This is a genomic window from Oceanospirillum maris DSM 6286 (genome assembly GCF_000422865.1).
GTDB classification, from domain to species: Bacteria; Pseudomonadota; Gammaproteobacteria; order Pseudomonadales; family Halomonadaceae; genus Oceanospirillum; species Oceanospirillum maris.
The window spans coordinates 1-46,816 of the sequence record NZ_AUGW01000027.1 but is presented as its reverse complement, the minus strand read 5'-3'; the positions used below and the strand labels follow the sequence as shown (position 1 = coordinate 46,816).

Genomic DNA, 46,816 nt, shown 5'->3' with positions numbered 1-46,816 from the left:
TATGGAGAAAAGTGATAGAAAACAAAGTGTTAACCGTTGCCGAGAGACTTGCTCTGTGACAACGAGGGCAAATTATACCCACAAACTAAGAGAGTGCAAGGCTTTATTTCGAATTAAGCCCATTTACTTTTATCCATATCGATCAAGGTGCCCTGATTAACAATTCTTCATCTTAAGAAACTTGCTTTCCACCACCGACCTTTTAATCTAGGCTTTCAGTTGACAGTGAGGTTGTCGTGATCCGTATTCTCTTCAAATTAAAAGAGTCAGCCCTGATACCGCTGCTTTTGCTTATTATCACTATCCCGATCGCCCACTTCGGCTATCAAGCACTTTCCCCTACGGTAAGGGACCTTTTTTCGTTAGCGCCTTATATCGTTTTTACTGCCGCAATTACATTGAGCCTAATTTATGGGCGTCTGCGGATTCTTATGACACTACTGATCTTAGCGACTGCGTATTGGAGTTACACGACATTATTAAGCAGTGTAGGCCAGTCATGGAGTAAGTTCACCATTGAGATGGTTTTTAATGCCGTCACTATTCTGGGGCCTCTGAATATTGTGCTCTTTGCTTTTTGGCAGGAAAAAGGATCTCTGGTTACAGACCTACCCACAAAGTTAATGACCCTGGGTGCACAAATTTTTGCTATCTGGTTAATTTGTGAATACCAACACCAACCAACACTCTATTTTTTAACTCAAATGGTATGGCCTGCACTTCATCCTGATTGGGTTAACATGTCACCTATTGGTTTTTACTCGTTTTTCTTTTCAATGCTGGCGATGCTTGGCCTATTATTCTGGCAACCATCTACTATTAATGTGACTCTTTTTTCCGCCCTGATTATTCTCTTTATTGTCAGCCAACAGATTTTAATTCCCGGTTATCTTTCTGTTTTTATGTTTTTAGCAGGAGCTTTACTCGTTGGAGCCATTGTCCATGAAACCTTCAACATGGCTTTCAAAGATGATCTTACAGGCTTACCTGGCCGCCGCGCCCTAAACGAACAACTGGCCAAACTTGGTAGAAATTACACTATCGCTATGATGGACGTGGATCACTTCAAGAAATTCAATGACACCTATGGTCACGATATAGGAGACCAAGTTCTTAAAATGGTTGCTGCTAAAATTCGCAGGGTGACAGGTGGTGGCAAAGCCTACCGCTACGGCGGCGAAGAGTTTACGGTTCTATTTTCCAATCGTGATGTGCAATATACACTGCCTCATTTAGAAATAGTCCGAGAAGAAATTGCTAATTACGCCATGAAAATACGTGACGACAATCGACCAGAAGATGATAAAAGTGGAAAGGGTCGACGTGGAACGAAAAAAACAGACCCGTCCACTGTCTCTGTAACGATTAGTATTGGAGTCGCACAAAAAGAAGGGGCTAACAAAACCCCAGAGCAAGTCGTTAAAGCTGCTGATGATGCCCTATATAGAGCCAAACACGGCGGACGTAACAAGGTAAGTACTTAATGACAGGTCGATTGATAGTCACACCCTTTAATACGGATACACTTCTGAATGAACCATTACAGATTCGAGAGCCTTTAATTACTTGCTTCAACTTACCCCCTCGCGGGTTTGTTAGCATTATCAAACAAGGTATTGTCGATATTGAGCTGTGTAACGGTTATTGGGGTTATAGCCCTCAATGGCTCAAGATTCTTGAAAACAGCCCTTATTCCGCAAGAGTCGAATCTCTGGACGAAAAGCCCATGTTTCGAGACGCCTTACAGCAACGCTGCCTTATTCCTGTATCAGGCTATTATGAATGGCAGCAATATACCCGTCATAAGCGACCATTTGCGGTGCGCCGCCCTGAGAATAGAACCTTTCTTTTAGCGGGTATCTTAACGCGTTATGCAACATCTGACGTAACCGGCTACGACACCTTCGCCATTCTGACACTGCCAAGCAATCAAATGATTGGGAATATATCCGAGCGTATGCCTGTCATCATTCCAAGGGAGGAAGCAACTAACTGGCTAAGTCCTAATGCAGATTTACAATCCTATCTAACGGCTGTTGAAAATGACTATCTTGATTACTACCCTATTGCTCCCTTGGTAAATAATCCCGCTAATCGCTCCCGTGCTGTAGCCGAACCTAGCGGCCATCGATTTAGATTCTCAACCAGTACGCCTGACTCAAATTAGAGCTAACTAAATCACGCATAAACATAGAGTCGTCGATAAAAAGCTTTCAGAACGAGCAACTTAACGAACCCTCAAGCTATGCCAAGGTCTTAAGCTATACCAAGATCAGTAGCATAAGAATATTGATCGTCTACGGCGGATCTTCCGTTTGAACAAAAGCGAGCACTCCATGCCACCAATAATGACCAAACGATTAAAAATGCCAAAGAATATCTGGCTATCCTGTACGCTTATCTCATCACTCATGCTTACGGCTTGTAATGCTATGCCTACAAAAAATGCTACAACATCCTCCGCTCAGTCAGAGCAGCCGCCAATTATCGCGAGCCTGAATGATGAGCGTCGTTACCGCACATTAATGCTAGATAACAAACTATCGGTTGTTCTCGTATCAGACCCTAAGGCAGATAAAGCAGCCGCGGCAATGAATGTCGCAATCGGTAGCGGACAAGACCCTAAAGAGTTTGCAGGCCTTGCGCACTTTCTCGAACACATGCTTTTTTTAGGTACCGAGAAATATCCTGAAGCAGGTGAATACCAAAGCTTTATTAGCAAACATGGCGGCAGTCATAACGCCTTTACGTCTTATCGAGATACGAACTACTTTTTTGAAGTTGACAGCAATCACTTAGAACCCAGCCTTGATCGCTTCGCCCAGTTCTTTATTGCACCACTTTTTACTGAAGCCTACGTGAAGCGGGAAAAGAATGCCGTTCACTCAGAGTATCAATCCAAGCTCCGAGACGATGGCCGCAAACAGTTTGATATTTTAAAACAAGCGCTGAATCCAGAGCATCCGTACAGTAGCTTTAGTACTGGTAGCCTTGAAACGCTCAAGGATAAAGAACAATCTGCACGGGATGCCATGCTAGCGTTCTACCAAAAACATTACTCTGCCAACCGTATGTCCCTAGTGATTCTGGGTAATAATTCATTAGATGAGCTGGAGCAGATGGCTCGCAGTAAATTTAAAAACATCGAAAATCGCCAAGCAGATAGTTTTACAGTCTCGCAGCCGCTATTCATAAAAGACAGCCTGCCGCTACAACTGGATATTAAGCCACTACAAGCTCGCCATGCCCTGAAGCTACAGTTTCCGATGCCAGATACTTTAGCCGTCTATGAGAAGAAACCTGCCAGCTATCTTGCCAGCCTAATCGGCCATGAAGGCAAAGGCAGTCTGCTGTCTTATTTAAAATCACAGGGGTGGGCAACAGGCCTTTCCGCTGGAGGCGGCTTAAGCACAGGAGAAGAATCTCTTTTCTCAATCACGGTCAATCTAACCCAAGCGGGTTTTGACAATAACAAAACGGTTCTTAACGCAGTCTTTGGTTATATCAACCTGCTTCAGCAACAGGGCGTTGAGGCTTGGCGCTACGAAGAACAAAAAACACTTTCAGAGCAAGCATTCGCCTATATGGAACAAAGCGCACCCATTCACTTTGTCAGCTCTGTTGCCTACAACATGCCCCGTTATCCTATTGAGCAAGTGATCCATGCACCTTATGCCATGGAAGCGTTCGACGCACCCTTGATCAAAAAGTATCTGAGCTATTTAACGCCACAGAACCTTTTATTAACACGCATCAGCCAAGATCTAGACACCGACCAAGTGTCACCTTGGTTCAAAGGTGATTACCATCTTGCGAAGTTTGACCCTAAGCAGATAGAACCACTAACAAGCAATCTCTTTCAACTACCAGTCAAAAACCCTTTTATTGCCGCCAATCAGCAAATAAAAACCGAGCTGCCTGAAATGGCCATACCCATTAATCTAAGCCGCACACCATCGGCAACACTTTGGTATAAAGCCGACACGGAATTCAACACCCCAAAAGCACAGCAGTATTTTAGCCTACAGTCACCGGTTAGCACAGAATCAGCAAGGTCTGCCGTACTCACACAGATGCTGGCAAGCTGGCTCAATGAGTCCAGCAACGAGTTTGCTTATCCCGCCAGCCTTGCAGGGCTTGATTACACGGTTTACAAACATGTTCGCGGCATTACCTTTCAAGTGGGCGGCTATGATGCCAAACAGAATGTCTTGATTAAACGCTTACTCAATTCTCTGACCCAGACCGCCATTGATCATGAGCAATTTGCCCTCGTCAAACAGAGTCTAATCAAACGCTGGAAGAATGCTGATAAAGCGCCGCTTTATCGACAAGTAATAGGGGAAGTATCCTCTGTGTTGATGCAACCTAACTGGTCTGAAAAATCACTACTTGCTGAGATTGAGTCGTTGGAACCTGCGGATCTGGAAGCCTTCCGCTCACGCTTCTTAGCTAAGCTCCATATCCAGAGCATGATTGTTGGCAATATTACTCAGCAAGAAGCAGAAGCCACCTTGGCAGAGGTTTTTTCTGCCCTAGATCCTTCATTAACAGAAAGCCAGGTTCCACGAGTAAAAGCCTTAAGCCTTAAAGGACAAAAGCTGACCCACAAGCCTGCTTTGGAACATAACGATAATGCATGGTTGTCGTATTATCAGGCAGAGTTACGTCACGGGGACAGCCCTGAGCAGGATGCTCTTAACCAGAACCAGCAAAACGACCAACCACAAAGCTATCAACAGCAAGCAAGCTGGATGCTACTGGCCCATATTCTACAAAGCCCTTACTACCATGAGATGCGAACACAGCAACAGTTAGGCTACGTGGTATTTGCCAGCTACTATCCTACGTTAAAAACACCAGGCTTAAGCCTTCTCATACAGTCTCCTAGCCATAAACCTGAGGATATTGCTGAACGCAGCGATATTTTTCTCAAAGCATTTGCTGAAGAATTCGCCCAGATGAACGAACAGGAATTCACGGAGCAGCAAGCAGGGTTACTGGCAAAAATTCTTGATAGTGATGATCGCCTTCAAGCCCGAGCCCAACGTTTGTGGCGTGAAATGGCACAGGATGAAACCCACTTTGAACGTCGCACACGTCTTGCCAACGCGGTGAAAGGTCTAAAACAGTCGGATATTGCCGTACTCTTATCCAAGATAGCCAACGGCAAGACTGGGCGACTAACCATTGAGTATCAACCCGGCACGTCAGTATTCACTCAGGCGAACCGACTGAAAGCTAAGCTGCCTGTTATAGAAAACTAGCGTCGCCGTTAAAGGCAGAAATTAACCGATAGAAGATAAAAAAAGCGATAACACCCTGTGTTATCGCTTTTTTATTAACGGAGAGAAAGAAGTAACCGCAAGAAATTAGAGCTAGAAAAGGTGTGATGGCACCAATGATTCAACATAAAGTACCACATCCTCCAGAATATTCTGATCCCGTGACGACAACTCCGTTTGACTCAGCTCGATCAATCGTTGATTAAACTGCTCAGGTGTCAAATTACTAACGGCAGGATCATTAATCCGCTGCCAGCGATAGCTATCCCATTGTTCTTGCTCTTCGCCGGTTAACCCGCTTTTAAAGTTACGAGCCTTGTAGCGGAAAAACATTTCATCCAAACGCGGGTCTTGGAAGTTGGGTATAAGCTCTGGTAAATGATCCTCTGAGGTTTCTCGTATAATGTCCATCTGGTCTTTATCATGGCGGCCAAAGAAGCCACCCCCATACAACATCAAATCAGGGTCATCAGAGCCGAAACCGCCCTCAGGCTCCATGCCAAACACCGCCTGCAACTTAACCGAAAGGTCACCTAGGCCAGCTAAAGTTTGCCAATGGGCCTCACAGGTTTGACGGCTTAGGCCAGTCTTAGCCTCAACTGAATCATCAACCATGCTAACCGGAAGTACCACAGGGCAACGGTTGATATGAATAACTTTTAGAGGGATACGCGGGACATCTAAATCCGCCTGCGCGGTAAATACGCGCCGCTGAATCTCTTCAGCCGATAAGCGCCCTAACTCACTAGGATCGGCCATCAAATCGTAGCAGATAACCCCATTTTTATTAGTCGGATGTAGCGCTAGCGGAACAACAATAGCGGCATTACCTCGAGCAGCACCAAACATACCAGAGATATGTAACACCGGCTTACGGCGTGTTAGGTCAAGCTGATCGGAGACTTTATGCTTGCTACGCAGTTCAAAAAGGTGCTGATACAGCTTGGGCTGTTTATCTCGGATCAGACGCGCCAGCGCAATGGTTGCTCGCACATCAGACACCGCATCATGCGCGCCCTCGTGGACAATGCCATTGGCTGCAGTAAGATGCTCCAGTTTAAAGCTGGGTAAGCCTTGGTCATTTAACGGCCACTCAATACCCTCTGGACGAAGCGCATAAGCTGTACGCGCGACATCAATAATATCCCAGCGAGAATTACCATTTTGCCACTCACGTCCATAAGCATCATAAAAATTGCGATATAGCGTATGACGGGTCATCTCATCATCAAAGCGAAGGGAGTTATAACCCAAGGCACAGGTATTGGGTTGGCTTAGCTCATGATGAATATGAGCAATAAACGCCGCTTCCGGCAAACCATCCCGCTGAGCTTGCTGAGGTGTAATCCCTGTAATCAAACAGGCATCAGGATGAGGTAGAAAATCATCCGCAGGCTGGCAGAACCATTCAACAGGCTCTGCTACCTCATTAAGCTCTAAATCGGTACGAATCCCCGCAAACTGCGCAGGGCGATCCCGTCGAGGATCGGCACCAAAGCTCTCATAATCATGCCAAAATAATGTAGGCTGTGAACTCAAAACTCAGGTCCTTCTTTTTACCAGGGCCTGAAGCCCGCATTTGTATCCTAAATAAATACTGTACCCCGATGGGCATGTACCTAACTAGGCACTAAGAACGCGTTGCAGGCCAGGAAACATTTAACTCAATTTGGGTTCGCTGGGGTAAATTGTGATAGCTAATCTGAATATCCCCCTGATCGGACTGTGTATAACGCCGGATAACCTCTATTAGCTCACTTTGTAAGCGTGGTAGAAACTCAGGTTGATTCCGCTGCATACGATCTTGATTGATCATTATTTTTAATCGCTCGCAGGCCACATCTGCCGACGGGCATGCTTCTTTCTGAAAAAAACTACGTAAACGCTTCACCGTCGACCTCCAAACATCCGGCTGAACAACCCTTTTCGCTCAAAATCTATAAAACGCATAGGTCTGTCTTCGCCTAAAAATCGAGCGGCCATATCCATATATGCTTGCCCTGCATCACTCTCAGAGTCATGCACGACCGGTATTCCTTGGTTTGACGCTCTCAAAACAGCCTGAGATTCTGGAATAACACCTGAAAGAGGTATAGCCAGTATCTCCTCGATATCCTGTACCGACATCATATCGGCATGCTCAACACGCTCAGGATCGTAGCGAGTCACCAGTAAACAGGTGCGCACCGACTCACCTTGCTCTGCACGGCGCGTTTTTGAATCTAATAAACCAATAATACGATCTGAGTCTCTCACAGAAGAAACTTCAGGATTTGTCACAACAATAGCTTCATCAGCAAAATACATCGCCATCACCGCGCCACGCTCAATACCCGCAGGTGAGTCACAAAGAATAAAATCAAATTCTTGTTTAAGCTCATTGATAACGAGCTCAATTCCTTCAAACGTTAAGGCATCTTTATCCCGCGTCTGAGAAGCCGGCAGCATATACAGATTATCAACGCGCTTATCTCTAATTAATGCCTGACTTAACTTCGCTTCGCCGGTTGTTATATTAATCAAATCGTAAACAACACGCCGCTCGCAACCCATAACAAGATCAAGGTTACGCAACCCCACATCAAAGTCGATCAATACTGTACGATGCCCTTGCATCGCCAACGCAGTACCTATTGAGGCACAGCTTGTTGTTTTACCAACGCCGCCTTTGCCTGATGTTATAACGACTACCTTAGCCAAACGGCTTCTCCCCTTTATATAACCATCGAGTATTATAGCATTTTTGTTAAATAGCACCTTATTATCTGGCGCTATCTACTCGATAACGAGCCTACCATTACTTAAACGCACTTCAACAGGTCGTTCACTATCGTCCGGCCAAGCAAAAGCATCAAATGTTTGGAATGTACCTGCGATGGAAACCAACTCAGCTCGAATCTGCCGACAAAGCACCCCAACGGTACAGTCTCCTTGGGCGCCCGCGATGGCTCGCCCGCGCAAAGAACCCCAGATCTGAATATTGCCATCGGCAATAACTTCAGCACCTTCATTCACAGATCCAAGAATGACCAGATCTGCATGTTCTGCATAAACTTGCTGCCCAGAACGTACCGTCGAACGCACTATTTTTGTTGGCTTGCGAATCTCGCAATCCGTCTCTTTTTTTACTTCACTTAATCGACGGTCAGCCTGTAGAGGAAACCAACCCAACCCCAAAGCCCAAGCTGATCGCTTGATGGCATCTTGCGAACAGCGTACCGCAATAGGTATCAAACCATTTCGCTTACAAGTGTCTACGATCAACTCCAGAGCAACGGTTTCTTGTTTAAGCCGATCAAAAGCCAAAACAACAGGGGTTTGGCTGAAAAAAGCAGGAGCACGACGCGTTTGCTGTTGCAACTCCTGCTCTATGGCGGCGCAGTTTGCAGTCATTAACTCAAGGGTGGTCACCGTTAGGTTTCCCCCTTTAAACTGAAAGCTTGACGGTTGTTCTTTACTGTTTAATCGCACAACGCTCGCCCGTGTATTCGCTAAAAGATGAAAATTCATATGATATTGATCAATTATACAAGATGATCATCGTCTAGGCGTAAAAAAAGCCGGTCAATGCCGGCTTTTTTATCAAAACAAGGACAAATACCTAACTCATATGCTGGCCACCGTTAATAGCCAAGTTAGATCCAGTGATAAAACCCGCATCCTCTGCCACTAAAAAAGATACCGTGCGAGCAATCTCTTCTGGTTTGCCGAAGCGCCCAACAGGAATACCTTCCATAATTTGATTACGAATCGGTTCATCAATCTTCATAATCATATCCGTTGCAATAGTTCGTTTGCCCCATCTGTCCCTTCTGACCGTTAATAGAAGAAATATTAACAATACGGCCAAACTTCATCTCTAGCATATTATCAAGACAAGCTTTGCTCATATTGAAAACACTATCAAGGTTGGTTTGCAGGACTTGATGCCACTGGTCCCAACTCATTTTTTTCATAAAACCGTCACGAGTAATACCGGCATTATTAACCAGAATCGCAATCGGCCCCATGGTCTCTGCAATATGCTTGCACCCTTCTTGGCAGGAGTCAAAATCACCTACATCGATTTTCACTGTTACAAAGTCATAACCAGCGGCTTTTTCTGATTCCTTCCAAGCCTGTGCTTTTTCCTGGTTAGTCGATGCAGCAACAACACTATAACCATCATCAGACAAACGACGACAAATAGCAGTCCCTATACCACCTGTACCACCGGTCACTACGGCGATTTTCTTACTCATCTTTACATTCCCTCTGCTTGTAGATGTCTTTCTTGTACTCTCACATAACCTGTTTTACGGATTCACGGTGACAAAACCATGACTAAAACAGGGTTTCTGTCAGATACCTATATCTCTCGACGCAACCGCCAACCCTTATAGGCCTGACAAAACCACTTACAAGACGACCTATAACGCCCTATGTAATCTTTATTTAACAATTGTCGAAAAAACTTTTGACATTCAATCGTTTAAGTCTATAATGCAATGCATCTGATGCGGGGTGGAGCAGCCTGGTAGCTCGTCGGGCTCATAACCCGAAGGTCGTCGGTTCAAATCCGGCCCCCGCTACCAACTTCAGAGAAAGCCAGATTCTTCGGAATCTGGCTTTTTTTATGCCTGAGCACTTCATAACTAACCTTCCATAGCCACATAACAATCCCTGCCCACTACTTACCTGTTACCTGCCCACTACTTACCTGTTACCTGCCCACTACCTATTTCTTATCCTTGCCTGTTTATCTCTGTTGAACCTTACCCAACATCAAATAACACGCTTCTCTGATATACTTAAAGCTACCAAAATTAAGCTGTCCTCACAATCAAAATGACTTATTAGTCACAAAAAACCACATAAAAAAACGTTATTATCGGATAAGTATTTCTTCTATATAAATAGTCACTTATGTATATCTTGTCACGATACAAAACCCTACCCAACTAGAAGGTATCAACCCTACCCTTTCGGAGTCATTTTTATGGACACATCACTCCCTAGCACATCATCACAACTGGCAAAACTCTTACAACAATCTGTTGCGATTGCGAAAGAAGCTGGCCGACTGATTCAGGATCTTCGAGACAACCAAGCGTTCACCGAGGATTACAAACAAAACCAAGAATTAGTCACCAGTGCAGACTTAAAATCTGACCAGATGATCCGCGCACTATTGCAGCTATCCTTCCCTAAGCACGGTATTTTATCGGAAGAATCATCCCCTGATTATTCCGACACCGACACGCTGTACCAGCCGCTATGGATTATCGACCCCATCGACGGCACCGTAAATTACGCCCACGGCCTGCCCCATGTTGCTATTTCCATTGCCTATGCTGAACAGGGTGAAGTGAAAGTTGGCGTTGTGTATAACCCTTTTTTAGACGAGTTATTCACCGCAATCAAAGGAGAGGCCGCCAAGCTAAACGGTAAAGACATTCAAGTCAGCCAAACCACCGAACTCCATAAAGCCTTAGTTGCCACCGGCTTTCCCTACGATAAAACGTTAATTCCGACACTAATGCCTCGACTTCATCGTGTATTAAATAACTGTCAGGATATTCGCCGTATTGGCTCAGCAGCACTTGATCTTTGCTATGTCGCCAGCGGTCGTATTGATGGCTACTATGAAACCGTATCCCCTTGGGACTTTGCCGCCGCCCGCTTAATAGCGCTACAAGCTGGAGCCTTAGCCGGTCATTTAGATGGCTGCCCGAAGGACTACCCTGAAAGCCTTTATGGCCAGCAAATGCTCGTCGCCAACGCTACGATATACCCGCAGCTTGAACAGCTATTAGCCTCCACCGATGACTAAATCCAAGCATCTAACCTTCGCTAGAGACTGAAATGGAAAAAAATATAGAAAAAAACAGTGCAGAGCAAAATCTTGACTATAGTTACGAGTGTAAAGCGAAGTCTTGATCAAATTAAAAGCCCTTAACAACCCCACAAAATCATCAGCACCAGAGCAAAAAAGCCAAAACAAAAAAAGGAGGTTCAAAAAAATCAATCAACACAAAATAAAGCCATGAAAAAAATGCCATACAGAAAACCTCAAACGAACCATCATCAGAACGAGATGAAGATAGCCATAAGCAAAGTGAATAAGTAAAAGTCATCGGAGGGAGCCTTTATGTTAGAGGCGATGCTCACCGAAGTTTTCGGGCAATGCCCTTATTGCGGCTCCGCACTGGAAACAGCGGTAGATACAACAGGAGGAGATCAGGATTATTACGAAGACTGCCAAACCTGCTGTGCACCGATACATATACAGGTACGTGTTAGCATAACAGGTGAGTTATTAGGGGTTGAATTTAAACGGGAGGATGACGCATAACCCATCACGCTAAGAATCATATTTAGACATAGCACCGACACACTAGGTAAACACAAACAGAAAATAGAAGGAGTTCCATTTTTTGACCCATTACAGATCAGGTATTTTACATTGAAAAAAGTGCAGCCTTTCAAGTCTGTACAGACGTTAAGCCATAAAGAAGATCAATTGAATTTATACCCTCATTAAAGTCCCGTACGGCTCATGCTTACGGGACTTTCCTATTATTAAGCCGTTGCATTTATCGGTTTTATCTATCTTTACCATTCGTCCATTCCATTAGCGCACCCCATCTCTTACCAATAAAATCCCTGCTATAAGATCACGCAAATTTTCAGACTCTGTTAAAATCCCGTCATCATCATAAAAATAGAACATATTAAAGCCAGAACATATTGAAGCAGAGCTTACAAGAGCAAAGCACAGAGCGGCATAGCTGGTAATTAGGCCCGCCGCCCCCATATAGATCTGCAACGAACAAGATCATCACTTGATTATTGACGTATTAACCAGAGCCACACACGGCTCGCCGGGAGAGCACCATGAGCGAAAACCGTCACGAGAAACTGATTATTCTGGGTTCCGGCCCTGCAGGTTACACCGCAGCCGTCTACGCCGCCCGCGCCAACCTGAAGCCTGTCATCATCTCAGGTATGCAGATGGGCGGTCAGCTGACCACCACGACCGACGTGGATAACTGGCCCGGTGCATTTGACGGTATTCAGGGCCCTCAGCTGGTTGAAGACATGCGTAAACACGCCGAGCGCTTCGACACCGAAATCGTCTTCGACCACATCAACGAAGTGGAACTGACCCAGCGCCCCTTCACCCTGAAAGGCGACAGCGGCACCTACACCTGTGACGCGCTGATTATCGCCACCGGCGCAAGCGCACAGTATCTGGGCCTGCCAAGCGAAGAAGCTTTCATGGGCAAAGGTGTTTCTGCCTGTGCCACCTGTGATGGTTTCTTCTACCGTAATCAGGAAGTAGCGGTTGTCGGTGGTGGTAACACCGCTGTTGAAGAAGCCCTGTACCTGTCTAACATCGCCAAAAAAGTCACCCTGATCCACCGTCGTGACAGCCTGCGCTCTGAGAAGATCCTGCAGGACAAACTGATGGAGAAAGTTGCCAACGGCAATATCGAAGTGATCTGGAATCACACACTGGACGAAGTTCTGGGTGATGACATGGGCGTTACCGGCCTGCGCCTGAAAGCCACCGAAGGCGATGCCACCCAGGAGATCAGTGTGATGGGCGTATTTATCGCCATCGGCCACAAGCCAAACACCGGCATCTTTGAAGGTCAGCTGGAGATGAACGGCGGCTACCTGAAAGTACAATCCGGTCTGGAAGGCAACGCCACCCAAACCAGCATCGAAGGTGTTTATGCCGCAGGTGACGTTATGGATCACGTCTACCGTCAGGCGATCACCTCAGCCGGCACCGGCTGCATGGCAGCACTGGACGCAGAACGCTTCCTGGACAGCCAGGGCTAATCAGCGTCTTCTGCTGAACGCCAGAAAAAAATCCCCGCTCAATAGCGGGGATTTTTAACAATTCATATTTTGAAACTTTCTACCTGAAGAACTGTAAATAAGATACTGGCCTTCAAAACCTAAGAGCTTTAACAAATATTCAGCAACTATGTCTTTAATACTCGCATAGAGTTCAAACATTTCTTCCAGCTCCAAGCCACAAAGACCTGTATGGATTATGTCATTCCTCAATTTTACAATTTTAGCTAAGTCCGGCTCCATACCTTGCTCTTGAAACATCTCTTCAAGAATTTCTCGAAAGCTTGCTCGATTTTTCTTATTTGTGACTCTGTAGAAAAAGCCATTCTTAAAGAAGAAATTGCTGCTCATTGAGGCAAAAGAATGTTTCAGATTCTCCAGAAGGATAAACAAATTCGCAAGCTTTACCTCCATCGGAAGATCGACGCAATCGGCCAGGACATAATACTCAAAGACCTGCGGTAAAAAACGCTCCTCTCGATACTTCTCGAATTGAGGAAAACAGCATTCAATAAAATGTTTAACCTCATCTCCTAACAAGACATTAACGACAGGCCTGTGTGCACCAACAACACCCATCGTAAACCACTCTTCGCCTCTAGATACAGGGCTTAACTTCCATCTATAAAATCTAACTTGAGAATCAGTGCCAAAACTCATCAAATTCGCCAGTGAGTACCCAACACTCTTAAGAACATCTATATCTTTCTCAGAAATATCATGCACAATAAATTTAGTACTTGGGAACAACTGACCGGCGACTTTCGAGCGGTGTTGCGGGAAAGCGCTATCAGACTGATACAACTCTAAGTCATAACCCGCCAACTTTAGCCTAATCAATGATCGAACCCTATAATTTGATCTCAGTTCGACCATCTCTTGACCATTGATTAAACAGTTAGCTAAATAACCGATGAAGTCCATTTCCTAACCCTCTATGCTACTTAATATTTTGCTACAACTAACGATTCAAACGCGCTTCCACTTCATCCCGTAAGCCACGGGACTCTGCGTAGCGGCGGTTAAAGGCGGCGAAGTAGTTTTCCACGGTGTCTGCCGCTTCACTTTCCCCGGCCTGTTTTAACAACTCGATGCCAACTTCCACGGTACACAGGTGCTGATCACTGGCGGGTTTACGCAGGGCGTAACGGGTCAGGCGGTCGGTTTTTAACGGCAGTACCGGCAGGTTATCCAGATACGGGCTCTTGCGGAAAATCCGCCGCGCCTGTCGCCAGGTGCCATCCAGAATAATAAATACCGGAATCTTCTCCGGTAACTTTTCCCGCTCCGGTTCAAAAGACACTACCCGATGGGCGTAATCCTCCATATCATCTGGGAAGATAATAAAAGGCTGGTACTGCTCGTCTGCTAACAACGCCAGCAGTTTAAGATCTGGACTGGTGCGGTACCAGTAAAACACCTGAGTCTGTGGCAGGCAGTCCGCCAGCAAACGACCGGTGTTGGTCGGTTTGTAGATCTCCTCCGGGTGCATGATCAGCCAGACCTGAGCACGGCAACGGACGTTTTCTGGCCGTAGATCACAAATACAGTAATTCTTCGCCATCAAACAACCCGTACAACGCGTCACTCGGGAACCTCGGGCGGCGAACGGTTTACGGGGTGTATCAGGGGCCGGTGGCATAGGCAGAGAAAACGGCTTGGACATTCAGTAAGTTTCCGGGGATGAGTGTTAGAGAATCGGTGTTCAGGGTTATGCATTCCCACGCGGAGCATGGGAACGAGTTATGCAAAAAGACGCTGTTAACGGGTATCAAGCGTGCTGCAAACCAGGAATACCGGACAGATCGTCAATGCCGTTTGCCAGAAGATAATCCACCAGTACCGGCATAGCACTACCGGCAGGCTCGCGCAGATAAAACGCTGGGGTATCCGCAGAGGCTTTAGGATCGACAACAATACGTGCAACATGACTGGGCGCGGCACTCGCAAGAAAAGAAGCCGGTTGTACCTGCAACGAAGTACCCACCACAATCACCAAATCCGCCATTTGTGTCACTTCATGTGCGATAGGATACATGGGCACATCTTCGCCAAACCAAACAATATGCGGACGTAATTGGCTCCCTTTATCACACATATCACCAGGGTGAATATCACTCTGCCCTAGGTTATGAATCAGGCGGTCATCCAGTGTACTACGAGCTTTGAAGATTTCGCCATGCAGGTGTAAAACCTCTGTTGATCCGCCACGCTCGTGCAGGTCATCGATATTCTGGGTAATAACGGTCACTTTAAAACCGTCTTCTAGATGGGCAATCGCTTTATGGGCAGCATTAGGCTCTGCCTTGCGGATCTGTTCGCGGCGTTCGTTATAAAAGCGTAGCACCAGCTCTGGATCACGCTGCCAAGCTTCTGGCGTGGCAACATCCTGTACATTATGTTTTTCCCACAACCCATCGCCATCGCGGAAGGTTTGAATACCGCTTTCTGCACTAACACCAGCACCGCTTAACACCACAATATGCTTTTGCTTGTTCTCGCTCATCATCTGCCCTTATTCTATTTGATCCGCTTCATCGTCCCTAGAGGCTTGCTGCGCATTTTGCTCACTAAACACCCACTGATAAACCTGCTGCCCACTGCCGAGATACTTACGTTCAAAGGGCGTTAATACAGGTTCAGGTTCAATAGCCACTACTTGTTCTGACAGTTTATCCAAAAAATCCTGACTGATATGGTTTAAATCATCAGCCAAGGTATCGCAGGTAGGCAAACGTAGCAGACTAACCGCCTGAGCCATTTCCTGCACATAAATTTTCCAGTTACTACGGCACTCAAAGCGACCTCCTAACGCTGCGATATAGGGCAACATAGGGCCACCTTGCCAACGCAGTTTGAACTGGCTTTTCTTCGGATAAGGATTTGGATACAACAAATAATGCCGCTCTGGCTGCCAACCGGCCTCTACCGCTAACCGCCAAAAATCCAATAAATTGGCACGAATTAACAGGGCATTATTCGGCAACTCGCCTAACTTCCGGCTCAGGCGATCTTCCGACTGATCAACTCCGATCACCGCATGATCGGGAAACATCCCTGCCAATTGGCGGGTGCTTTCACCAACGCCACAACAGCTATCCAGAATCAGCGGCTTGTTTTGCCCCCGTAGCCAGTTATTAGCTTTCTTGAAGGCATCAATATTGTGCTGCTGATAAGGCTTTTTAAACGGCTGGCGGCAGTGTTTAAAAACACGCTCGGCCAAGCCTTCATGGGGGCCATCTTGGGTAGTATGAATCTCCCGAGAATTACCAAAGCTTTTATTACCGTGTGGCCGGTGCTTCATCGTGTTAGCCCTATAACCGTTAGTCTCGGGTTTACAACCCTTAGTGCTAGACTCACAATCTTTACTACGAACCTCGTATCAACCTTTAATACAAAACTCATGCTGGGGTTTCTCCTTGCTCAAAACGACGCAACATCTGGATCTCATCCGCCCAGATCTCAGGCTCTATGGTTTCCAGAACCAAGGGAATGCCATCAAAACGATGATCCTGCATCATCCAGCAAAACCCTTCCAACCCGATCTCGCCTTTACCTAGGCTGTGATGACGATCCAAACGACTATTTAGGCCGCCTTTGGAATCGTTCAGATGCATACCGTATAAATAGTCAAAACCCACGGTATCTGAAAAATCAGCAAAGGTTTTATCACAAACCTCAGCGGTACGAATATCATAGCCCGCAGCAAACATATGACAGGTATCCAAACAAACACCCACTCGCTTTTTATCTTCCACCTGATCAATAATCGCCGCCAGATGGTCAAAGTGCCAGCCGAGGTTACTCCCCTGACCGGCAGTACATTCAATCACGGCGATCACATCTTCCGTCTGCGCCAGCGCCCAGTCTATCGACTCTGCAATACGGCTTAAACAATCGGCTTGGTCGATTTTTCGTAAATGGCTACCAGGGTGAAAGTTTAGATAGGTTAAACCCAGCTGTTCGCAACGCTGTAGTTCATCCAGAAAAGCATCCCGAGATTTCTGTAATGGCTCAGCTTCTGGGTGCCCTAAGTTAATCAGATAACTGTCATGGGGCAGGATCTGCTCTGGCTTAAAGCCATGTTTTTCACAGTTATGCTTAAACTTACGAATAGAAAGGTCATCCAGCGGCTTAGCCTGCCAACGGCGCTGATTTTTAGTAAACAATGCAAAGGCATTGGCACCGATCTCTTTCGCATTCAAAGGGGCATTAAACACACCGCCACTGGCGCTTACGTGGGCACCGATATATTTCATTATGCTCTCCTAATCCTCTTCTAGCCTTTCATCTAATCCCTAGTTAGCGACACTAACTCCCATAGAGACGGCAGAAAAAAGCGGCCATTGTACTCGAAGCACCCGCCTATCCCTAAAAACTTCTCCCCTTAAGCAGGCGACAGTCGATGTAGACAGTAGTCGCGTTCATCCCATAGCGGTATGCTAGAGCAAAGAACCTCACAGGGAGACTTGGTTATGCCTTCAACTGCACACCCTTTAATTAATGCCCAACAGCTTTGCCAACAATTACAATCTTCCGATGCCCCTATCGTGCTGGACTGTCGCTTTTATTTGCAAGACCCCGCCGCCGGCCAAGAAGCCTATATGGCCCAGCATATTCCTAAGGCTCAATATGCCGATCTTGACCAGCACCTATCCGCGCCCGTGGAAGCCGGTGTAACAGGCCGACATCCCTTGCCGGATAAAGCAGCGTTCGCCCAACAGCTACAGCAGTGGGGCATTACCGTAGAGCGTCCTGTTGTGGTTTACGATCAAAATAATGGAGCCATGGCGGCAGCTCGCGCGTGGTGGTTGCTGCGTTATGCAGGTATAGAACAGGTACAGGTACTTGATGGCGGTTTAGATGCGTGGTTAGCGGAAGGCTTAACCACAGAGACCAGTGGGCAGCAACAGAGCAACTCGCAATCGTCTACGCCTAACACACTGTCAGAGCTAAGTTGGCAGGATGAAAAACTGATTAGTGCCCAACAGCTGCTACTGAAAAAGCCTGTATTATTAGATGCCCGAGGGTTAGAGCGCTTCGCAGGAGAAGTAGAACCGATTGACCCTGTGGCAGGCCATATTCCAAGTGCCCAGTGCGTGCCTTTTACCACACTGGTTAATGAGCAAGGAATGTTCCTACCCGCCGAGCAACTGAAAGAAACTCTTAGTGCCTTGGATACAGATCAAGCGACAGCGGTTTATTGTGGTTCTGGTGTCACCGCGTGTCATCTGGTGCTGGGCGCGGTCATTGCAGAGCTACCAGAACCGCGCCTGTATGCCGGTTCATGGAGCGAATGGATTACCGATAGTATCCGCCCGATTGAGACTGGCCGAGAGAATGAGGTTAGCGGAGAGTAAAGCGGTAGTATTCCCACGCAGAACGTGGGAACAAGCCAGATAAGGGAATGCCCTGGCTCTCACGTCTGCGTGAGAGCCCGTCATCACACCAAAACTACCACGGCCCCACCACGTAACCCAGTTTCTCTGGCAGCCAAAGCGCAATACCTGGCACCAGCATTACCAACAGCAAGCTACAGGCCATCGCAACGATAAAGATCAGCGCCCAGCCGATGGTGTGCTCTAATCGAATACCGGCTATTCGAGTCGTCACCATCAGGTTAACAGCAACCGGTGGTGTGAACTGCCCGATGGCAATATTCATCGCGAGTAGAATACCGAACCAAACCGGATTCCAGTCAAAGTGCTGCATCAGCGGTAAGACAATGGGGATCAAGATCAGATAGATAGAAACCGCATCCAAAAGCATACCAGCCAAGAGCACCAGCAGCATCACCAACAGCAACAGCACCCAACCGCTTTCCGATAACGAAAGTAACGCCTCGGCCAGATGCTGGAAAGTGCCCAGCGTAGTCCCCGCCCAAGCAAAAATACCCGCCAGTGCGATAATCAACATCACCACGCCAGAAGTCACCGCCGCATCCGTTGTCAGATCAAAAAGATCTTTAAAACCGATATTCCGGTAGATCAAACTCCCCACAATAACACCGTAAGTCACCGCAACAACCGCCGCTTCCGTTGGCGTAAAGAGACCGGAACGCAAACCACCCAGAATAATGATCGGGGCAAATAATGCCGGAATAGCCGCTTTAAAACTCTCCCATATTGGTGGGCGTTCTGAAGCTTCTGGATCTTCCCAGCCATGTTTACGTGACAACCATAATGCCGGTACCAATAGTGACAAACCTGCCAAAATACCCGGAAACAAACCCGCAGCGAACAGTGCTCGCAGATCCACACCCGGCACCACAATGGAGTAGAGAATCAACGCAATAGAAGGAGGAATCAAAATAGCGGTGGACGAAGATGCCGCAATTAACGTAGCCGAGAAGGGTTGTGGATAACCTGCTTTGCGCATACTTGGCAGCATCACCATCGCCACAGCAGCGGCATCCGCAGGGCCAGAGCCACTCATACCACCCATAATCAAGCAGACCAGCACCGCAACCACCGCCAAACCACCATGACGGGGGCCGATAATCGCCTGAGCAAACCGCACAAGACTTGCAGCCACCCCAGCACGCTCAAAAATAAGTCCGGTGAGGATAAAGAGCGGAATCGCAATCAGCGGGTACTTAGCAACACTGTTATAGGTATTGGTGCCCATTGTTGCCAGCATATCTGGCGACAAGCCGGTGACAATACCAACGACACCGCCTAATCCCAGAGCGATCGCCACAGGAACACCTAGCAGTAATGCCAGTAAGAAGCTGGCAATCATTAATAGATCAGGACTCATGCACAACCTCCTCGTCAAGCTTGCCACGCTGTCGATCCACTAGGTTTTGAGTCATCCGTATCATGATCGCCACTGCCATTAACGGTAACCAGATAACATAGATCCAACTAGGTAACCCCAACCCTGGTGACAAGGATTCCCATTGGTACTCTTCAAGCGCAAAAATAGCGCCGTACCAAGCAGTGATACCCAGCACGACCATACCGGCCAGCCATTGCAGTACATAAACCACACGAAGTAGAGGCTTGGGCAGATGATGCTCAATTAACTCAATACGAATATGCTGGTTGTGACGAGCAGCCACCGCAGCACCAGCAAAGGTCAGTAACACCAGAAAAAATACCGAGAATTCTTCGGTGAAGGCAAAAGAAGCATCCGTTGCATAGCGAACAATAACATTACCAAGGCTGATCAAGCAGATCGCGATCAATGCCAAACTGGCAAGCCAGGCCTCAGGCCTGAATTTAGGACGGCGAGTTGACATTTCAGTCTCCATCAAAGCAACAACGCCCGCACAATGGGCGGGCGTTTAAGCAAACACACAGAATTACTTGCGATTAGCAACCGCTTCTTGAGCCTGCTTTACCAGTTCTTCACCAATGCGCGGTGTCCACTTTTGATAAACAGACTGAGTTGCCTTAACAAAGGCAGCATGTTGCTCTGCGGTCAGATCCGTTACGGTTATGCCGCGCTCTTTAATTCTCGCCAGCGTTGCCTCTAGTTCGCTACGGGATTTTTCTTTTTCCCATTTACCTGCGTCAATAGCCGCTTGTTTTAGCAGTTTTTGGTCTTCTGGTGAGAACTGACGCCACACCCGAGTACTAACACCAAACACCAAAGGATCCGCCATATAACCCCAGCGCGTTAGGTGAGCCTGACCAACCTGATCAATACGCGCCACATCAAAAACAGAGATAGGGTTTTCCTGTCCATCAACGGCACCTGTGGTTAATGCAGGTTTTGCATCCGCCCAGCTCATCTGAGTAGGGTTAGCACCCAAAGCGGTAAACGTATCTTGGAATAGAGGCGAACCTACGACACGGATTTTCAAACCTTTAAGATCTTCAGGCTTATCAATTTTCTGTTTAGAATTAGACAGCTGACGGAAACCATTTTCACCCCAAGCCAGTGGCGTAACGCCACGTTTCTCGATGCCCTTAAAGACAGCCTTACCGGCTTCCCCTCCAGTAATCGCATCAATAGCCGCATGATCAGGCATTAAGAAAGGTAGGGAGAATAGGTTTAGTTCTGGCACCTGTGGCGACCAGTTAATCGTAGAACCCACAGCCATATCAATCAGGCCAGAGCGCATCGCCGAAAACTCTTTCGTTTGGTCACCAGAGACCAACTGAGAGTTACTGTAGATCTTCATATTAATACGGCCTTCTGAGCGTTCTTTAACCAGCTCGACCCATTTATCAGCAGCCTGTCCCCAAGGGAAGGCAGAAGGCAGTACAGTAGAAACGGTGTATTCCGTTTTGTATTCAGCGCTAGCGATCGGGCTTATCAGCAAGCAAGCAGCAATGGCGGTCATAAAAGTACGACGTTTAAACATATGTCATGTCCTAATTGTTATGGTGTAGCAGGCAGGGATTGCATTATAAAGCGACCGATTTGAGTTATAGGGTAGTTGGTCACTATGGGAATGATTATAAAGGGGAAGGGAAAGCTCGCGCAAAACGAAATACCTTATTTCTGCAATATGTTTGGCAAAGATAACGTTTAGAGAGGGAGCTGCCAGAAAAACATCGACTAAAGTCCAAACACCTTCAACCCACGCATCACTATTTTTTAAAACGCTCGTTTACAAATGAGGTCTTTCGCTTAGAAAGCGGCGCAAGGTCGACGCAAACTTTCTAGACCAGCAAACCCATGATTTAGATTGCATTTTGCTGTCTAGAAATCATCAGAGAAGACCTCGAACTTCGAAATATAAACATTATTCTTTTGATAACGCCTCAAACAGCGCTATAAATTGCCCAGTCAACTTATGCTTAGGCACATAGTGAATCAGCGGTTTATTCTGCTGATGGGACTCGCGCATTTTAACCGATGACATTAAATGCACCGACAGTACCGGATGACCTTCTGCTAACAATTCACGCACCAACTGTTGCGGTAATTTAGCCTGTGGCTGCATCTGGTTAACAATAATGCCCTCAACCGTTAAATCAGGATTATGATCGGTACGCATCTCATCAATATTACCCAAAAGCTGCCCTAAAGCATGCCGAGAAAAAGCATCACAATCAAAAGGTATTAAGCAGCGCTCGGCACCAATCAGTGCCGAGCGGGAGAAGAAATTAAGCGCAGGGGGTGTATCGATAAAAATTTGATCATAAATTTTAGCCTGCTCTTGTAACATCTCTTTTAGCTTGTAGATTTTGTAGCGGGATTCTAATTTCCCCTCTAAGCTTTCCAGATCACGATGGGCCGGTAGTACATGCAAGTTATCCCACGGTGTCGGTTGAATAAGCTGTTCCATGGTTTTACGTTGGGACGAAATAGCCAAGCACTGTTCAAAGAAATCAAACAGTGTATGGTCTATATCTTGAACCGCTTTGCCAATGAGATAATGGCTCGAATTACCTTGGGGATCTAAGTCGACCACAAGGGTTTTTAGCCCTTTGCTGGCGCTAATAGCAGCCAAATTACAGGTGATACTTGATTTACCCACACCGCCTTTCTGGTTGAAAACTACCCTGATCATAACGTCTCCCTCTTTGCAGTTGTGCAAGCGTTTATTCGGCACTGCAGCATAATATTGAGTGTATTCATTTTACGGCTCAGGGTCGAGTCTATAAGCGCACTAAAAAATACGCTAAAAAGAGAGACAGATCCCCTTATTAATTTCCCCCAAAAGACACAAATACAGGGATAAAATCCGCGCTTGGCGGGCATTCAGCCATAGCCGCGCCCTTTTCTAAGTGATAACATTCTCGGCCTAATTTTTTAAGGCGGCGTTTCATTTTAACGTCGCCAACTACCACAGAGTTTGGCTTCAAGGTTGTGTAATACCTATCAGCCATCCCCAACGAACGAAGCCAATAGATGACACCCTAGTCATCTTAGCGATCTATTATCGTTGCGACTCCGATCGTTGCGACACCGTCATGAGGAGTGGGGCTTGTCACAGTTACCGGTAATTATTGGTTTTGGCGGCGTTAATGCTGCAGGCCGTAGCTCAGGTTTTCAGAGCTTCCGTCGCACCGTTTTAAACAATCTTAGCACCACACAGCAGGCGCAAACTATTGTCAGCTTAGCGTGCATGATGGGACTATTGTCAGAAAAAGAGGGTCAGTGGATCACTCTGGAAGGCGATATATTAGCCCTAGATGCTGCCGCTGATCTTTTGCGTGATCAAGTGTTAGACAACACGCTCATTCGTAAAACCCATCCTGATCTATTTGATGTTGATGCCATGCCCGCCAATGCGAGGCTCACCATCAACCCTGACCAAGAATATCTAAGCTTTACGCTTCGCCCTCGCCAAATGCCTGAAACCACACCTGACAACTGGCAGGTCGAAACGCTAGAAAATGGCCACTTTAAAATTATTCTAACGGGTAGTTTTGAAGCCTTGATTCCCGATGGCCGAGAAGCGGGTGTTAAAGCCTCCGCCCAGATACCTACGGGCTTTAATCCGGGCGAATATTACCGCTCTGTCCACCACCCTCGCGGTTTGCAGATGGCTCTTTTTGCGGCCTCTGACATGCTAGGTAATACCGGCTTGGATTGGGATACGGTAAAAGACACCCTGCGCCCAGATCAAATGGCGGTTTATGCCGGTAACTCCATTGGCCAGATGGATCATTACGGCTGGGGCGGCTTAATGCAGAGCTTTGTCAACGGCAAGCGTGCTACGTCTAAACAGATGCCACTAGGCTACGGCCAAATGCCCGCAGACTTTATCAACGCCTATGTGTTGGGAAGTGTGGGAGCAACCGCCGGTCATCTTGGTGCTTGCGCCAGTTTTCTGTACAACCTGCAGGCGGCGGTAACTGATATCCGTTTGGGTCGTCGTCGGTTAGCGGTTGTCGGCACCAGTGATGCACCAGTCACACCGGAGATTATCGAAGGCTTCCGCGTAATGGGTGCCTTGGCCGATGATGCTAGCCTAATGGCATTGGATGCCTTAGAAAAACTGACCGATGCTGATTACCAGAAAGCTTGCCGTCCTTTTGCTGAGAATTGCGGCTTTACCATGGCCGAGGGTGCGCAATACTTGATGCTAACCGATGACACTCTAGCCCTAGAGCTGGGTGCTCAAATTTTCGGTTCAGTGCCAGAAGTATTTGTGAATGCTGACGGCTATAAAAAGTCGATCAGTGCGCCTGGGATTGGTAACTACGTCACCTTGGCAAAATCTGCCGCCCTTGTGCGCTCTATTCTGGGTGAAGAATCACTGCGCCAACGCAGCTATGTTCACGCCCACGGTACAAGCACCCCTAAAAATCGGGTGACAGAATCCCATGTGCTAAACCAAGTCGCCAAAGCCTTTGACATCAAAAGCTGGCCTATTGCCGCGATTAAATGCTACGTCGGCCACTCCCAAGGTACCGCCGCCGGAGACCAAACGATTAGTGCATTAGGTACATGGGCTCACCAGATGATCCCAGGTATCGCCACGACAGACAAAATTGCCGATGATGTTCACCAGAGCAATCTGGAGTTCTCTCAGCAAGCCATTGATCTGTCTAACCGCCCAATGGATACCGCCTTTATCAACGCGAAGGGCTTTGGTGGCAATAACGCCACCGGTATTATCTTTTCGCCAGAAGTCACTCTGGAAATGCTCACTAAAAAGCATAGCCAAGCGGCGATTGATTCATGGCAAGAGAAGGTACAGCTGCAGCAAGCTCGTGCGGCAGAGTATCAAGCAGAAGTGGATGCCGGTCGATTTAGAGTGATCTATCACTTTGGTGACCGTGAGGTATTAGAAGGCCCAGAACTGCAAATCACGGATAAAACCGTGCATATCCCAGGCTACGCACAGGATGTCAATTTAGAGCTGGATAACCCTTTCTCAGATATGAGCTAACGCGTTTATAGGCTCCCGTTTATAAACTCTCGCGCAGTCGATATAAAGCCCTAGGCCATTACGTTGAAAAACGTATATGACCTAGGGCTTTTTATTTTCAAGCTAACGATTAGATCAGCTTACTCAACGACAAACAGCGCATCAATAACTTCACCAGCTAGAATACTACCCAGCCGTCTAACCGCTAGGTGCTTAGCCCTATCTTCTAAACCGGAAACCCCTTTAGCTTCACGGTCAAAGGCACCAATGATGCGGTTGTCGCTGTCACGGATCTGTACCGCAGAACGAGCAAAGACATAGTGGGTACGGTTCACATCTTTACGATTAATGCCTAATGTGTAAGTTAAACGTAAATCAGCATCGGCATCACCGGCTGTGCTTAAACGTAACCCCAGCTTTGTCATCTCTTCTGCTATCGTTGCATCTAAAGCCTTTGCCGCAGCATTACTCGGGGAAAGCGTGATTTTTAGCGCACCGACTAAAGCGTTTAACTTTTTCCGTAGATCCACCAGATCAGAGTCGAGGGCGAAGCGGGAAAAACCAGACTCTGCAACAAACTGCAGTTGGCGCACAATTTTGTCACGTTTAGCGAACATCGCTAAAACAGGCACAGCCTCCCGCACTTGATCAATACGACTGACCGGCGTGCCATCAGCCATTTTAGTGGCCGGTAGCTGTTGATCTAATAGCTCAAGATCAAGACTGCTAAGCTGCTCCGCTAACTTGGCCTCTGCGGCCCGACGGTTTAACTCCGCTAGGGCATAATGGGTACGGGTCTCAGGGTTGACCCAGCTATCAGTCCAACGCAGATCCGGTAGTTCAACATCAGGAATTTGACTGCGTACCTTGTCGTTAACCTGCTCAACAAAGCGACTCGTAACACCACCTATCATCTGTAGCTGAGTTTCGCTGGTAAAGTCACTGCTGATCATAACCTCCATCTGGCGAATCAAATCAGCCCGTGCGCGCTCTTTAGCATTCTCTTTCGCGTCAGACTCACTGCCGGTATTGTCCGCACTACCAACGCCATAAACGTACCCAGCCTGTTGTGGAAGCTGATCAACCCATGTCGGTGCTTCACCCGCTTGCCGTGTAGGCGCAGAAGAACAGCCGGTTAATACCGCAGCAGCTAACAGCCATGACATCACGCTGCTTTTTTTTCTGACATTTTGAGTTGTAAAGGCCAAACTCACTCTCCTGTTTATTGACTTCTGGCGCATCTCTTACATCTAATACCGTGTTTATTTCTACCCAAGAGGCTAGCGACTCAGCTTTTTCTTGATCTTCTTCTGACCATTCCAGACCTCACGGCTGGTTGTCATATCGATCAACTTCATATCAACCTGATAGCTGGTAACGCGTACATCATCTAACTGATCCACAAAGCTGTTGATACTGCCTGACAGCGCAAAATTAGCTCCGGTTTCCTGCCCCATTTGAGCTTGAGTTTCCGATGAGGCATTAAGTTCTTGGTCTCGGCGTTCATCTCGAATATCGTCGCGCTCGTCACCACTAACCACAAAATCAACATCGCCAGAACGCAGAAGTTCACGTTTGATATCGTTTACAAAGGTTTCTGATGGAATATGTTCGCTGGTTTTATTACGGATCGTATGGATAACAACGGTTGGTCGTCGAGCATCATCGGTACTCATTTTATAACGGCTTAGCCACGGAAAAGTCAGCATATCCTGCATCATTTCCTTGGAGACAAGGCGTGAATCTTCATCGTTCCAACGATCCGTTAAGGCGATCTCTTTATTGGCATCAACCCGTTCGACCTGTGGTCCACCACAACCTGCAACCAGTACCGCGCTACCCATAATTAAAATAGCACCCAGTTTCGCCATCATACCCATTGGTTTTCTCCTTGAGATTGGATCTATCTATTCTCTATTCGATTGAATGTATAAACATACAGCATTAAGTTATTGAGTAACCTTGCTTGCAGAAAGATTATTTGCTGAAGCATCGGTTGGAACGAAAGTGCGCAGGGCTAAAATTTCTAACTCCCCAGCTTTAAGGTCAACATCATAATCTTGTTTAATCGTCTGCCCTTTTGTAGAGCGACTGGTTAGGGTTATTTTGTGCTGTCCTGGTTCTAACTGTAAACGCTGTACCCGAATATGATGCGGTAACAGCAACCAATTACGGGTATCCGCATTGGTGGTACTTGCGGTCAGCAATTTACCACCAAGCATACCCAAAGCGCCCATATCTTTGACGGCTTCCTGAGTTACCATATTGCGTAATGCTTCTCGGGCCATAGCGCTATTAAGATCGCCTTGGGCCGCAATCACTTGCTGTAGCAAACCTAGCATGGCAACAGAATCCGCTTTGATCATAACCTTCTTACGCTCTACCACTCCCTTGTCACCATCTACAGCGCCCTTAACACTAACATTTGCAGATATTAAGGGCGCGTAGGGGATCGGGTAATAGGGCACAGCGATTCGCACGCCGCCATTGCCTAAAATAACATCGAGTCCGGTATCCCTTACTAAAGACCAAACCGGTTGCAACGTGGTCGCTCGACTATTAAAAAGCACCCCTTCGCTATTGAGAATGGAGCCATCAGAAAAGTCTCGCACGATGTTATAAAGACCTTTATCCGCGTAAAGTATATAAAACCAAGCCATCTGCTCTCGCTGCTCTTGCCGAGTACCAATAGGCACAGGGCGTATCACCAATTGACGGCTGTCGCTGTTAATCATCAATTGCATATTGAGCACCTTACGCTGAGGTGACAAATCAACATGCTGCAAAATCAGTAGTTCTGCTTTTTCTGGCTGATAGAGATAGCGCTTTTTATCTGCAATGCTATTTTTTGATGTCCCAGTGCTATCTAGCCCTTTCGTTTTTACCAGTTGCTGCCAACGACCATTATAACCACCGGCTTTTTGCATCACGCGGATGGTATCACTCCATGCTTGCTTAACCATGTCATGATCAAGATTGTACTGCTTGGCATAACCGTCCTCGTACAACGTGGCAGAACGCTGATAGCTTACGCGGGCATTATCTAGCTCTCCGTATTGCTCATACAAGGCACCCATGACGTAATGGGAGAAAGCTTGATCACGAAACTTAAGCTTTTCTACATCCACGGGATCACCATTTAAGCGACGAAATACCTGGGAGATCTTACTGAAGAGTTTTTCTTCTTTTGTTTTCGCTTGCTCGTAATCCCCAGTTTTAAAGACATTTTCATCCAATAAAATCTGAATACGACGGTTTTCAACCCGAGCACTATCCAAAAGCTGCTCCTGTCGCTGCCCTCTAACCTGCTGCTGCGCCAGCAGCAAATAGTTCAGCATCTTGGTGTAATGCAGATAGATACGCTCATAGAGCTGCCCCTTATAGGAGGCATTACCGGGGTGGGTCATCGCGGAGGCAAGCCAATCTGTCGCACTGGTGCGGTATAGCGATTCGGAGATAAGATAGGCTTGCTCCAGCAGAGCATTGCTGTCCTGATAACGATGATCAAGATGGGCGATCATGCCCCGTTCTAAGAAGTAGAGTAAGCGGTCACGGCCAATCGGCGATAGGCTATCATCAGCAACCTTATCAGCACGGGCATAATCCTGCGCCCGAACATCATCCAATACGGCCTGAACACTATCGCCATAGGTGCTACAGCCAGACAAAACACTTAGCAGTAAACCAATAGAGATCCATGTTGCCAAAGCTTGGTATTTAAATGTTATCGCAAACCATCTGAACAAGGCTAAGATCCCTTTGTTAGCACACCTGTGCCCACCGCCATTTCTAAGAGCCGTAGTCTAGCCTGCTTCCAGCACAAGAAAAACTATTTATCTGTTTTGATTCGGTAAAACGCCAACGGGCTATTTCACTTCAAACAGCCTACGTTAAATAACGCCTTAGCGCGGCCATCCATTGCTCTCTAATATCGGCCCGCTCGTTCACCAGATGATGACGGGCAATCGGATAGCGATGTATTTCGGCATCAGGAAACTTCTCCTGAAGAATATCCAAATTAATCGGCCAATCAACGGTACGATCTTCTTCACCTTGAATAATAAGGCAGTCTGCGACAACAGGGTCTGCAGCTTCTATCGCAGGTATCCAACGGGACAATGCCCGCACCCAATCCACGGCCAAATACCTTGGTTGCAGAGGGTCATCCTGCAGAAAACGCAAAAAGTTATCATTATGGCTATTGCGTGAATAACGGCGCTTCAGCCGTCGGGTAAACGGCGACAATAAATAGAAACTGAGCAACCCTTGTGTCCAGTTCCAAGGTTTCACCAAGGGGGCTAACAGTACCGCTTTATCAATAGCAAACTCCGTCTTAAACGGACTGCGTAACAGCCAGTCAATAACCACAGCACCGCCTGTACTTTGACCGATTAAGTTTAATGGCTTGGCCCGCTGCTGCGCGGTTAACTGCATCACCTGCCAAAGTGCTCGACTGTACTCATCAAAGGAGATAATCGAAGCCCTTGGACCTGATGATAAACCATGTCCTGGCAGATCAATCGCCACCACTTCATAGCCTTCACTCAACAGAAAGTGGATCAGGTGAGCGTACAGTCCCACATGATCGTAATAGCCGTGCAGCAGGTAAAAACACCCTCCCGCGGCTTTGTCATTATTAATATCATCCTTGTGACCAAGGCGGGGGATGAATGTTTGGTAAACCACTTCGTAGTCATCAGAGCGCACACATCCCCAGCGATGCTCATCAAATGGCAACCAGCTCAGGTTATAAAAATCACGATACGTTTGCTTAATGCGATCAATCGCCACGGCATCCATTGGCCGTTTTGCCAACAGGGTTTCACGAAGTTGCCGAGCGTTAAAAGGATCAATCATATTCGTCATAATAAGAGGTCAATCCTATTGAGTTTTGCCGCTATTAATTTGCCGCTATTAAATAGGAGTACCATTCAAATAAAGGGATACCCTGCCAAAAAACGGTGCAGGCATCCTACCTCAGAAAACCATTTTTGCTAAATTTGTGACCTAGCCGTCGCGTTGGCATTATTCATTAGGCGTACATCTAGGGACAAATTGACTTCATTTCAGGTATCTTTACAAACACCCGTATGATCTTGGATCATACAGCGGCACTCTGGCTGGACGACGGCACATCAGAAAGCAGAGGCAAAACTTAACAGGTAATGAGAAAACGCCTGATAAAAAAACAGGGTCAGGGCGCTTAAAACCACGGCACATGGGATTAAGTATCGCTCTAAGCTAATGACAACAATCTATTAGCACCCTATTAAAGGCACAACTTAAAAGCACAACATTAGAGGCACTCTCCATGACTGAACGCGTTCAGATCGGCAATCTAAATATTGCAAAAACCCTTTACGATTTTATCAATAACGATGCCATTCCCGGTACAAATATCGATGCCGCACAGTTTTGGGCACAGTTCGATGCTATCGTCCATGATCTAGCGCCCCGTAACCGTGAACTGCTGGCAAAACGTGAACAGATTCAAGCACAGATCGATCAATGGCACCGTGACCGTAAAGGCCAAGCCTTCGACCTAAACGCCTACAAAGACTTCCTCAGTGAGATCGGCTACCTGCTGCCTGAAGGCGATGATTTTACAATCAACACCGCCAATGTAGATCCAGAGATGGCAACCATGGCCGGGCCTCAGCTGGTGGTTCCGGTTATGAATGCACGTTTTGCATTGAACGCAGCCAATGCCCGCTGGGGCAGCCTGTACGATGCGTTGTACGGCACCGATGCCATTTCTGAAGAGAACGGCGCAGAAAAAGGCAGCAGCTATAACCCTGTTCGTGGCGCAAAAGTGATCGAATTTGCCCGTAACTTCCTGAATGAAGCAGCCCCGCTGGCCTCTTCAGATCACACCGAAGCGACCCTGTACGCGGTTAAAGATGGCGCACTGGTTGTGACCCTGAAAGACGGTTCTGAAACCGGTCTGGCTAACGCGGAGCAGTTTGTTGGCTTCAATGGCGACGCTAATGCTCCTGAGTCTGTACTGCTGGTCAACAACGGCCTGCACTTTGAGATCCAGGTCGACCGCACCCATCTGATCGGCAAAGATGATGCTGCAGGTGTTAAAGATGTGGTGATGGAGTCTGCTCTGACCACCATTATGGATTGTGAAGACTCCGTAGCCGCTGTAGATGCCGATGATAAAGTGGTCATCTACCGCAACTGGCTGGGTCTGATGAAAGGCGACCTGACCGAAGAAGTGACCAAAGGCGGCAAAACCTTTACCCGTCGTATCAACAGTGACCGCGAGTACACCGGTAAAGATGGTTCACCGATGGCACTGAAAGGCCGCAGCTTAATGTTTGTGCGTAACGTCGGTCACCTGATGACCAACAACGCCATCCTGGACAAAGACGGCAACGAAGTACCGGAAGGTATTCTCGACGGTGTTTGCACCTCCCTGATTTCCCTGCACGACCTGAAAGGTGACGGCCAGTTCAGCAACACCACTACCGGCTCCATGTATATCGTGAAGCCTAAGATGCACGGCCCGGAAGAAGTGGCCTTTGCTAACGAACTGTTTGGCCGCATCGAAGACGCACTGGGTCTGGAGCGCTTCACTCTGAAAATGGGCATCATGGATGAAGAGCGTCGCACCACGGTAAACCTGAAAGAGTGTATCCGCGCTGCAAAAGACCGTACCGTATTTATCAACACCGGCTTCCTCGACCGTACCGGCGATGAGATCCACACCTCTATGGAAGCAGGCCCAATGATCCGCAAAGGTGAAATGAAAGCCGCCCCTTGGATCGGTGCCTATGAGAACTGGAACGTGGATGTTGGTCTGGAATGTGGCCTAAGTGGTAAAGCTCAGATCGGTAAAGGCATGTGGGCCATGCCGGATCTAATGGCTGGTATGTTAGAAGCCAAAATCGGCCACCCTATGTCCGGCGCTAACACCGCATGGGTTCCGTCGCCTACAGCCGCCACCCTGCACGCCCTGCACTACCACAAGGTTGATGTTTTTGCCCGCCAGCAAGAGATCAAAGTCCGTGGCCGCGCTAATCTGGATGACATTCTGACCATTCCGGTGGAAGCTAACCCGAACTGGTCAGCAGAAGAGATTCAACAAGAGCTAGACAACAACGCACAGGGTATTCTCGGCTACGTAGTACGCTGGGTTGATCAAGGCGTAGGCTGCTCTAAAGTACCGGATATCAACGATGTTGGTCTGATGGAAGACCGCGCAACCCTGCGTATCTCCAGCCAACATATCGCCAACTGGCTGCATCACGGTATCTGCTCTGAAGAGCAGGTGATGGAAACCATGAAGCGCATGGCCGGTGTTGTCGATCGTCAGAACGCCAACGACCCAACCTACACGCCAATGGCACCCAACTTCGACGGCATCGCCTTCGAAGCCGCCTGCAAACTGGTGTTTGAAGGCACCAAGCAGCCAAGTGGTTACACCGAACCCCTGCTGCATGAATGCCGCCTGAAGCTAAAAGCACAACAGGCTTAAACGCCGGTTAAACGCTTAAAGCAAACAAAGCCTCGATCCTGAAAAGGTCGGGGCTTTTTGGTTTATAGGCTTCCGGAATCAAAAACGTCAGAACACAACAAGTAGGCCGGATAAGCGCTATACACAACATCTGAAATCACACGGATATTGATTAGCGCGTCATCCGGCATCTCCCACGATAACGAAGCCTAAGGTGAAAAATATTGGTAGTTATTCCGGCCTCTTTCTTTGGCGCGGTACATGGCGATATCTGCGTGCTTAACCAGATCATCGGTATTGTCGCCATCATCCGGGTAAAGGCTGATACCAACAGAAACGCCGATTTTTATTTTGTGCCCTTCCAAGATGAAAGGCTCTGTTAGGGATTGTATTATTTTATCCGCCACCCGAGCCGCTGACTCGCGGCTGACTGAGTGCTCTAATAGGACTAAAAACTCATCACCACCCAAGCGCCCCAGAGTGTCTACTTCCCGTAGCCGTTCTCCCACCCGTTTTGCAACGGCTTGCAAGAGTAAATCGCCAACAGGGTGCCCAAGAGTGTCGTTCACTTCTTTAAAGTGATCTAAATCCATAAACAAAATAGCCAATGAGTGCTTATGACGAGTTACCTTTTTTAAGGCCAAACTTAGGCGTTGATTTAACAGCGCACGATTAGGCAGATCTGTCAGTTGATCATAATGCGCCAAGTGATGAATCTGTTTTTCTATCGCTTTGTGCTCAGAAATATCATTAAAAATATGAATAAAACTTTGTGGTTCACCTTGCTCATCTAACACTGGGCTAATGCTCTGTAAAACGGGCAAAGGTTCGCCAACCTTACGCTGATAACGGATCTCTCCCTGCCAGCCACCACAGCGCTGTAACGGCTCCCAGATACGCTCTTGTAATTCATCTTGTGATTCATCGGGATAAAAAAAGTCGATTAGCTTTTTCCCTAGCGTATCTTCCACATCAAAGCCGGTAATATTACAGAAGGCTTTGTTTATTTTGATCAGTTGATGGCTGTCATCGGTAACGGCAATGGCTTCATGGGTTCCTTCGAAAACACTAGCGGCTAGTTGCAGCTCTGCCGCAACCTCTTCAAGTGCTTCGGCTTGGTCTGTTAGCCTGTTAATGAGTGGCTGCAATGCTCGGCCTAGCACAAATATAGCCAGTAACATCATGGTTAAAATACCCGCTAACGGCCATAAAAGCTGTTGCCAAACAGGAAAGTAAAAAACCTGAGCAGGAATAGCGGCAACCAACCCCCAACCAGAAGTATGCACGGGAGCATAAAACAGCACATCATCCTCCCAAGCGTGTGCGGAAGAAGCCACGCCACCGCCTGTTTTTTGCAGTAATTGCAAAGACTCTGCGAGTTGATCATCCAATTTTTTAATCGATATGTGTCCCGTTACTTTATCTACCTCGACCATCAGTCGGTACTCAAGATGAGTCAGAATAACGTGAAACTGGCTCTCCATGCGTAGAGGGTCCGCAAGAATATTGGTGAGAGTATCGGTGCTGAAGAAGATAACATCACGCCCAATTTTTATGCCATTTTTAGACAATAATGGAGCACTAACCTGTATAACCAATGCGCCATCTAACGGGACGAACTGACAACGAATACCATTGCAGCGGTTTAGATCCGTCTTTAAATCCTGAATAGGAGGTGTTTTTCCGAGTTGAGCGACTACTTCACCTTTCGGGCCAAGGCGAACCATACCCAGAATTTCGCTAGAGAAAGATGCCGCATCTGCCAGACGGGGCTGGGTAAAAGCGACGAGATCATCAAGCGACATCTCTCCAGCAGCATAGATTTCTAAGCGCTTGCGAATTTCAGTTCGACTAGTAAATTGACGTGCTAAATCTTGATACTTATCCAACAAATTTTCGACAATACTCGCCTGTGCCTGAGTACTGAGAAATGCTGTTTTTTCTAAGCTAGTACGAGTAGAAATATAAAATGGAATAGCGGTGCTGAGGCCAGCGACAACACTGGTAATAAGAACGCCGAGTACCGTAATTAACAGAATACGGCGGCGCAGTAATAAAACCTGATGAGTTTTTTGTTCAATATTCATTACGCCCCCATACCTTTGCCGCTATATCTTTAGCAGAACAGCGCAAAGTAAATTAGAAAGAGGACTATTTTAACCCAATACAATAAGGGTTGGCACTGGCCGCACGAAGGTAGCAGATGCTGTCCTTATCACCCTCTCGGTAATTAATGGCTTTTGGGGGCCTTAAACTTCATTTTCCATTCAAATAATGAATACTTTTTAGTTTGTGTCCCATCTGTTACCTCCTACGGCCTAAGCTTCCACCATTTTGGTCAGGGAGCAAGAGTCAATCCACCGACTATTTATTGCGATTCGAAGGAAAGCTCACGTGTTTTCACCGCCCTGATATTAGAACTATGTAAAATATTGAGGAATAGTCATACCATGAACAGATGCGGACTCCAGACTTATAATCCCCCTTTCCTATCTTTTATAATTGGGGTCGGTGTGCTTGGAGTATCCACTCTTACTCTAGCCACCCCACAGCCTGATTCAGGTCAAGTGCTCGACGAAATAAGGCAGCCAAGCCAACCCACTTTGCATACCCCTCCCCTGCAAATTAAAAAACAGACTTTAGAGCCAACGGTTAAGCCTGGCGGACCAACAGTCATCGTTGAAAGTGTTCATTTCTCAGGCAATAGTGTGCTCTCAGATCAAGCCCTACAGGCCGTCATTCAGGATGCTATCGGCAAAGCTCATGATCTGTCGTCTTTACAACATCTCGCACAGCGTATCACTCAGTTCTACCATGATCAGGACTATCCGTTTGGTCTGGCGTATCTTCCGCCGCAATCCATTGCAACTGGAGATTTGGAAATTGCCATTGTGGAAGGCAAGTTTGGTGAAATCCGCTTTATAGGCCCAGACAAGCTGACCCAGAGCATACCCTCGCGCATCCCTAATATTGCTACCGGTGAGGTCATTAAGGGGCAAGACCTAGAGCGAGTCATTGGCCTAGCGGGGGATCTGCCAGGAATCGACATCAACCCTGTTCTAATGCCGGGCAAAACAGTAGGTGCCGGTGATCTGGAGATTGATATCCATGAAACTGAGAAATATACAGCGTCTATTGGCATCGATAATCATGGTGGCCGTTATACCGGAACCTGGCGTACCCATGTCAATGCATCTGTTAATCGACTGGCAACACTAGGGGATAAGCTGGACTTGGCCATGATGCTTACTAAAGAGCTATGGTATGGCAACATCGGCTACAGCCTGCCAATATCTAATACCGGGGCCAAGGCTTATGTTCGCTATACTCAAACCTACTATCAGCTTGGTGAGGAGTTTGAAGAGCTGGGCGCTAAAGGTAAAGCCCGTATTGGCTCGCTGGGCGTTGACTATCCCCTGATTCGCTCGCAGAACACCAACTTGTATGCAGACCTTACCTTTAACCATAAGCGTCTGGAAGATCGACCATCTAAATTATACGCCACTAATCAAAAATCCAGTGACAGCCTTACCGCCAGCCTGCGTTTCGACCATCGTGACAGACTCTTCGGTGGCGGCCTGACCTGGTCTAACATCAGTCTTACCCCTGGTAAACTGAATCTTGACCAAACGCTATCCTCAATTGACCGTACTACAGCTAAAACTGAAGGCCGTTTCAGCAAATTTAACTTAGAGCTGGCTCGCCTGCAGCACTTGAATCGCCACTGGAGCTTATATGGCCACATCAGTGGTCAATGGAGTGATGTCAATCTCGATTCTTCAGAAGGCATGAGCCTGGGCGGCCCCAACGGAGTGCGTGCTTACCCCTCGGGCGAAGCTTTTGGCGACAGAGGCTGGCTTAGCCAGCTGGAACTGCGCTACCAGCACAAGCAGCTGCAACCCTATCTGTTTTATGATGCTGGCAGCATGGAATCTAACGCACAACCGTGGGAGCCTGGAGACAACCACCGCACACTCGCAGGTGCAGGACTTGGTTTAAGAGCCAGCCTGAATAACTGGCAACTTAATATGGTATCCGCCTGGCGAACAAAAGGTGGTACCCCTGAGTCAGACACTAAAGGCGGAGAACCGCGTATATGGGCAAGTGCTCAATACCATTTTTAATCTGGCTTTTTTAACCTTGGTGTGTCCGTTCTGTTACCTACCAAGCCCTATACTCCAGCCATTATGCCAGCACTAACGGGCTTTTATCACAGATTCAACGGAGCTGATTATGAACCATTCACTCAATCACATCTTTCGACTGGTTTGGAATCACAGCCTTGGGGCGTGGTGTGTGGCACCTGAGATTGCTCGCGGTAAAGGTAAAAGCCGCACGCAAGGCCAAACATCGGCAACCTGTCGATTATTACCCCTGGCACTACCTCTAGCACTACTACTGGGCAGCACGACAGCTTGGGCCGACCTGCCCCAGGGCGGGAACATCTCCGCAGGCCAAGGTCAGTTGACCTATCAGGGCGATAACCTGCAGGTACAACAACATTCCGACAAGCTGGCCGTAGACTGGCAGAGTTTCTCCATCGGTAAAGACAACAAGGTGGTATTCAACCAACCTGATGCCCAATCTGTCGCTCTGAATCGCGTACTGGGGGCAGATGTCTCGCGCATTCAAGGGGCGATTGAAGCCAACGGTCAGGTGTTTTTGCTGAATCCCAATGGTGTATTGTTCAGCCCCAGCGCCCAGGTGAATACCGGCGGGTTAGTAGCCTCTACGCTGGAACTGAGTAACGACGATTTTATGGCCGGACACTTTCAGTTTGCAGGTGACAGCTCCGCAGCAGTGACCAACCAAGGGGCTATCAAGGCAAGCGAAGGCGGCACTATTGCCCTGATTGCCGCGACCATTGTTAACGAAGGTTCGTTAGACGCGACAGCTGGTAATGTGCTACTGGGCGCTGGCCGCAAGGTGACGTTGGATATGGGCGGGCCAGTGAAGTTACGGGTGGATGAAGGCGCACTCAATACCTTAATCGAGCAAGGTGGTGCCATCCGGGCCGACGGCGGCAAGGTCTTATTGACCGCCCGCGCCGCTGGCGAGCTCGCCACCAGTGTTATCAACCATAGTGGTATCACACAGGCTCAAACCCTGACTACCGGTGAAAAAGGTGAGATTGTGCTACTGGGCGATATGCAGCAAGGGCAACTGCAAGTGGCGGGTACGTTAGATGCGTCTGCCCCAGTAGTTGAGGGTCAAGGGGGCGACGGCGGCTTTATTGAAACCAGCGCCGCCAAGGTACAGATAAACGATTCAGTGCAAGTCACCACTCTGGCCGAAAACGGCAACACCGGCGAATGGCTGATCGACCCCACTGATTTTTATATTACAGCCGACAGTGCCACAAAAACTGACAGTGGTATCGGTGCCAGCACGCTGAGCGCTCAATTGGCTGGAAGCGATATCACGATAGCAACCGTCGATACTGGCAGTGAAGCGGGTGATATTTACGTGGATGCTCCCGTGAGCTGGAGTGCCGATACCACCCTCAGCCTAAACGCAGATAACAACATTTATATCAACCAAGCCATCACCGCCACCGGCACTAACGCTGGACTAGTGCTGAACACGGGGGCAGGTAAAGACTATGCCATTGCCTCTGGCGCTGCCATTACCCTATCGGGCAGTAACGCAGCCCTTAATATCAACGGCACCGATTATACCCTAATCCATGATATGGCGGCGCTGGACGCTATCGACACCACCGGGCTTAGCGGTGCCTATGCTTTAGCCAAAGACCTAGATGCTTCAGGCACCACCTACGACCACGCCCTGGTGGGAGTAGATGATACTAACGCCTTCACCGGCACCTTTGCAGGGCTAGGCCATACCATAAGCGACCTAACCATTGAGAATACGGCTGCACCCACGGATAACTGGGGGCTGTTTGGGGTCAACAATGGAACCATCCGAGACATAGGGCTTGTGGGGGGCAGTGTTACGGTAGAAGGCGATAGAGCAGTACTCACTGCCGGCTATCTAACAGGGGCCAACGCGGGCACTATTACCAATGCCTATGCCACCGGAAACGTCTCAATGAAGCAGAAGCTAACCGGAAGCCAAGACATATACGCGGGCGGCCTCGTAGGGAGCAATAACAGAGGCACCATCACTCACGCCTATGCAACCGGAGATGTCTCAGCGACGAGCGCAACAGGCGACGTTCGCACAGGCGGCCTCGTAGGGAACAGCTACAGAGGCAACATTACCAATGCTTATGCAACGGGGGCGGCAACGGCCAACACCGAGTTTAACCATGCATCTGCAGGCGGCCTCATAGGGAGCAGCAACAGAGACAACATCACTAATGCTTATGCCACCGGCGTGGTAACAGCCAGCGGAATTATCCATATTCGCGCGGGGGGACTCGCGGGATTCGCTTACGGCCTTGGAACCGTCACCAACGCCTACGCAACCGGAAACGTCTCAGCAACGGCAGTCAACGCTTTGATCATCTACTCTTACGTATACGCGGGTGGACTCGTGGGGCAAAACGACATTCCAATAACCAACACCTATGCAACCGGGTCGGTAACAGGAAATGCTACCGAAATTAAAGTCGGCGGCCTTGTAGGGGTTAATCCTGGCAGCCCACGGATTACCGCATCCTATTGGGATACGACCACTTCGGGTATAACAACTGGTGTTGGTAGCGGAAATTCATCCGGGGTGACAGGGCTAACCACCACCCAACTACAAGATACAAACAGCTTTATGACAAATGCATCCGGCTGGAATTTCGATACCACCTGGGCACCTCCCTCCAGCGGGTATTATCCCCAGCTTTATGCACTGACGCCTGTTCTCTACGTTAAAGCCCCAAATATCGCACTAACCTACGGCGATAGCCTAGGGAGCCCAAACACCGCTGCCGTGTCTGGTGGAGGGCCAAGCCGCTATGCCTTCGGACCGAATGGCGACACCCTTTACGCACACTCCGATGTGGGCTCCTACAGCATTCCAGCAACCGTCACTAGTGCCAAGGGGATAAACTACCGTGTAATAGGCCCACGGGACACCCTGACAATAGTCCCCCGCGCTATCACGGTGACCGCCAACGACCAGTCCAAAACCTACGGTGCCGCCAACCCAACCCTAACCTACGGGGTCACCTCCGGGTATCTGGTCAACGGCGATAGTCTGTCCGGAACGCTTGCCTCCACCGCCTCCACTGCAAGCGATGTGGGCAGCTACGACATCACACAAGGGAGCCTCGCAGCGTCCAGCAACTACAGCCTAACCTATACACCAGGTATCTTAACCGTTACCCCACGGACAATTACCGTGTCCGCCGCCGATCAATCCCGGACGTACGGTGATGCCAACCCAACTCTGAGTTACGAAATCACCTCCGGTTCTCTGATCAACGGCGATAGCCTATCCGGAGCTCTAGCCACCACTGCCACCACCACAAGTGATATAGGTATCTACGACATCACCCAGGGTTCACTAGCTAACAGCAACTACAGCCTAACTTATGCACCGGGATCCCTGACCGTTGATCCCCGAGCGATCACTGTCTCAGCAGACAATCAGTCTCGGACTTACGGTGCCGCCAACCCCACCCTGACCTATAGCCTGACCTCCGGTTCATTGGTCAACACCGACAGCCTGTCCGGAACCCTAGCCACCACAGCCAACACTGCAAGCCATGTGGGCAGCTACGACATCACTCAAGGTTCATTAGATAACAGTAATTACGCGATTACTTATCAAGCGGGTCAGTTGGCTATAGACAAAGCGGCATTGGTGGTAACAGCCAACAATGCATCTAAAACCTACGATGGAAACGGCTATGCTGGCGGGAATGGCGTCACCTATGACGGTTTTGTCAATGGGGAAAATAGCTCGGTGCTAAGCGGAGCACTGACATATAGCGGTAGCGCTCAGGGTGCCATTAATACGGGTGGCTATACCCTGACAGTAGCAGGCTTAAGCGCAGATAATTACAACATCAATTATGTTGATGGCACGCTCAACATTGACAAGGCTGCCCTGACAGTAACGGCTCAAGATGCCAGTAAAACCTATGATGGCCAAGCTTGGACGGGCGGCAATGGCGTGAACTACGACGGCTTTGCGACCGGTGAAGATGCCAGTGTGCTTAGCGGAACACTCACCTATGGCGGTAACGCTCAGGGAGCTATTAATGCTGGTGACTATACCCTCTCTGTATCGGGCTTAAGTTCAACAAACTACGATATTAGTTATGAGGATGGCACGCTGACCATCGGCAAAGGGGTGGTTGATCTGATGATCAGAGCCCAAGATGCCTTTAAGGTGTATGACGGTGAAGCCTGGTTTGGCGGTAATGGCGTCGATATTGAAGGTTTGGCGGCAGGTGAAACCTTGGCCGATTTAGACGGTTCCTTAGTATGGGGCGGCAGCGCCCAAGGCGCGGTGAATGCCGGAGACTATACGATAACGGCTTCGGGGCTCAGTTCACCTAACTATGAGATACGCTTTAACAACGGCACGCTAACCATCGGCAAGGCAAACCTGACGGTGACCGCGAAAGATGCCAGTAAAACCTATGATGGCCAAGCTTGGACGGGCGGTAATGACGTAAGCTATAACGGCTTGGTTAATGGTGAAACAGCGAGTGTACTTGGTGGCACACTCAGCTGGGGCGGCACGGCCGAAGGCGCAGTGAATGCCGGTGACTATACCTTGGCGGCATCGGGCTTAAGCTCAACAAACTACAACATTAACTATGTAGAGGGCGCACTGACTATCGACAAGACGAATCTGACGGTGGCCGCACAACATGCCAGCAAAACTTATGATGGCCAAGCTTGGACGGGCGGTAATGACGTGAGCTACGATGGATTGGTTAATGGTGAAACGGCGAGTGTACTTGGTGGCACACTCAGCTGGGGTGGCAGCGCCCAAGGTGCCGTCAATGCCGGTGACTATACCTTGGCGGCATCGGGCTTAAGCGCCAATAATTACAATATTAACTTTGTTGATGGCACATTAAGTATCGACCAAGCCCCCCTGATAGTAACGGCAAAGAATGCCAGCAAAACCTATGACGGGCTAGCTTGGACGGGTAACAATGATGTCACCTATAATGGTTTTGTGGCCGGTGAAGATGCCAGTGTGCTTGGCGGCACACTCAGCTGGGGCGGCACTGCCCAAGGCGCCGTTAATGCAGGGCGGTATACGATAACTGCTTCTGGTCTTAGCTCCCCAAACTACGACATACGTTTTAATAACGGTGTGCTAACCATCGATAAGGCGAACCTGACGGTGGCGGCACAGGATGCCCTTTGGGTGCAGGATGGCTCAAGCTGGTCGGGCGGTAATGGGGTGAACTACAGTGGTTTTGTGGCAAATGAAGACGCATCAGTGCTAGAGGGTGAACTGTTGTGGCACGGCAGTGCCGAAGGCGCCAATATGCCGGGCCAATACCGCTTGTCTGCCTCAGGGTTAGCCGCTGATAACTATCAACTGACCTTTATTGATGGGCAGTTGCATATCATCTCACCGATGGAGGCTGCGGGACCTCGCTACAGTCAGGCCGTGCAACAAGCTCAGTTGGCGTACCACTCAACCAACAATACGGAACTCACGAGTCAAAACACACAACTGAGAGTGGTAGGTACCGGTATTCTCTTGCCCTGAACGCCCCTTTTTCTACCCACTTCAAAGCGCGGTCTCTGATCGCGCTTTTTTTGTTCTTAAGCGTTTCTGTGTCCGTTCTGTTACCTACCAAGCCCTATACTCCAGCCATTATGCCAGCACTAACGGGCTTTTATCACAGATTCAACGGAGCTGATTATGAACCATTCACTCAATCACATCTTTCGACTGGTTTGGAATCACAGCCTTGGGGCGTGGTGTGTGGCACCAGAGATTGCTCGCGGTAAAGGTAAAAGCCGCACGCAAGGCCAAACACCTACTGCTCGCTGTGTACCACTGCTACTGCTACTGGGCAGTGCCAGCGCTTGGGCCGACCTGCCCCAGGGAGGGCACATCTCTGCTGGCCAAGGTCAGTTGAGCTATCAGGGCGATAACCTGCACGTACAGCAGCATTCTGACAAGCTGGCCGTAGACTGGCAGAGTTTCTCCATCGGTAAAGACAACAAGGTGGTATTCAACCAACCTGATGCCCAATCTGTCGCTCTGAATCGCGTACTGGGGGCAGATGTCTCGCGCATTCAAGGGGCGATTGAAGCCAACGGTCAGGTGTTTTTGCTGAATCCCAATGGTGTATTGTTCAGCCCCAGCGCCCAGGTGAATACCGGCGGATTAGTAGCCTCTACGCTGGAACTGAGCAACGACGACTTTATGGCCGGACACTTTCAGTTTGCAGGTGACAGCACAGCAGCAGTGACCAACCAAGGGGCTATCAAGGCAAGCGAAGGCGGCACTATTGCACTCATATCTGGCACAGCTGGTAATGTGCTACTGGGCGCTGGCCGCAAGGTGACGTTGGATATGGGCGGGCCAGTGAAGTTACGGGTAGATGAAGGCGCACTCAATACCTTAATCGAGCAAGGCGGAGCCATTCGTGCCGATGGTGGTCGCGTGTATTTAACTGCCGGCGCGGCCGGTAAGCTCGCCACCAGTGTGATTAATCACACAGGCATTACCCGTGCGCAAACCCTTGCCACCGGTGAAAAAGGCGAAATTGTGTTGCTGGGCGATATGCAGCAAGGGCAACTGCAAGTGGCCGGTACGTTAGATGCCTCAGCACCTGCCGCTGATGGCACAAATGGCGACGGCGGTTTTATTGAAACCAGCGCCGCCAAGGTACAGATTAACGACTCCGTGCAAGTCACCACCTTGGCCGAAAACGGCAACACCGGCGAATGGCTGATCGACCCCACTGATTTTTATATTACAGCCGGCAGTGCCACAAAAACTGACAGCGGCATTGGTGCCAGCACGCTGAACGCTCAATTGGCTGGAAGCAATATCACGATAGAAACCGTCGATGCTGGCAGTGAAGCGGGTGATATTTACGTAAATGCTCCCGTGAGCTGGAATGCCGATACCACCCTGGGCCTAAACGCGGATAACAACATCTATATCAACAAGACCATCACCGCCACCGGCACTAACGCAGGGTTGATACTGAACACAGGGACGGACAAAGACTATTCAATTGCCTCAGACGCTTCAGTTACCCTATCGGGCAGTCACGCAGCACTTAATATTAACGGCACTGACTATACGCTGATCCATGATATGGCGGCGCTGGACGCTATCGACACCACCGGGCTTGGCGGCGCTTATGCTCTGGCCAAAGACCTAGACGCTTCGGGCACGACCTACGACCACGTTCTAGTGGGTGAGACATACTCCAGTCCCTTCACGGGAACCTTCACAGGGCTAGGCCATACCATCAGCGACCTGACTATCGAAAATACGGCTGCAACCACAAGTATCTGGGGGCTATTTGGTATCAGTGAGGGAGATATACGTGATATAGGGCTCGTGGGAGGGAGTGTTACTGTCACGAAAAATACCGGCGATACCCCTTATGCAGGTTTCCTCGTGGGTCACAACTTTGGCACTGTCACCAATGCTTATGCTACTGGAGACGTCTCGCTGACGAATAACGGTGACACTCAGCTCAGCACATCTTATGCTGGCGGCCTTATAGGAGTACACCACGCCAATCACGGAGTTGAATTCGTAAGAAATACTTATGCAACCGGTAATGTCTCGTCAACCAACACTGTAGGCGCTACCTTCGCGGGTGGACTAATCGGCTTACTCAATTTCGGGCTGCTCAGTAACAGCTACGCCACAGGAAATGTTACGACTACGGCAAACCACCACAGTGGAGCAGGGGGTCTTGTAGGAGAGGGCAGATCTACCAACATCAACAACGCCTATTCAAGCGGAAACGTCCAAGCGGTCAATACAGGAAGCGCCAACTCTTACGCTGGAGGCTTGGTAGGATTCAGCAGGTCTAGTATCACCAACGCCTATTCTACCGGAAGCGCCCAAGCGACAACTGAAGGAACCAAGGCAGCTTACGCCGGAGGCTTGGTAGGATATAACTATGGCTCCATCGCCAACGCCTATGCAACAGGCACGGCGACAGCGTCCGGAGGCAGCTCAGCTTACGCCGCCGGCTTTGTGGGATATAACGAAGGCCATATTATTGCCTCCTACTGGGATACTACAACTTCGGGTATGACAGCTGGCGTAGGTGATGGAAGCTCATCAAGCATCTCAGATGTTACAGGCCTGACGACAGCCCAGCTACAGGATACAAACGGCTTTATGACGAACGCAACAGACTGGGACTTCGATACCACTTGGGCACCATCGTCCAGTGGTTATCACCCTCAGCTGTTTGCTCTCTCCCCTGTCCTCTATGTCAAAGTTCCAAACATTACCATGACCTACGGCGATAACCTGGCCAGCCAAAGTCTTACCCCAATATCGGGTGGCCCAGACCGCTACGTCTTTGGGCCCAAAGGCGACACTGTCTACACACGCTCTAATGCAGGTTCCTATACTATTCCAGCAACGACAACCAGTGATGGCGGGGTGAGCTACCGTGTGGTTGGTTCAGGTGGAACACTGACCGTTAACCCCAGAGCGATCAGTATTGCCGGAGACAACTATTCCCGAATCTACGGTGAGGCCAATCCGGCACTGACCTATAAATTCACCTCCGGCTCACTGATCAATGGCGATAGTCTGTCAGGAAGCCTTGCCACCACCGCAAGCGCTACCAGTGATGTAGGCACTTACGGCATTACACAAGGAAGCCTTGCAGCCTCTAGCAACTACAGTCTAGCCTATACTCCCGGTACCTTAACCATTGACCCTAGGGCTATAACCGTTACCGGCGACAATAAGCTACAAATCTACGGTGGCATCATTCCCACGCTGACCCACAAAGTCACTTCAGGCTCACTGGTCAATGGCGATAGCCTGTCAGGAAACCTTACCACATCCGCAACGGCGGCCAGCGATGTGGGCACCTACGGCATTACACAGGGCAGCCTTGCAGCATCAGGTAACTACAGCCTGACCTATACCCCAGGCACCTTTACCATTGACCCTCGGGCTATAACGGTTACCGGTGATAATCACTACCGCCTCTACGGCAGTGCTAATCCGGCACTGACCTACAAGGTCACTACCGGAGCCCTGATCAATGGAGACAGTCTGTCCGGCGCTCTCATCACGACCGCCGCACCGACCAGCGATGCCGGAGCCTATGACATCACTCAAGGTTCATTAGCTAATGGCAACTACAACATTACTTATAAGCCGGGCAAGTTAACCGTCTATCGAGCAACCCTGACAGTAACAGCCAAAGATGTGACCAAGACTTACGATGGTAACGCTTACTCGGGCAGCAATGGCGCCACTTACAGCGGTTTTGTTAACGGCGAAAACGAGTCGGTACTGAACGGGACACTCATCTATGGCGGTAGCGCCCAAGGCGCCGTCGATGCTGGGGAATACAATCTTGCGATATCCGGTTTAAGCTCAGATAATTATATTATATTCCATGAGGATGGTGCGCTTAGCATCGACAAAGCCAATCTGAAGGTGACGGCGCAGGATGCCAGCAAAATCTATGACGGAGTGGCGTATACCGGTGGTAACGACGTTAGCTACGACGGCTTTGTGACCGGTGAAGATGCCAGTGTGCTTAGCGGAACACTCACCTATGGCGGTAACGCTCAGGGAGCTATTAATGCTGGCGACTATGTCCTCTCTGTTTCTGGATTGACCTCCAACAACTACGCCATCAATTATGTGGACGGTACGCTAACCATCGGAAAAGGCGTGGTTGATCTGATGATCAGTGCCAAGAATGCCTTTAAGGTGTACGACGGTGAAGCCTGGTTTGGCGGTAATGGCGTCGATGTTGATGGCCTCGCGGCGGGGGAAACCTTAGCCGATTTAGACGGAACTCTGGTTTGGGGCGGCAGTGCCCAAGGGGCGGTGAATGCCGGAGACTATACCATTGCTGCTTCGGGGCTTAGTTCACCTAACTATGAGATACGCTTTAATGACGGCACGCTGACCATTGGCCAAGCGCCCTTAACCATCGCTGCACAAAATGCCAGCAAAACCTATGACGGTCAGGCGTGGTCTGGCAATAATGGCGTGAGCTATAACGGCTTTGTCAATGGCGAAGATGTTTCTGTGCTGAACGATTCTCTCAGCTGGGGCGGGACAGCCCAAGGTGCCGTCAATGCCGGTAACTATACCCTGCTCCCATCCGGCTTAAGCTCTGATAACTACAACATTAACTTTGTGGATGGCGCATTAAGCATCGGTAAGGCGAATCTCACAGTGGCCGCACAGGATGTCAGCAAAACCTATGACGGTCTGGCGTGGTCTGGCAATAATGGCGTGAGCTATAACGGTTTTGTTAATGGCGAAGATGTTTCTGTGCTGAACGGTTCTCTCAGCTGGGGCGGGACAGCCCAAGGTGCC

General features: G+C 48.7%; 30 protein-coding genes, 1 tRNA gene and 1 pseudogene. 13 read left to right on the top strand and 19 right to left on the bottom strand.

What is annotated here, in order from left to right:
* The first annotated feature begins 236 nt into the window (after positions 1-236).
* The 3 genes from G517_RS18825 to G517_RS18820 all read left to right on the top strand — a co-directional run bounded on the left by G517_RS18825 (position 237) and on the right by G517_RS18820 (position 5,267).
* A complete protein-coding gene (locus G517_RS18825; RefSeq protein ID WP_051206335.1) occupies positions 237-1,484 on the top strand; it encodes a GGDEF domain-containing protein in 1,248 nt (415 codons plus the stop codon).
* Complete coding sequence (locus tag G517_RS0111180) at positions 1,484-2,167, top strand: SOS response-associated peptidase (protein WP_028304482.1); 684 nt, start codon at positions 1,484-1,486, stop codon at positions 2,165-2,167. The genes G517_RS18825 and G517_RS0111180 overlap by 1 nt, the downstream gene beginning before the upstream one ends.
* 265 nt (positions 2,168-2,432) lie before the next feature.
* Positions 2,433-5,267 carry an insulinase family protein gene (locus tag G517_RS18820; RefSeq protein ID WP_169447910.1) on the top strand — a complete coding sequence of 945 codons (2,835 nt, stop codon included), beginning with the start codon at positions 2,433-2,435 and terminating at the stop codon, positions 5,265-5,267.
* 111 nt (positions 5,268-5,378) lie between these two features.
* Here the strand turns inward: G517_RS18820 and sbcB are convergent, their stop codons facing one another.
* From sbcB to G517_RS18815, 5 genes and pseudogenes are all read right to left on the bottom strand, one after another.
* Positions 5,379-6,824, bottom strand: a complete 1,446-nt coding sequence (sbcB, locus tag G517_RS0111170; RefSeq protein WP_028304481.1) for an exodeoxyribonuclease I — start codon at positions 6,822-6,824, stop codon at positions 5,379-5,381.
* A 91-nt stretch (positions 6,825-6,915) separates the two neighbouring features.
* Entirely contained in the window at positions 6,916-7,176 is a 261-nt protein-coding gene (gene minE / locus G517_RS0111165; RefSeq protein ID WP_028304480.1) for a cell division topological specificity factor MinE, read from the bottom strand.
* Positions 7,173-7,985 (bottom strand): septum site-determining protein MinD, encoded by an 813-nt coding sequence (gene minD, locus G517_RS0111160; protein WP_028304479.1) that lies wholly within the window; start codon positions 7,983-7,985, stop codon positions 7,173-7,175. Before minD ends, minE begins: the two co-directional genes overlap by 4 nt.
* 75 nt (positions 7,986-8,060) lie before the next feature.
* The gene (gene minC / locus G517_RS0111155) at positions 8,061-8,756 is read right to left on the bottom strand and encodes a septum site-determining protein MinC (protein ID WP_028304478.1); all 696 of its coding nucleotides are present in this window, start codon (positions 8,754-8,756) and stop codon (positions 8,061-8,063) included.
* A 130-nt stretch (positions 8,757-8,886) separates the two neighbouring features.
* A pseudogene (locus tag G517_RS18815) lies at positions 8,887-9,526 on the bottom strand (SDR family NAD(P)-dependent oxidoreductase).
* A gap of 256 nt (positions 9,527-9,782) precedes the next feature.
* Between G517_RS18815 and G517_RS0111145 the strand changes: the two are divergent.
* The 4 genes from G517_RS0111145 (at position 9,783) to trxB (ending at position 13,115) form a co-directional block, all read left to right on the top strand.
* Positions 9,783-9,859: transfer RNA gene (locus tag G517_RS0111145), tRNA-Met, on the top strand.
* Positions 9,860-10,263: 404 nt separating this feature from the next.
* Positions 10,264-11,097, top strand: a complete 834-nt coding sequence (locus G517_RS0111140) for an inositol monophosphatase family protein (RefSeq protein WP_036591276.1) — start codon at positions 10,264-10,266, stop codon at positions 11,095-11,097.
* 318 nt (positions 11,098-11,415) lie between these two features.
* Positions 11,416-11,619 (top strand): CPXCG motif-containing cysteine-rich protein, encoded by a 204-nt coding sequence (locus G517_RS0111130; protein ID WP_102043367.1) that lies wholly within the window; start codon positions 11,416-11,418, stop codon positions 11,617-11,619.
* A 542-nt stretch (positions 11,620-12,161) separates the two neighbouring features.
* A complete protein-coding gene (trxB, locus tag G517_RS0111120; RefSeq protein ID WP_028304474.1) occupies positions 12,162-13,115 on the top strand; it encodes a thioredoxin-disulfide reductase in 954 nt (317 codons plus the stop codon).
* 54 nt (positions 13,116-13,169) lie between these two features.
* On the opposite strand, the gene G517_RS0111115 is transcribed toward trxB, so the two are convergent.
* The 5 genes from G517_RS0111115 to nfo form a co-directional block, all read right to left on the bottom strand.
* Positions 13,170-14,057 carry a hypothetical protein gene (locus G517_RS0111115; protein ID WP_028304473.1) on the bottom strand — a complete coding sequence of 296 codons (888 nt, stop codon included), beginning with the start codon at positions 14,055-14,057 and terminating at the stop codon, positions 13,170-13,172.
* A gap of 37 nt (positions 14,058-14,094) precedes the next feature.
* Positions 14,095-14,799 carry a tRNA-uridine aminocarboxypropyltransferase gene (locus tag G517_RS18810; RefSeq protein ID WP_051206332.1) on the bottom strand — a complete coding sequence of 235 codons (705 nt, stop codon included), beginning with the start codon at positions 14,797-14,799 and terminating at the stop codon, positions 14,095-14,097.
* A gap of 105 nt (positions 14,800-14,904) precedes the next feature.
* Positions 14,905-15,639 carry an SIR2 family NAD-dependent protein deacylase gene (locus tag G517_RS18805; protein WP_051206330.1) on the bottom strand — a complete coding sequence of 245 codons (735 nt, stop codon included), beginning with the start codon at positions 15,637-15,639 and terminating at the stop codon, positions 14,905-14,907.
* Positions 15,640-15,648: 9 nt separating this feature from the next.
* Positions 15,649-16,437: a tRNA (guanine(46)-N(7))-methyltransferase TrmB gene (gene trmB, locus G517_RS18800; RefSeq protein WP_051206328.1), complete on the bottom strand. Its 789-nt coding sequence runs from the start codon at positions 16,435-16,437 to the stop codon at positions 15,649-15,651.
* A 97-nt stretch (positions 16,438-16,534) separates the two neighbouring features.
* Positions 16,535-17,392, bottom strand: a complete 858-nt coding sequence (gene nfo, locus G517_RS0111090; RefSeq protein WP_028304472.1) for a deoxyribonuclease IV — start codon at positions 17,390-17,392, stop codon at positions 16,535-16,537.
* 216 nt (positions 17,393-17,608) lie between these two features.
* On the opposite strand from nfo, the gene G517_RS0111085 reads away from it, so the two are divergent.
* Positions 17,609-18,493 (top strand): sulfurtransferase, encoded by an 885-nt coding sequence (locus G517_RS0111085; protein WP_028304471.1) that lies wholly within the window; start codon positions 17,609-17,611, stop codon positions 18,491-18,493.
* A gap of 94 nt (positions 18,494-18,587) precedes the next feature.
* On the opposite strand, the gene G517_RS0111080 is transcribed toward G517_RS0111085, so the two are convergent.
* The 4 genes from G517_RS0111080 to G517_RS0111065 form a co-directional block, all read right to left on the bottom strand.
* Positions 18,588-19,892 (bottom strand): TRAP transporter large permease, encoded by a 1,305-nt coding sequence (locus G517_RS0111080; protein WP_028304470.1) that lies wholly within the window; start codon positions 19,890-19,892, stop codon positions 18,588-18,590.
* The gene (locus G517_RS0111075) at positions 19,882-20,376 is read right to left on the bottom strand and encodes a TRAP transporter small permease (RefSeq protein WP_028304469.1); all 495 of its coding nucleotides are present in this window, start codon (positions 20,374-20,376) and stop codon (positions 19,882-19,884) included. The genes G517_RS0111080 and G517_RS0111075 overlap by 11 nt, the downstream gene beginning before the upstream one ends.
* 63 nt (positions 20,377-20,439) lie before the next feature.
* Positions 20,440-21,447, bottom strand: coding sequence for a DctP family TRAP transporter solute-binding subunit (locus tag G517_RS0111070; protein WP_028304468.1), 1,008 nt, complete (start codon positions 21,445-21,447; stop codon positions 20,440-20,442).
* A gap of 384 nt (positions 21,448-21,831) precedes the next feature.
* Positions 21,832-22,602 carry a ParA family protein gene (locus G517_RS0111065; RefSeq protein ID WP_028304467.1) on the bottom strand — a complete coding sequence of 257 codons (771 nt, stop codon included), beginning with the start codon at positions 22,600-22,602 and terminating at the stop codon, positions 21,832-21,834.
* 417 nt (positions 22,603-23,019) lie between these two features.
* On the opposite strand from G517_RS0111065, the gene G517_RS0111060 reads away from it, so the two are divergent.
* Positions 23,020-24,933, top strand: a complete 1,914-nt coding sequence (locus tag G517_RS0111060) for a beta-ketoacyl synthase (protein ID WP_028304466.1) — start codon at positions 23,020-23,022, stop codon at positions 24,931-24,933.
* A 119-nt stretch (positions 24,934-25,052) separates the two neighbouring features.
* Here G517_RS0111060 and G517_RS0111055 read toward each other — a convergent pair whose 3' ends face one another.
* The 4 genes from G517_RS0111055 to G517_RS0111040 form a co-directional block, all read right to left on the bottom strand.
* The gene (locus tag G517_RS0111055; RefSeq protein WP_028304465.1) at positions 25,053-26,120 is read right to left on the bottom strand and encodes an LPP20 family lipoprotein; all 1,068 of its coding nucleotides are present in this window, start codon (positions 26,118-26,120) and stop codon (positions 25,053-25,055) included.
* 72 nt (positions 26,121-26,192) lie between these two features.
* Positions 26,193-26,786 carry a penicillin-binding protein activator LpoB gene (locus G517_RS0111050; protein ID WP_028304464.1) on the bottom strand — a complete coding sequence of 198 codons (594 nt, stop codon included), beginning with the start codon at positions 26,784-26,786 and terminating at the stop codon, positions 26,193-26,195.
* A gap of 75 nt (positions 26,787-26,861) precedes the next feature.
* Complete coding sequence (locus G517_RS0111045; RefSeq protein ID WP_028304463.1) at positions 26,862-28,658, bottom strand: COG3014 family protein; 1,797 nt, start codon at positions 28,656-28,658, stop codon at positions 26,862-26,864.
* A gap of 139 nt (positions 28,659-28,797) precedes the next feature.
* Entirely contained in the window at positions 28,798-29,778 is a 981-nt protein-coding gene (locus G517_RS0111040) for an alpha/beta hydrolase (protein WP_051206325.1), read from the bottom strand.
* A 445-nt stretch (positions 29,779-30,223) separates the two neighbouring features.
* Between G517_RS0111040 and G517_RS0111035 the strand changes: the two genes are divergently transcribed.
* Positions 30,224-32,395: a malate synthase G gene (locus G517_RS0111035; protein ID WP_028304461.1), complete on the top strand. Its 2,172-nt coding sequence runs from the start codon at positions 30,224-30,226 to the stop codon at positions 32,393-32,395.
* Between the two features lie 188 nt (positions 32,396-32,583).
* Here the strand turns inward: G517_RS0111035 and G517_RS0111030 are convergent, their stop codons facing one another.
* Complete coding sequence (locus tag G517_RS0111030; RefSeq protein ID WP_051206323.1) at positions 32,584-34,461, bottom strand: sensor domain-containing diguanylate cyclase; 1,878 nt, start codon at positions 34,459-34,461, stop codon at positions 32,584-32,586.
* Between the two features lie 426 nt (positions 34,462-34,887).
* On the opposite strand from G517_RS0111030, the gene G517_RS0111025 reads away from it, so the two are divergent.
* The 3 genes from G517_RS0111025 to G517_RS0111015 form a co-directional block, all read left to right on the top strand.
* Entirely contained in the window at positions 34,888-36,498 is a 1,611-nt protein-coding gene (locus G517_RS0111025; RefSeq protein ID WP_028304459.1) for a ShlB/FhaC/HecB family hemolysin secretion/activation protein, read from the top strand.
* Between the two features lie 109 nt (positions 36,499-36,607).
* Positions 36,608-42,016, top strand: coding sequence for an MBG domain-containing protein (locus tag G517_RS18795; protein ID WP_051206318.1), 5,409 nt, complete (start codon positions 36,608-36,610; stop codon positions 42,014-42,016).
* 156 nt (positions 42,017-42,172) lie between these two features.
* On the top strand, positions 42,173-46,816 hold a 4,644-nt coding region (locus G517_RS0111015), incomplete at its 3' end, for an MBG domain-containing protein (protein ID WP_036591272.1).

What these genes read in the sequence shown, in the direction of transcription:
- G517_RS0111180 (WP_028304482.1), top strand. Translation starts at nt 1,484, where the DNA reads ATGACAGGTCGATTGATAGTCACACCCTTTAATACGGATACACTTCTG.
- G517_RS18820 (WP_169447910.1), top strand. Translation starts at nt 2,433, where the DNA reads ATGCCTACAAAAAATGCTACAACATCCTCCGCTCAGTCAGAGCAGCCG.
- G517_RS0111140 (WP_036591276.1), top strand. Translation starts at nt 10,264, where the DNA reads ATGGACACATCACTCCCTAGCACATCATCACAACTGGCAAAACTCTTA.
- G517_RS0111130 (WP_102043367.1), top strand. Translation starts at nt 11,416, where the DNA reads ATGTTAGAGGCGATGCTCACCGAAGTTTTCGGGCAATGCCCTTATTGC.
- trxB (WP_028304474.1), top strand. Translation starts at nt 12,162, where the DNA reads ATGAGCGAAAACCGTCACGAGAAACTGATTATTCTGGGTTCCGGCCCT.
- G517_RS0111115 (WP_028304473.1), bottom strand. Translation starts at nt 14,057, where the DNA reads ATGGACTTCATCGGTTATTTAGCTAACTGTTTAATCAATGGTCAAGAG.
- G517_RS18810 (WP_051206332.1), bottom strand. Translation starts at nt 14,799, where the DNA reads ATGTCCAAGCCGTTTTCTCTGCCTATGCCACCGGCCCCTGATACACCC.
- G517_RS18805 (WP_051206330.1), bottom strand. Translation starts at nt 15,639, where the DNA reads ATGAGCGAGAACAAGCAAAAGCATATTGTGGTGTTAAGCGGTGCTGGT.
- trmB (WP_051206328.1), bottom strand. Translation starts at nt 16,437, where the DNA reads ATGAAGCACCGGCCACACGGTAATAAAAGCTTTGGTAATTCTCGGGAG.
- nfo (WP_028304472.1), bottom strand. Translation starts at nt 17,392, where the DNA reads ATGAAATATATCGGTGCCCACGTAAGCGCCAGTGGCGGTGTGTTTAAT.
- G517_RS0111085 (WP_028304471.1), top strand. Translation starts at nt 17,609, where the DNA reads ATGCCTTCAACTGCACACCCTTTAATTAATGCCCAACAGCTTTGCCAA.
- G517_RS0111080 (WP_028304470.1), bottom strand. Translation starts at nt 19,892, where the DNA reads ATGAGTCCTGATCTATTAATGATTGCCAGCTTCTTACTGGCATTACTG.
- G517_RS0111075 (WP_028304469.1), bottom strand. Translation starts at nt 20,376, where the DNA reads ATGTCAACTCGCCGTCCTAAATTCAGGCCTGAGGCCTGGCTTGCCAGT.
- G517_RS0111070 (WP_028304468.1), bottom strand. Translation starts at nt 21,447, where the DNA reads ATGTTTAAACGTCGTACTTTTATGACCGCCATTGCTGCTTGCTTGCTG.
- G517_RS0111065 (WP_028304467.1), bottom strand. Translation starts at nt 22,602, where the DNA reads ATGATCAGGGTAGTTTTCAACCAGAAAGGCGGTGTGGGTAAATCAAGT.
- G517_RS0111050 (WP_028304464.1), bottom strand. Translation starts at nt 26,786, where the DNA reads ATGATGGCGAAACTGGGTGCTATTTTAATTATGGGTAGCGCGGTACTG.
- G517_RS0111040 (WP_051206325.1), bottom strand. Translation starts at nt 29,778, where the DNA reads ATGACGAATATGATTGATCCTTTTAACGCTCGGCAACTTCGTGAAACC.
- G517_RS0111035 (WP_028304461.1), top strand. Translation starts at nt 30,224, where the DNA reads ATGACTGAACGCGTTCAGATCGGCAATCTAAATATTGCAAAAACCCTT.
- G517_RS0111030 (WP_051206323.1), bottom strand. Translation starts at nt 34,461, where the DNA reads ATGAATATTGAACAAAAAACTCATCAGGTTTTATTACTGCGCCGCCGT.
- G517_RS18795 (WP_051206318.1), top strand. Translation starts at nt 36,608, where the DNA reads ATGAACCATTCACTCAATCACATCTTTCGACTGGTTTGGAATCACAGC.